The organism is Actinosynnema sp. NPDC050436 (assembly GCF_040655415.1).
Lineage (GTDB): Bacteria > Actinomycetota > Actinomycetes > Mycobacteriales > Pseudonocardiaceae > Actinosynnema.
Window position 1 is genome coordinate 254513 of sequence record NZ_JBFAJV010000002.1, and the last position, 57671, is coordinate 312183.

Genomic DNA, 57671 nt, shown 5'->3' on the forward strand with positions numbered 1-57671 from the left:
CTGCGTCCCAGCGGGGATCGCAACGCCGGCCAGGTGGTGCACCCGCAGTTGCGCGGTGTGCAGCGCTGGGACCTGCGTCCCAGCGGGGATCGCAACGCCGGCCAGGTGGTGCACCCGCAGTTGCGCGGTGTGCAGCGCTGGGACCTGCGTCCCAGCGGGGATCGCAACTTGATCTCGGCGGCGGCGTCGCCGTACATGCTGTTGGCAGCGCTGGGACCTGCGTCCCAGCGGGGATCGCAACCAGGGCTCGGATGGCGACTTCCCCGAAGCCCTGGTGCAGCGCTGGGACCTGCGTCCCAGCGGGGATCGCAACTCCTCCGAGATGCCGCGTAGGTAGCCGTCGTGGTAGGCAGCGCTGGGACCTGCGTCCCAGCGGGGATCGCAACGGGGCCTGACCGAACGGACCGCCCCACCGCGTCGCAGCGCTGGGACCTGCGTCCCAGCGGGGATCGCAACCGTGGTTACAGGTGGATGTGGTTGGCTGCGTTGTGCAGCGCTGGGACCTGCGTCCCAGCGGGGATCGCAACCTGGTGCGGCGGCGGGTGCGGTTGCGGTAGGCACGCAGCGCTGGGACCTGCGTCCCAGCGGGGATCGCAACCTTGCCGCCGGCGGCAAGGGCCCGAAGGTCAAGCCCGGCAGCGCTGGGACCTGCGTCCCAGCGGGGATCGCAACTCCCTGACCGCCGCCTCCATCAGGCCGCCCACCTCGCAGCGCTGGGACCTGCGTCCCAGCGGGGATCGCAACTTGGCGGTAGGTGTCGGCGGCGGTGATGGCCTTGCGGCAGCGCTGGGACCTGCGTCCCAGCGGGGATCGCAACAACCGGCTGGAAGTGAACGCGGGCACCACCGAGTGCAGCGCTGGGACCTGCGTCCCAGCGGGGATCGCAACCGCGTGAAGGGTTCGACCGGGACCTCGCCATGCTCGGGCAGCGCTGGGACCTGCGTCCCAGCGGGGATCGCAACGGCTCCTTTTTGCCGCGCTCGTTCTCCACCACCACGCAGCGCTGGGACCTGCGTCCCAGCGGGGATCGCAACCAGGCGATCGGTGGTATCTACGCCGCCACCGAGACCGGCAGCGCTGGGACCTGCGTCCCAGCGGGGATCGCAACCTGCCGGACAGCATGTTCTGCACGGTCTGCTGGTTGCAGCGCTGGGACCTGCGTCCCAGCGGGGATCGCAACGCCACCGGCATCGGCGAGCTGTCCGAAATGTTGATCGGCAGCGCTGGGACCTGCGTCCCAGCGGGGATCGCAACTTAGCCGGTGGGCACGGCTTGCCTGGGGGGCGAGTGCTGGTGCTCCACCGCGTAGTCACGAGCGTCGTTCGCGGACCCCATCGACTTCTCACATCGGGGCGATGGCAACGGTTGCCTCCCGTTTGGCGTCGCCTCATCGGCTACCCGGGTTACTTGATTTCACGTTAGGGGCGGGCGAGAAGAAGGGCAAGGAGGGAGATTTCGTTGTACCGTAACGAACATGTCCTGTCTCGAACTGCGCTCAACGGACCCGTGTTGGAGGGGTCGACTAAACGTTTTCGCAGGTCAAGGCTTGATCGAGGCGATTCTGGGGGTCAAGGGGTCGCAGGTTCAAATCCTGTCGTCCCGACGGTCGATAGAGGGCGTAAGCCCAGGTCAGGGCCTTGGATCACTTCGGTGAGGCAAGGCCCTGATTCTGTTTTCGGGCACGTCGTCTCACAATTTCTCACGAACGCTCGTACTGCTTGTTTCAGCCGAGGAGTTCACCGAGCTGGTCGGCCGCTTGGCGCAGGTGCTCGACGTTGGGGTGGATGTAGACCCGCTTGGTGAAGCTGAGGTCCGCATGGCCCGCCCAGGCGCTGACGATCACGTCGGGTACACCGGACGTCGCCAGGTACGTCAGGCAGGCATGGCGGGCGTCGTAGGGCCGGACCTTCCGCACCTTGGCCTGGTCCATCAGCTTGTAGATCGCACGCCGAAGCCGATCGGTCTTCCAGGGCCGTCCCAGCTCGTCGACCAGCACGAACCCGGACCGCGCGTACAGCTCACCGGCCCTGATCGCCTCCGCGGCCTGCCGAGCCTTGAACGCCTTGAGCGCAGCGTGCAGGGGCTTGGAGAGCGGGAGCTTGCGCTTGCCCTTCTCCGACTTCGGCCCCTTCTCCTCGACTTCGCCCTCGACCAGCGTGCGCGTCAGTTCGACCGACAACGTCCCGGCCTCCAGGTCAACGGCTGACCACCGCAGGCCGCAGACCTCTGCCGGCCGCATCCCGATCAGCGCCAGAAGCACGGGCGCGTGGAGCCGGTGGTCGCGGATCGAGGCGAGGAACTCTCTCACCTCCGTCTCACTCCACGGCACCCGCTGGGCCGCCGCAGCCGCCGCCTTGCGCCGTGCTTCGCGTGGGATCTGCGTGTACTGGGCGACGTTGCGGACGACCAGCCTGCGCCGCAGTGCCACGTTCAGCGATGACCTGAAGCGGCCCAGCGTGAGCTGGACGGACCGGACGCCGAGTCCGCTGCCGACCTTCCCACCGCGCTTGCGACCGGAGGTGAGCATCCAGCTCACCAGATCGTCGACGTCTTCCTCGGTGACCGCTTGGAGCCGCTTGCCGCCGAGCCGCTCGCGTACCGGCAGCAGCGCGTCGGCGTAGTTGGCGGCGGTGGCCTTCTCGACGTCGACCGTCGTGGACTTCAGCCACGTGTCCAACCAGTCCGACACGGTCGTCTTGTCCGGCACGACGAACGTGCCTTCGTCGGTCTGGTGCTTGATCTTGGCGTACTCGGCCCGGGCTTCCTTCTTGGTGCCGTAGGTCTTGGTGAGCTGCCTGCGCTTGCCGGTCGCCGGGTCGCGCCCGATGTCGATCACGAACCGGTACCTCGTCGTACCGTCCTTCAACTCGATCTTCTTGATCGGGTCCCCCACTGCGGTGGTGCTCCTTCGTTATCGGTCCCCCTCGGGCGAACCCAAAGGGGGCAACAGGCCAAGCTCACGAGCTCTGCGGATGTACCTCGCCACCTGCGGGCGGGACCGGTTCATCGCGTGCCCCACCATCACTGCGGGCGACTTGCTGCCCGCTGCCAGTGCCTCGGTGTAGATCTGTGCCGCCGTGTGCGCGTCCCGGTCGGCCTGGCTGAGGCCGTCCGGCACCGGCGCCGTACTCGTGGGTACGGCGCGTTCGCGATGCTCGGGCGGCAACGTCGCCAGCCACTCCTCGCGAACCGAGGCCGGCACCACCGCCGCGTTCATCGCTTCCCGCAGCAGTTGGTCGACCAGTACCTGCCTCAGCACGGACGTGGTGATCGGTGACCGGCTGTTCGACCTGATGCTCAGTTCGACGATCGCCGGTCCCGAATCCGCCGTCACCTGCACCTCGATCCTCACAGCCGCCGGCGGGTCGCCGAGTTGGATGTGGGCATCGAAGAAGGCGGGCACAGCGGTGTCGGGGCCGGCTGGCAGGTATCCCCTGGACTCCACCGGCTCGACCGACACCCAGTCGATCCGGAAGTTCTTCGGCAGGCGAGGCACGACAGAACGATACGCATCCCTTCATGAGCGCTTACATGACGTGACGATAGGGCGGTGACAGTGACATGTCAACGCAAACTGTCTATCTTGGCGGCATGAGCATGGGGGGATTGACGCTCGCTGACCGCGTTGCGGAGCTGCGCGAGTGGATCACAACCGGGTATGCGCGCGACCTACGCGTCGCTGCCGGACTGAGCCAGGCACTGGTGGCTCAGGACTGCGAAGTAACGGCGTCCACTGTGCACCGTTGGGAGACCGGCGACCGGTCGCCGCGTGGCCGCAACATCACTGCGTACCACGCCTTCCTGGCTCGCTTGGTCGAGCGGGAGCAAGGGGGTGAGTCCGATGGGCGGTAGGCAGGAGGCCAAGCGCCGTCCGACGCTTGCGGAGATCAAGGCGACGTGGCCACCAGCCGTGGACGTATCGACCGCAGCGACAGCGTTCGGGATGAGCCGCAGCAAGGCATACGACCTCGTCGCCCGCGATGAGTTCCCCGCCAGAGTGGCCAAGTACGGCGGTCGGGTCATGGTGATCACCGAGTCGCTCGTGCGCGCACTGTCCGCGGGGGACTGACGCCATGGCTGAGTTCGAGGGACAAACTCCGCCTGGCGCGCACGACGAACCACCGACCCGGCGCCTGCGGGTGAGGTCGGTGCACGAGGTCGACCTCAAGCAGACGCGGTTCGCGTGGCGGGACTACCTGCCCGTCGGTGAGGTCGCCCTGCTGGTCGGCAAACCCGGCATCGGCAAGAGCACGGTCGTCGTGGACCTGGCGGCCAAACTGACCACGGGACAGCTCGACGGCGACTTCGCCGGCGAGCCGCAGCACGTCCTCTACTCCATCACGGAGGACTCGGAGTCCATGCTCAAGGCCCGGTTCATCGCGGCCAAGGGAGACCCGCAGCGGCTGCAGTTGGTCGACGTCGTCTACGGCGATTCGCCCGACGGCACGCCGCTCATCGTCAACCTCGACCTGGACGCGGTGCGCGAGGTGGTCGAGTCGCGGAGGCCCGCTCTTCTCGTGCTGGACGCGCTCAACTCCTCCCTGTCCGGACAGCTCAACGACAACTCCGTCGTGCGCCCGCAGCTGGAGAAGTTGCGGCTCCTGGCGCAGCAGACCGGCACGACCATCCTGGGCATCGGGCACTTCCGGAAGGCGACAGCGGGCGTCGATCCGGTCGACGCCATCGGCGGTGCTGGGGCCTACACACAGGTCGTCCGGCACGCCCTTGGATGCGCTGCGGAGGACGACGACAACTACGTCCTGTCGGTCATCAAGTCGAACGTGGTGTCCGTGTCGGACGTCCCGTCGCTGTCCTACGGGACCATCTCCGCCACCGTCATGGCCGACGACGGAGGGGAGACAGTAGTAGGTCGGATCGTCTGGCAGGGGCACTCGACGGCCTCGGTCGTCGATCTCCTCCAGCGCTCTGCGTACGACGATGGGGACGAGCGCGCCGATGCTGCCGCGTGGCTCACCGACTACCTGGCGGAGCGGGGCGGTGAGGCTCCGGTGCTGGAGTTGTTGGACGAGGGATACCAAGCCGGCTTCTCCAAGGACGCCCTTAAGCGGGCCAAGGCCAGAGCCAGGGTGCGCTCCGAGAAGGCCGACTTCGGTGGCGGCTGGGTGTGGCGGATCAGCCCGACAAGGCACGAAGGGGGCACCCAAGGGAGCGAAGGGAGCAGTACGGGCGGCACCGCTCCCTTCGCTCCCTTCATGCGCTCTTCGCAGCACGACGACGTCCAACCGCCGCCGTAGCAAGCTAGAGATCAGGACACCCGAAGGGCGTCCTGACCAAACGGCACCGGCCTACCGCGCAGCCCACGCACCATCGACCGAGGCACTTCCGTGCCGTCGGCGACGGGCCAGGGCTGCGCGGTGGCCGACGCGGCAGCGAGGCCGGCCAAGGCGCCATGCGCGAAGCCGAAGCCGACCCGGTCGGCACGGTGCCTGGCTCGACACCACAGGGCGCTGCACGGACCGCGCCGACTTCGCGGGTCACAGATCGGCAAGGCAAGGCTGGGTACCGCCCGGCCAGTCGTTCGACGTTGAGAGCGAGCGGGCTCCGGAGCCCGCCTGTCGTTTCGGGGGGAACGATGAGTACAAGGAAGCAGGGTGTGCGTCGGCAGCGGCGTGTGCGCGGAGGCGCTGAGACCCGGATCAACATCCGCACTACGGTCCTGGTGCGAGCCGCGTTGGAAGCGCGAGCGGCGGTGGCCGGGTTGTCGGTGCCGCTGTACCTGGTCGAGTGCGGGCTGCGCGAGCCTCACGGCTGGTCGCTGCACCAGCAGCGGCACTGGGTAGCCGAGTGGGAAGCCGCCGCGGTGAAGCTGTCCCGGTCGGGCAGCGCGCTCAACCAACTCGCCCGCCAGGCCAACAGCGGCCACGTCGTCGGCCAGCAGCAGTTGCAGGCGGCGCTGACCTACCACCAGCGGGTCCTTGACGAGCTGCACCGGGTGCTCGGCGCGGTGGACCGGCACCGAGGGGCCGGGCGGTGATCTCCGAGGTCGCGGGCCGCGGCAAGCGCGGCTCCAACACCCTGGGGCTGCTGCGCTACCTGTTCGGCCGGGGCCGCTCCAACGAGCACCGCGACCCGCACGTCGTGGCGGCGTGGGACCCCGACTGGGTACGCGGCGGAGCATGGGGCGAAGACGCGACCACCGCCCCAGGGCGCGCACGGCTGGCCCAGCAACTGGACGCCCTGATGGCAGGGCACCAGGTGGACCTACCGGACGGGCACGTCTACCACGTGGTCCTGTCCATCCCGCCCACCGACGTCGCCACCGCCGGCTACCCACCCCAGCCGGAGGCGCACACCGACGAGACCGGGAAGCACCCCACCCAACAGCGGCTGCCGGACGAGGTGTGGCGCGAGCTGGTCGAGTCCGGCATCGCCGCCCTGGGCCTGGGCGCCGACGACGACGGACAGGGCGGCTGCCGGTGGGTCGCGGTCCACCACGGCCTCTCCACCAAGCGCAACGACCATGTCCACGTCGTGGTCAACGTGGTGCGAGGCGACGGCCAGGTGGCCAACCTGCACCGCGACTTCCTGCGGTGGCGCGACTGGTGCCGCCAGGTCGAAGAGGAACGCGGCTGGACCCGCACCGCCCCAGCTGGCGAGGGACGCTCCAAGCCCACCTCGCGCGCCGAACTCGTACGCGCGGACGCCAACGGGCAGCGCACCGAGCGGGACCGGCTGCGCGACCTCGTCACGGCCGTGGCCGCCGAGGCCGCCGACGAGGTCGGGTTCGTGCTGGGCCTGCGTCGCCGTGGCGTGTTGGTCGCCGCATACCCCGACACCGGGCCGGTCACCGGTTACAAGGTCGCCTTGCGCCCCGAGCAGCACGCCGCCGAGCAGAACCGTCCAGAACCCGAGCCGCTCTGGTTCGCCGGGTCAACGCTGCGCCGTGACTTGTCCTTGCCGCGGCTACGCACTCGCTGGACCGACTCCAGATCGCTTCCCGTGAGCAGGCAGCAGACGTTGTGGCGTGACATCGCCGACCAACCCATCGGCCCACAGGACTTCGTGGGCGGGACGAGCGAGCGGACCTTGCGACGGGAGCTGAACGGAGCCTGCGCCGCGGTGGAAGTCGCCACTGGCACGGCAGAGGGGACTGTTCCGGCGTCGGACTTCGATCAACGCACCTGGCACCTATTCGTCGAGCGCTCCGCCGACCTGGTAGCCGTAGTCCAACTCCATGACCCACACCGACTCCTGGAGGAGGTCCACGACCAGCTCACCCGCGCCGCCCAACTTCCTCGCCCCGGCCCAACAACCAGCTTTGCCGGTCCACTGGGCACCAAGCGACCGTCGGCCCCGGTCATCACTGCCCAGGAGGCGCTACGGCTGCTGGGCGACGCTACCCGTGTCGCCGCCCAAGTCCGCGATGTCACGCCGGTCGTTCTGGCACTGGTCGTGGTCGCCGTTCTGGGCATCATCACGGCCGTGCACGCGATCGCCGAGCGTCACGCCATCCGTGAGGCCGCTCGCCGCCAGCTCAGCACCGCGATTGCTGTCCTGGAGGAGCATCCGGCACGCAGTGACTTTCGTCTGGAGCGACCGATACGTCACCAGTTGACCCGCGCCAGCACCCCAACTGCGGCCCAACCGAGTTCAATGCCGCTTTCCGGCACTAGACCGGCACAACTGCAGCGGCCCGCCTTCTCCGATCCTGCCAGGCGTACACGGCCTTCTCGGTGATCAAGGCACGCCGGGGTCGACGGCGAAGACGCGAAGCCGTTGTGGAGCAGCTACGCGGCTCCTGTTCCTGATCGGCTGACAGTCTCAATGCAAGCCATATGGGCTCAATATCAGCCAGCGACACGGCTTGACCTGCAGGATTCCGTTCTGTCTGACTGATACTTTGGGCGCGTGGAGCAAAGGAGCGATCCACTGGGCGCAGAGGACCCGGTGACGAGCCGGGAGCAGGACGCCGTCCGGATCCTGTTGCTGCTCGACGGCGCTGGCGAACCGGTCGACGACACCGAGCGGGCGCTTCCCGGGCTGAGCAGGGCTGTGTGCGTCGTCCGGACGACGGTGCGACTACAGAAGCTTGACTTCTGGCTGCGCAACCCCGACTACCTCGCCGACGAGCTGCTCAACGACTACGAGACCAGCCGTGAGGAGCCGTTGCTCACCATGGCTGCGTCGATCTTGGACTCCGAGGAGCCAGAGGTGCGTCGGTACCCCATGCTGCGCCACAAGTTCGGCGCCTGGGAGAACATCGACAACGCCATGGCGGTTTTGCGCGGTGCGGGGCTTGCCGCCCGCAAACGCCGTGGCACGATCGAGCGGGTCCGCCAGAGCGATTTCTACCTTCTTGAGGAGGGTAGGCGGGTGGCCCGCGACATCGTCGCCGCCGAGCCGGTCTTCCAGTACTACGTTGAGCGGGTCGACCTGGTGGTGAGGTTGGCGGACGGGCTCGGCGGCACACAACTGAAGAAGCGTCAGTACCTGCAGCGGGAGTACGCCGACACGCCGCTGCGTGAGCACATCTCGACGGTGGCGCCGCGGGCTCGTGCCCGCTTGGCGGCGCTACAAGCCGACCTAGCCGGTTCGTCCGAAGCCGTGGCCACACTGCAAGGGGAGCAACAATGACCGGGCCCACCGGCGACGACCAGCACACTCCGTCCCCTGGGGTAGATGCAGATTCTCCCGCTAAAGGGAGCGTGCAGGAGCCGCTCGCGTCCGGTGAAGCCCTGCTGGACACGCGGATCGCTGCTCGGGCCAAGGTCACAGCGGACCAGGTGAGGGATGTGTTCGCCACCTACGGGTGGCCCCTAGTGTTCACCCCGGCTCGCCCGCGGGCACTTCGCCTGGTACGGCTGCGGATGGCGGGAGTCCGCGCCGGCAAGATCGCACCCGGCGCGTTCGACACAACGTTGAGTTTCACCACGGGCCTGACCGCCCTCGTCGCGTCCAACTTCCGAGGCAAGACCAGTGTCCTAGAGCTGATCACGTGGTGCCTGCGCGGGACACCACGGGAGCTGCAGAGCGGCGTCCGGGGCTGGCTGAACCACCTCGACCTCGACATCACCGTCGCCGGACAGCCGCTCGGCTTCCGCCTAGACATCGACGACGGCGTGATCTCGTCCGCGACCGTCCTCACGGCACCTGTCGCGTCCGCCCTTTGCGACACCCGAGTGCCTGACCCCGCCCAACAGGTAACCGTTCTGCTCCAGGCCACAAGCGAGCAGAGCTACGCCGAGCTGGTGGCCAACCTGATGCTGGACCGGCTCGACCTGTCCCAGATGGTCAACACACTAAACGAGACCAGCACGCAGACCCACGGGTGGCCTGCCTACTTCGCCGCGCTGTACTTGGGTTCGGCTAGTACGAAGATCCTGCTGGGTGACCAGAAGATGTCCGGCTTGCCGGGCAGGTTGCTTCAGGTGTTCCTGGACCTCCCCGCAGCCGCAGCGCTCACCCGTGTCAAGACCGCCCATGACGTCCGCCGTAATGAGGCCCAAGCCCGCCGGGCCGAGCGGGAACGCGAAGCGGCTCAGCGCTCCGAGGAACGCACGCGGATCGAGGCCGAACTAGAGGCCGCACGCGCGCGCTTGGCCGAGCTCACCGCCGCGGCCGGGCACCACGGCTCACTCACAGACCTCGCCCGAGAAGCCGCGCGCCTGGCCGGGCAGGTAGCCGACGCTCGGGTGGTTAACGACGACGCCCAGCGCGCCGAGCAGAGCGCGAGGATCGACCGCCAACGGGCGGCCAAGCGCCTAGCTGACGTCCGCGAGAGCAAGATCGCCAGGGCGCTCTTCCAGGGACTGGACCCCGACGCGTGCCCCCGGTGCGACCAGGCCATCACCACCGACCGCAGGTACAGGGAGCACGACTCTCACGCCTGCGCAGTGTGCGACCGCCCGGTCGCCACCGACGACGCCGAAGCCGCAGAGGTCATCGCGGAGGCAGAGGACCGATTGGCCGCGGCTGTGGAAGCCGAGCGCCAGGTAAGGGCCCACGCCGAATCCACACGTGATCGCCTTAGCACCCTCACCGCCGCGCTGACCGCCGCAGACGAACTTCTCCGGAATGCCCAGGCCGCCACCGAACTGCCCGAGGTGGTGCAAGCCCAACAGAGGGTCTGGCGACTTGAAGGCGCTTTGGAAGTCCTGCCGGACCTGCCTTCGCCGGGCGGGGACGACGCCGCCAACGAGGCGGTCACCCTGCGGGTGCTGGACGCAGCGGTGAAGGTCCTCGAAGCGGACAACAAGAACGCCGCCGTCGCGTTGTTCGCTGACCTTGAGCGAGAGGTCGCCGACTTGTCCCGTCGGTTCGGCATGCTCTCACTCGAAAACGTGCGCATCGACCGCGCTGCGCGGCTGCAGGTCACCCAGGACGGAGGTGGCAAGGACTGGTTCAGCGACTGCAATCCCGGTGCCCGCCTGCGATTGCGCATCGCGTTGGTCATCGCCCTGCTGCGCGTCGGGGCCGCCCACGGCGTCTCGACGCATCCAGGGCTGGTCATGATCGACAGCCCCAAGGCTGAAGAGGTTCAAGACCTCGACGCGACCGTCCTGTTCCGCGAACTTGCGGCGATCGCCGGGGAGCAGGGCATCCAGGTCGTGATCACCACCCGTGACTACGACCTTGTCCACACCGTCCTCGACGCCAAGCACACCATCGAGGCCATCGAGAACGAGCCGCTGTGGTAACCAGGACAGGGAACACCTCGTGACTGACTTGGCCGACCGCTTGAGCGACCTTGCCGCCGCCGGGCAGCCGGTCTCTTTCACAACGATCGCAATGTCCCACGCGGACGTCCTCGACGGAGCCCGCGAGGTCGCTGCGGGGCCGATGGCACCGTTGTTGGCCGAGGCTATTACCGCAGACGACGCCAACGGGCAGTGGGCGGACGTCATTGGTCTGTTCGTCGGCGGTCTGGCGGCGCAGAGAAGCGTGTTGGCCCTGTCCAGTGCCCTGGAAATCCTCCTGGCTCGTCCGGCGGCACTCGGTTCCCAAGGTCCCGCTCTACTCGACGCGCTCCTCGATCAACTCGCCCAGGCCGTCCAGGACAACCCAGTACTGGCAGGTGCCCGGCTGGATGCTGCTGTGCGCCTGGCCGTCGGTAAAGCGGTCAGCCCTTTCCGGGTATGGGATTTCCTCGACCGGCTCTCCGTGCGGGACGCCTCGGAAGACTTCGTCGAACTACTGCCCCGCACTCTCGGCGCCGCACTCGACAGCTGGGCGGACGAGACAGCAGCCGCCAACATCCTGCGCCGCCTTCTCGGTGAGCTGGCCCAACTGGACGCCTCTGACTCGGACGCGGTCTACGAACTCGGCTGCGACCGTCTCCGCACCGCCCTGTCGAGCACCGACCTGACCCAGGTCACCCAGCACGTCATCGATGCCCGCCGAGACCTCGCCGCCAGCACCACCGACGAGGCACGAAGCGACGCAGACTGCTTGGTCGCGGCCTGCGACGCGGTGCTCGCGTTCAGCCGCCACGACACCGCCGCCGTCGCCGACGCCGCCGCGCGCCTCACGCAGGCACTCGAACAGCTCACCGCGTGGCAGCTGCGAACCCACCAACCCGCCTGGACCCGTCCTCGCCGCTCGGCCCTGCTCGGATGGCACCAGCTCCTGCTGCTGCTCGACACAGCCTCGGGCACCCTCGCCGACACGGTCTGGATGACTCCGTGGAACGCCCTCGACGCCGTCCTCTCCGCTTACAGCTCCATCCGCACGGTCCAACCACTAGGCCCAGACACCGACACGGGCGTCGCCCTGCTCGTCAAGCCTGCGGTCGAGGATGCCTTCTTGCGTGAGCAGAATTTCCTGCAAATCCTTGAACGCGCCGTAGAGCAGCCCGAACAACACAACGGCCACACTCAGTTCGACCACCCGACAGCAGAGGTACTCCTGGGCAGGATTCGTGCCCGACAGTCCCGTACCCCAAGAACCGCCGGGTCCGGTGAACCCGATGGCGCGGGCAACCCCGAAGACGGGGGCTCTCAAGCCACACAGCGGCTGTACCGCCTGGCACCCCTGCTTGTCCGCACCATGGGTGAGAAGGCGGCGGTGGAGCTCACCGCAGGTCTGACCGACGACAAGGTGGCCTTCCTCGGCGGACTTGCCGATCAAGCTGACCAGAGCCGCTTCGCCGCCAACGACCCAGTGGTTCTTCCGATCGTGAACCACATTCTCGACCAGTTGGCCGGACACCCCCACTACACCGGGCGAGTACCTGTCACCTTCTCGGCGTTGGTATATCAGACGGTCCTGTTTCTCAAGTCACGCTTGGACTTGAACAAGACTAGCCTCCTCGGCAAAAGGCGCCGTAATGGCGAACCGGTCTACGACTATCGCCAGCGTCCGGAGAAGGATCAGCCCCCACCACTTGAAGAGGACCTCCAGCTCGACTTCCGCGGCTGGCTGGACTCAGGCCCTCTCCACCACGCGGTGAGCGCCGAGCCAATCGACCTAGCGCTGGGTCGCGGCGACATCATGGTGCGCTTCGACGCGCTGCATTATCTAGCCGAGATCAAAAAAGACGATGATGACAACAGTCGCCAGCACATCGAGGCCACTTATCTGACCCAAACGGCGGAGTACGGCAACACCAACGTCCCTTTCGGCCTGCTTCTGGTCCTCGACCTGACGCCGAAGACTTCCACCAGCGGTACCCTCAGACTTGACGAACTCATCTGGGTCGCCACCCACCGTCCGATAGGTGCCACAGTCGACCGGAAGGTTGTCGTAGGTATCTTGCCCGGCAATCGACTGCCTCCCTCAGAATACTCAAAGTAGGTGGCCTTTGTGGTTGCCAAGCGTAAGGCCCACTAGTTCCATTCCCTCCTCACCTCGCCAGTCATAATCGGCTTACCGCGAATTCCATCTACCAGGTCATAGCGCTGGAGTCCATGGCCAAGGTCGCGTCTCATCCCCGCGCAAGCAAGCGACACGGAGGCTGGCTTCCGCGCATGCAGTAGGGTTTTCGGTGGCGCGTTGGGCGACGTACAGCGCCATGCGCAGTTCGCGGATGTCGCGGAGCAGGTTGAAGCCGGACCACGTGGTGACGTCGTGGTCGTAGCGGTCACAGAAGTCGCGGTAGTCCTCTGCGGTGATCCAGTCGAAGCTGGTGTGCTTGATGGCGGTGCTGACGAGGTCCCACTCGGGTGGGCCGACGGAGCAGCGTTCGAGGTCGAGCAGCACCACCTGGCCGTTGTCGGTGGCCACCACGTTGCCGACCCAGGCGTCGCCGTGCACGACGCAGTGCGGCAGGCCGGGAGGCAGATTGGCGTAGCGGACTTGGAGGGAGGCCAGGTGTTCGCGGAGCCAGCTCCGGTCTTCGTCGGTGAGCGTGGTGGCCGCGTCGATGCGCTCGGCGAGCCGGACGAACGGGGCTAGGTCGCCAAGGGGGAGATCGGCGGGAACGGGAAGGTCATGGAGTCGGCGGATGGCCGTGGCAACCTCGGCGGGAGTGCCGTGTCGGTGGGGAGGAAGCTCCTCCCAGAAAGTCACGGCCCTGCCCGCCGCCTGCACCGGCTGTGCAATGTCCTTCAACGCCCGGATGGCCGGGATCTCGTGCTCGGCGAGCCACTGCGCTATGCGGACCTCGCGGGTTGCGACGGTGAGCTGGCCGGGCCGGGCAATGCGGGCCACGACGCCGCCGGGCAGGCGGAACAAGGCGTTCTCGCCTAGCCGGATCGGCTCGGCGTCGGTGTGGTCGAGGCCGACCTCTATGCAGGCAGCGGCCAGCACGGACGAGTGGTCGCTGCTCACCGTGCCACCACCAAGGTCGTGATGCGGTGCCGCAGGGCGTCCACTGCGGGGATGGTCCGGTGCCGTTGGCCGTAGCGAGCCAGCTCGCGCAGGTCGTCCACGGCGCGGTTGGAGCGGATGGTCCCGGCGGCGTCCAGTGCTGCTGAGCCGATCACCGCGGCCTCGCGCGGGTCGCCGGTGGCCATCGTCAGCGAGGCCAGCTTGATCTGCGAGATCGTGCGCGACCGGGCGTAGGCGGCCGTGTGCCCGGCCACGGCCATGGAGAACCGGGCAGTGGCCTCGGCAGGAGAGCGGCCCTGGACAGCGATGTCGAACAGGGCGTGGCCGGTGTCGCCCGCATGCTGAGCGGTGTCGTAGTACCGCATCCACGACGCGTCGTTGACCGGGTTGCTGTGGACGAAGTGGTCGTCGGCGGTGCCGACGGCGGTGAGCGTTTCCCGGACGCGGCCCATCTTGGCCAGCGCTCGGGCGTGGGCGGTGTGCAGCATGGCCCGCTCGGTCGCGGTGAGCCGGTCGGAACGGACGAGGGCGTGCTCGGCCAGTGTCAGGCCCTCGTCGGGCTTGCCGATCCAGATGGCCTGCCGGGCCATCGAGGAGAGGATCTTGGCGCGCAGGTGCCAGTCCTCGGCCTCCTCGGCGCAGGCCAGGGCGAACTGGAACACGCGGCGGGCGTCGTCGTGGGCGTAGGCGTCGAAGGCCATGAAGGCGCAGGTGTGGGCGAGGTAGCCGACGGCGCTGTGCAGCGGGCCGTGCAGCTTGGCGGGGTAGTTGGCACCGAGCAGGTCGGCGGAGAAGCGGAGTTGGGCGAGGACGGCTTCGCGGGCCAGGCCGCCACCGTAGGTGTGGTCCCACCCGGCGAACACGCGTGCCGCGGTGTGGATCTGCTCGATCTCGGTCTGGCCGATGCGGGCGGGGGCCGTGGTCGGCTGGGTGCCCTCCAGCAGGGCGGTGACCGGGGCGAGCGCGAGGGTGCCGACGCCGAGGGCGGCGGTGCGCAGGAACTGCTTTCGGTCCACGGTCGCCAGCTTTACCACCGAGCGGCGGCGGTTGCTGAAGCCTAGTGCGGCGTCGTTGGATGCACCCAAGGTGACGCGCAGCGCCTCCCGGTAGAGCGCGCTCGGCCACCGGATGTCGCCGCGTTCGAGCTTGCCGATGTAGTTGGCGTCCAGCTCCACCTTGCGCTGGTGGTGGTGCCAGACGTAGGCGTTGACCAGGTCGGCGAGTTCCTGCCTGGACAGGCACTCGTCGGGCTGGGTGGGCGAGGCGGTGCGTTCTCGCGCCTGCCGCAGCTGCTCGTTCGCCGTGGGCACTGGTCCGGCCTCCCCGAGTGTGACCGGGGCCATGGTGGCACGCATCGTGATCGGGCGGGTACTGCTCCTCGGAAGGGGAGGATTGCAACCCTCCCCGAATCCTCCCCTTGACATCCTCCGTTCTCGGTGCCCGGAACGGTGTGGATGGCGGGCACGGTTGGTGGCATGACGGAGACCCCGCTTGAGCAGGGCAGGACGGTGAACGCCGCCGCTGCCGGCGTCATCCCCCGCGCCTCGCTGGTGGTCCGGGCCTTCAGCAGTCCCTGCGAGGTTGACCGCGGTCACCCGGTGCTCGCGGTGGCCGCGAACCTGGGAACTGAGCTCCGGGCGCGTACCGAGATCCAGAGGGTCGTCAGCGACCCGTGCAGCGATGATCACGTGGTCGCCGCCGCTTCCCGTGCTCTCCATGACCACGACGTCACCCGATCGAGGCTCACGGAGCAGATCGACGTCTGGGCTACCGGGCAGTTCAGCGAGTCCGGCGCGCGGCTGCTGCACACCGAAAGCCTCGGGCAATTGGTCGACCGGCTGGCCGCGCTGTGGGCCTGGTCCCGGTTGTTGGCCGAGGACGACGATCCGGCCGCACGCGATCCGGCGAGGCTGGCGCTGCACCGGCTGGGCGAGCTGTGCATCGGTTACGACGACCTGGTGACCGACCTGTTGCGCGGGCGGCGTCGGCTGCCGGTCTACCAGGCGTTCACCGGCCACGACGTGGCCGCGTGAGGCATGGACGGGACACGCGGTGTCGTCGCCGTCGTCGTGGCGGCCGACAGCCCCACCGGCCGTGTCGCAACAGCCATCGACGACCTCACCGCTCACCTCCCGGCCGCCGGCCAGCAGTCCTCCTGCTCGGTCTGCTCAGCCAGGTCATGGCCGTGCCCTCTGTTCCACGACGCGGCGCACCGGGTGATCGCGGCAGGCCTCCGGCTCGCCGACCTGGTGCCGGTCGACCTCCACCCGCGGCTGTGGCCGCCAGCCGCTACTCAGCAACCACGCTGGTTCAGCGAGGAGACCTCCAATGGCTGAAGTGCAGCTCATCGCTTCCAGCAGCACTCCGGCTGGCGCAGTGCGCGGAGGTCACCGTGCACGGTGTGGACCACCGCCCACCAGCATCTGGTCGCTGACGGCTCTCCCACGACCGCGAACGGTCGGCAGCGGCAGCCGACCTGCGGTCGTCCGTCGCCCTGCTGGGGGCCTCCTGGGCGGAGGACGCGCCGCCCCTGACGCGGCGCGTCCTCCGGTCGCATGACCACGTCCGCGAGCCGTGCTTTCACAGCAGAACCCTCTGAAAAGGTAACCAGGTGAACACACTGCGAGACCACAACACCGGCCCGTCCGCCGATTCCGACCGGGCGGACGAGATCCGCAACGCCCTTGTGGACAAGCTCCTCTCGGACGGCATGATCACCTCGCCGGTCGTGGAACGAGCCTTCCGCACGGTGCCGCGGCACCTGTTCGTCGCCGAGGGCACGCCGCTGGAGGTCGCCTACAACGCCGCTGACTCGGTGGCGATCAAGAGGGACCAGGACGGGGTGATCATCTCCTCGACCAGCGCGCCGTTCATCCAGGCGCGGATGATCGAGCAGGCCGGGCTCGGACCGGGCATGAGCGTGTTGGAGATCGGGTCCGGCGGCTACAACGCCGCGCTGCTGGCCGAGGTCGTCGGTCCGGGAGGGCGGGTCGTCAGCGTTGACATCGACCAGGAGGTGACCGACCGGGCCCGCGCGCTGCTGGACGCCACCGGGTACGGCAGCCGGGTCACCGTCGTGCAGGCCGACGCCGAGAACCCGCTGCCCGAACTGGGCGAGCCGGTCGACGCGATCCTCGTGACCGTCGGTGCGTGGGACCTCTCGCCGGCCTGGCTTGAGCAGTTGTCCCAGGACGGCACGATCGTCGTCCCGCTGCGGATGAACGGCATCACCCGCTCGACCGCGTTCCGCCGCGACGGCGACCACCTGGTGAGCACCTCGGCCGAGGTGTGCGGGTTCGTCCCGATGCAGGGATCGGGCGCGCACGACGAGCGGATCTTCCTGCTGCCCGACGCGCACGGCCACAACGTCAAGCTCCGCTTCGACGGCGACGTGCCGCAGGACATGAGCCTGCTGGACGGTGTCCTCGCCACCGAGCGCACCGAGTCCTGGTCCGGCGTCACGGTCAAGCACGGCGTGTCGTTCGCCGACCTGCACCTGTGGTTCGCCGGCTTCCTGCCCGGCTTCTGCAAGCTGGCCGTGGACGAGGGCACCGACCTGGCCGCCGAGCGCAAGAGCTGGTTCCCGTTCGGCGTCGTGCGCGGCGACTCCTTCGCCTACCTGGCGGTGCGCCCCGCGCTGGACGGTGCCGGAGTCGAGTTCGGGGCGCGGGCCTACGGAGCGCACGGCCAGGCCGCCGCCACCGCGATGGTCGAGCAGATCCAGGCGTGGGACCGCCAGGCCCGTGACGTGGCACCCACGTTCGCCTACTGGCCGACCAGCAGTGACCGCACCCGGATCGACGAGGGCGCGGCGGTGCTGGAGAAGGCGCACGGCCTGGTCACCATCTCCTGGCCGCAGGCGGCGAACACCGCGACCGGCCCGGATGCCTTGCCCAACACCGAAGATGAGGAGTGAACCCGATGTCGCCACTGCTGACCGCCGACAGGCCGGAGCTTGAGGACTCCGCCGTCGACGACGCGGAGTTCGAGCTCGACATGCGCGTGGTCGAGTCCACCACCCAGCTCGTGATCATGATGTGCGACACCAGCGACGGCTGCGGCAACACCTGCGGCACCAGCGCGTGCAGCACCGGCTCCAACGACCCGTACTGACCCAGCCCGCTGCCGTCGGCGCCTGACTTCCTCGGGTGCCGACGGCAACGGTCAGCCGATCGGGCGAGGAGAGGCGATCACGTGACCGTGTCCACCCGTTACCGGCACACCGGCCTCGTCCTGGTTCGTGCCACCACCGACCCCGGCGACCTCGACCCGCCGACACACCTGGACCTGTCCGATCCCGCTGCGGTCGAGCAGGAGGGCCGGGCGTGGTTGGCGAAGGTGTGGGCTCGCCAGGAGATGCGCGAGGCGCTTCAGTTGGCCAGCCCAGCCCTCAGCGCTCGCGTCGACCAGCTCCTCGACGAGGGTGCCGGATCCCGTCCGGTGAAGGAGCTGCGTCGAGCCATTGCTTCCGTGGCCTCCTACTTGCTGCGTTGGCAGCGTCGCGCCACCCCGTTCGGGCTGTTCGCCGGCGTCACCGCCGCCGCCATCGGACCTGCGACGGGTGAGGTGGGCGATGAACATCGGGCCGTGCTGCGCGCCGACGCCGAGTGGACCGCGACGCTGGTCGACCGGCTCGAACGGCATCCGGGCCTGCGCCCGCGGCTGACGGTCGTGGCCGACAGCGCGAGGATCGTGCGCAACGGCCGCGTCATCGTGCACCGGCGAGCCGAGGTCGGTGCCTCGACACCAGGGCCGCTGCGGGAATCGTCGGTGCGGCTCAACCGGCCGGTGCAGTTCGCGCTGACCGCAGCGGCCTCGCCGATCAGGTTCGACGCGCTCGCCGCCGAGATGACCGCCCACTACCCGTCCGCCTCCCTGAACAAGATCCACGCATTGCTGCACGGCCTGGTCGACGCAGGTGTGCTGATCACGAGCCTTCGGCCGCCGATGACGACCATCGACGCCTTGTCCCACCTGGTCCACACGCTGCGCGCGGCAGGGGGAGAGGACCTGCCCGACGTCGCCGGACTGCTGCGCGAACTCGACGGGGTCAGGGCCTGCTTGGCCCGGCACAACAGCGCCACCGATGGGGAACGAGCTGTGCAGATCCGGACGGCCCTGGCTGTGAGGATGACGAACCTGGTGCCCAGCGCTGGTCACGTGTTCGCCGCCGATGTGCGCCTCGACGCGAGGATCGCCGTTCCTGAACAGGTGTTGGCCGAGGCAGCGGTCGCCGCGGGCGTTCTACTGCGGGTGAGCACGCAGCCGTTCGGTTCGGCGGCCTGGCTGGACTACCACGCCCGGTTCCGCGCCCACTACGGTCCTGGCGCGCTGGTGCCGGTGCGGGAACTGGTCGCCGACTCCGGGCTCGGCTACCCGGCCGGTTATCTCGGCGCTCCACGGGCCCGGCCCGCCTGGCGGATGCTCACCGAACGCGACGCCGCTCTCATGGCGCTGATCCAGGAGGCCACCGTGGACGGGGCCGAGGAGATCGCGCTGACCGACGCCGACATCGAAGCATTGACCGTAGGGGAGCACGCCGACGTCGTCGCACCGCAGCGTGTCGAACTCGGCGTCGCGGTGTGCGCCTCCTCGACCCGGGCGATCGACCGAGGCGACTTCCAACTGCGGGTGACCGCCGCGCCGCGTACTCCCACCAGCGTGGCGGCGAGGTTCGCCTACCTGCTCGAAGACGCCGACCGTGCACGACTGGCCTCCACCTACTTCACAGGAGCCGAGACTGCGGCACAGGACGGGACGATCACGGTGCAGTTGTCGTTCCCACCACGTCGTCCGCACAACGAGAACGTGGTGCGCGTCCCGCCGCTCCTCCCCAACGTCGTACCGATCTCGGAGCACCCCGATCCCCGTCTCCGAGTGGTCAGCGTGGACGACTTGGCGGTCCCGGCCGACGCCGACCAGATGTACCTGGTCCAGCGCTCCACCGGCCAGCGGATGATTCCCCGGATTCCGCACGCCCTGGACACCACGGTCCAAAGCCCGCCGCTGGCCAGGTTCCTCGCAGAGGTCGCCGACGCGCGCAACGCGGTGTTCCGCGGATTCGACCTCGGAGCTGCCCGCACCCTGCCCTACGTGCCCCGCATCCGGTACCGGCGCACGGTGCTGTCCGCCGCCCGCTGGATCTTGAGCACCGTCGACTTACCTGGCTGGCGGCGGGGCGACAGCATGGAGGAGTCGTTGAACGCCTGGCGACAGCGTTGGCGGGTACCGGCGCGGGTCGTGCTCTGCGACGGTGAGTTGCGCCTGCCCCTCGACCTCGACCAGGAGCTGGACCGCGCCCTGCTGCGGGCGCAGGTGGAAAGAGCCGAGCGGATCGAGCTGCAAGAAGACAGCTCGCCTGACGGTCAGGGCTGGATCGGGCGCCCGGCGGAGTTTCTGATCCCGATGACCACGGCCAGCCCGGTCTCACGGCCGCTACCCACGGCCGCAGCACCCGGCGCGGTTCTTCGTCCAGGTGACTCCGCCGTGGTGCACGCGCAGTTGGTGGGCAACCCCGCGCGGTTCGACGAAATCCTCACGACCCACTTGCCCAGGTTCGTCGACAGCCTCGACGGCCTGGTCGGACCGTGGTGGATGCGACGGCACCGCGACATGATCCGGCCCGAGTCCGACCAGCACCTCAGCATGTTCCTGCGCCTGACCAGCCCTGGGCAGTACGGGATGGTCGCTGCGAAGGTGGCTGCCTTCGCGACTGACCTGCACTCGCGCGGCCTTCCTGGTCAACTCACCCTCGCCTCCCACCCGCAGCATTCCGCCCGCTACGGCCAAGGCCCAGCGCTGACAGCCGCCGAGCACGTGTTCGCCGCCGATACCGCAGCCTCCATCACGCAGATCACGGCAGCCCAGGCATCCACGGTTCCCGCTCAGGCGCTGGCCGCCGCGTCGATGGCGCACTTGGCCGCCTCTTTCGCCCCAGACCCGCGGACCGGGTACCAGGCCCTGGTTGGATGCCTACGCCAAGAACACGGACCGCTGGACCGGGCGCTGCGCGACCACGTGCTCAAGCTGGCCGACCCAGACGATGGCTATCGAGCGGTGCGCGCCCTGCCAGGCGGTGAAGCGGTCGCAGCGGCCTGGACCGCGCGTGATAACGCACTGATGAGCTACCACCACGCCCTCACCCAGCAACAGCACGATCCGGGCACCGTTCTGCGCACACTGCTGCACGAACACCACATCCGTGCCGTGGGCGTCGATCCGACCTTCGAGAAGGAGACCGGCCGACTCGCCCGCGCCGCCGCGCTGCGCCGCCTTGCCTTGGCGAGTACCCGATGAACTCCGACATCGACCTGGTCATGCTCACCGCCGACGAGGCGACCAGCCAATCCCTGGCCCGAGGCGCGGCCGGGACAGCGCTGCTGCACATCGAACGAGCCTGGACCGGCTCCGGAAGCTGGGAAACCGCCCGCTCCCACATCCGACTGGCGACGGCGGGGCCAGTCGACGCCGCTGGGCACGCCGGCCTGTACTACGGGGCACCCGCCATCGCCTTCATGCTGCACACCGCAGCGGACAGACACCCGCACTACCGTGCGGCCTGCGAGGCGCTGGACGAGCATGTGCTGAGCCTGGCCCGTCGGCGCCTGGCGACCGCCACGGGCAGGATCGAGCGCGGCGAGCCCACCACGTTCGCTGAGTTCGACCTCTTCTACGGGCTGACCGGGATCGGTGCGCTGCTGCTGCGCCGCTGTCCCGGAAGCGATGTCCTCGCCGAGATCCTCCGGTACGTGGTCACCCTGACCGAGCCGCGTCGCCAGGAGGGCATCGAGCTGCCAGGATGGTGGGTGGGCCACGACCCGGACGAGATCCTGTCCACTCCCGGTGGGCACGCGAACTTCGGAATGGCCCACGGCGCGGCGGGTCTGCTCGCCTTTCTCGCTCTCGCTACCAGTCAGGGCTGCGTGGTCGATGGCCAGAACGAGGCGATCGTCGTCCTGACCGACTGGTTCGACCGTTGGCAGCAGGACTCAGCGGATGGACCGTGGTGGCCGCAGTGGATCACGCGCGAGGAGTTGCGCACGGGGCATCCTGCTCAACGCGGGCCGGGCAGGCCATCCTGGTGCTACGGGACAGTCGGCATCGCCCGCGCCCAGCAACTCGCAGCTATTGCCACCGGCGACGAGCGACGCCAAGAGGCCGCTGAGAAGGCTCTGGCCGCCAGCCTGACCGAAACGCAGCTCAACCGCATCACCGAACCGGGTCTGTGCCACGGCACGGCCGGGGTCTATCAGACCGCCTACCGAGCAGCGCGCGATGCGTGGAACCCCGCCATCAGCCGAAACCTCGCGGCATTGGCCACCAGGCTCACCCGGCACGCCCGCCTACTCGGCGACCAGGTGGAAGAGGGCGGGCTGCTGACCGGAAGCGCCGGAGTCGGCCTGGCGTGGGAGACCGCGTGTCGTACCGAGCCTCCGCACACGGGATGGGACGCATGTCTGCTGATCGCCTGACCACCACGTCCCCGCACGAACTCACCGCCAGCGTGCTCGCGGTGCTCGCGGGCGCTGACTTGAGGACGACCGCGGCGAACAACGCCCTCGACCCGGCCGACCTGGACGAAGCCGTGGACATCTACCAGGCCGCAGGCTTCGCTGCGTTACAACGACACACCGAGCACGGCTGGTATCAGGTGCGTGTCGAGTTCCCCGACTGGTCCATCGCCGAGACCGCAGGCGCGTCGCGACTCGGACCGCGCCTGGATCAACTCCAAGCCGCTGGCGAGGTGGGCGGGTGGTGGTTCCTGCGCAAGCACCCCTGCTGGCGGCTGCGCTTGCACGGTGCCGACGTCGCGGCCGTCGACCATGCGCTCGACGACCTGGTCGAGGCCGGGGTGATCACCCGTTGGTGGCCGACGGTGTACGAGCCGGAGACCGCCGCCTTCGGCGGTACTGCGGGGATGGACGCCGCCCACGACCTGTTCTGTGCCGATACCCGCGGCGTGCTCGACTACGCGCGCCATGACGCACCTGGCCTCGGCCGCCGCGAACTGTCGATCCTGCTGCTCAGCGGCCTCCTGCGATCCGCTGAGCTCGACGTTTTCGAGTCCGGCGACGTCTTCGATCGAGTCGCCCGGCTCCGCCCTGCACCCACCGACGCTGACACCACGCGGATCGATCGGTTAGTCGCCGACCTCCGGATCCTGCTGGCGATCCCCGAGCTGCCCACCAGCTGGCTGTTCACCTCCGGTGGACCGGTCGCGCACGCCGCACCCTGGCTCACCGCGTTCCAGACCGCCGGCCGCCAGCTCGGTGGTGCCGCTGCGCAAGGACGCCTGGACCGCGGACTCCGGGCGCTCCTCACCCACGTGGTGATCTTCCACTGGAACCGGTTCGGCCTATCGGCCGCCAGCCAGGGCATCCTCGCCCGTGCTGCGGCTGCGGCCCTCCTGCCTCGGAGCTGACCCATGGATCCCGCGACACTGGCCATCGCCGCCCGCCGCTTCCCGCTTCTCGGCAGACCCCGTCCGGCCTGTCCCTCGCTCGCGCACCGAGTCCAGGAGATCGCGGACATTGCTCACAAAGCAGGGCAGGAGGGCACGAACGGCCTGGCTGAAGGAGCGCACGCCCTAAACAAAGCCGCGCTGATCGCCAGCGACTGCGGCGTACCAGACCTGGCCCGAGACCTGTGCTGGCAGCACATCGACATCTACCGCACCGCCGACCGACCGCTCACCGTGCTCCAGGCCAGGTACATGCTCGAACCCGTCCTCAACCTCGCCCGGCTCCAGATCCGCGCCAGCAACGGTGAACACGCCCTGCGACTGCTGAGGGCGATGTACGACGCCGTCATGTCCAACACCGACCTGGTCGTCGACGAGCAGACCTTGCCGCTGACCGGCCTCACCGGCACCGCGCAGGAGCGTCACAAGCTGCGTGAATGGGTGTGGCTGCACCTCGTCGGGGACGGAATACGCGCGCTTGCTCTTGCTGGACGTTGGGATGAGGCAGTCGTCCACGCGCGAACGCACCGCGGAGTCGGACTGCACCTCATGGAGGGGCGGCAGGTCACGATCGTGGTCCGCTGTCTGAACGGAGAGCTGGCAGCGGCCCGTGAAGCTCTGATGGAGAGCACACCTGTGCAGCCGTGGGAACTTCAGGTCGCCTCCTGCCTGAAGGCGATGTGTACCGACCCGGTCGGTGCGTCCGCCCACCACGACATCGATTCGATGGTCAGATGCTTCGTCGAGCAGGAGCCGACGTCAGGCTACGCAGTCTTCCGCGCCCAGCTCGGGCTGACCGTGACGACACTCGTGGCTGCTAGTGATCCAGATCGGGCTGACCACATTCTCGCCCAGGTGGTCGAAGAGGTGATCAAGAGTGGAGACGGGTACGCCGTGCGTGACGTGCTCCGATACCGTGAAGCACAAGTAGTGGACTTGACCGAACAGCAAGACGAAGCTCTAACCCACCTGCTGCTCTCCTCCGGTTTGGGGGTCGGAACGCTGCCGGAGGCGCTGCTGGATTCCATGCTCTGCTCCGTTGATGCCATGGTGGGAGAGCTGAGCAGGTCGTTGTAGAAGGCTTGACCGCCAACTGGCAGAACATCATCCGCATGTTGGCGGCACCTTCGCGCTCCTCTGCGCCTAGACGGGACGGGTGGCTTGGGCGTACAACTCATCGAGCGAAAGGCCCAGTTCGGAGGCCAAAGCTGCGACAGTGAAGAACTCCGGCGTGCTGGTGCGGCCCTTTTCGATGCTCCGTACCGTCTCCACGGAGAGCCCTGCGCTGTGTGCGACAGCCTCTGCGGAGCGTCCGGATGCACGCCGGGCTTGCGTCAGACAGGAAGCAAGCCGCTGTCCGCGGTGTCGGGCGGCAAGATCGAGCCTCCTACGCGGCATGGTGTAATCATACCTGTATAGTCACACCATGCCGGTGACTGCAGCGCAGCCCTCTTCCCGCTGGCCCGAGGATGTGCTGAGGCTCAACGCAGTCTGTCCGTACTACACGATGTTCCCGTTGGACTTCCCCCTTCGGCAGCTTGCCGCTTCCCCGCAGGCGACCAGGGTGCTGGACCCCTTCTGCGGCAGAGGGACCACTCTGTACGCTGCTCGTCTTGCCGGACTGCCGTCGGTGGGCATCGACATCAACCCGGTGGCTGCTGCCATCGCCCAGGCCAAGCTCGTCCGCGTGACCCCTGAAGCGGTAGTCCGCTTAGCCCGGCGGATCCTCGAAGGTGGCGCGCTCGGCTCAGTTCCTGAAGGCGAGTTCTGGGAGTGGTGCTATGAAAACCGGACGCTCCGCGAACTCGTGACGCTGCGTGAGGCGTTATTTGAGGTAACCACTCCAACGGCAGCGATGCTGCGAGCGATCCTGTTGGGAATTTTGCACGGCCCTCGCAACAAGAACTTCCCATCCTACCTGTCAAACCAGATGCCGCGTACTTACGCCTCCAAGCCTGCCTACGCCGTGAACTTCTGGAAGAAGCGGGATATGAGGCCAGTTCGAGTTCCGGCCTTGGAGGTCATCGAACGGCGAGCCACTCGCTTGCTGGAGGCAGCTCCTCTTGCTCACGGTGGTTATGTCTACCAAGGCGACTCCGTCGCGACACTGGTCGGGCTGCGGCAGCGCTTCGACCTCGTGGTTACTTCTCCCCCTTATTACGGTATGCGGACATATGTCGCTGACCAGTGGCTGCGCTCATGGTTTCTAGGCGGCCCTCCACAGGTCCCTTACGGCACACATGGGCAGATCGCTCGCCAGCCGAACCAAGATGCGTTCGCCACCGCCCTGGGGGAGGTGTGGGCTGCTACTGCTCGCCGTTGCCACCGCGGAGCGCGGCTGGCGATCCGCTTCGGCGCACTGCCATCGGCCCGCACCGATCCAGAGAAGTTGTTGCGTGACTCATTGAAGAAGGCGAAGTCGGGCTGGGTGGTGACGGAGGTGCAACAGGCTGGCACCTCACCCAAGCGCACACGGCAGGCCGAGCAGTTCGGGAAGGCCGGCTCCGCAGTGGAGGAGATCGACCTCGTAGCCGAGCTGATCGGGGTACCGCGCTGAGAGGCTGGTGCCGAGGCGACTTCGGTAACACGGGTCCATGCACCACCGATCCACTGGTCATGCCTGGTCGAACAGCTGACCTTGACCACGTGACGGACCGTCGGTGCCGCGTGCCATGCTGTGATGGCCACGGTGAGTGATCGCTTGTCCGTGATGAACCCGAACGTGGTACAGGAGGGGTATGTTCGACGCCGACCAGATCAAGCAGCTCAAGCGGCTGATCGGTGACCAGGTCGAGGCAGGTCGCGCGGAGCTCGACAAGCTGGTCGAGCAGGCCCGCGCCATCGCCTCTGGCGTCAAGGTGATCAAGCCGCGTGCGGCTACGTCCGTTGCTTTGATGGCCTCCGACGGAGGCAATAACAAAGTCGCCTTCAACCCCTTCTACCTCCAAGTGGTACGCGTTGTGGACTCCAGCGGGAAGGAGTTATGCCTGGAGGTGGTTTCGCCTATTTCCGACATCGACGAGCTGGGGCGGCGCCAGTTTCACGAGGACGGCAGTCCTCGTACAGCCTTGGGAAAGATGATGCGGGGATTGGGTGTCAATTCGCTCAGAGAACTGTCGCCCATGATGTCCGGCAAGTCGTCCAGTTGGGTGCTGGTATTCCGTGACTTATGTGAATGGGCGACGCTTTACGACTTGATCTGTCACCGTGATTATGCCGTTGACACCCTCATCGTGCGCGATGGACTGCTGCGCAGTAAGATATTTAGTGGTGATCTGTTCGTACGAATGGGCGAGCAGATGTATGAGGCTATCGAACGGATCAAGCGCGAAGATCGACGCAGGGTGTGGCTGGTAGGGCTGGCGAAGAAGACGCAAGTATTGGAATATTACCGCTTGGCGATCTCTCTGTCCGGAGTTCTTAATAATGGGGCGGCCTGCTTCGTAAAAGTTCCCACGCCAATGCTGGATCAAGCGTACCGCTGGGAAGAGTATACGCGCGATGTAAGAGACGATGCTCCGGGCGAAAAGCCAAAATTCAACTTCGGCTCGATGTACTTTGTTCGTTTTGGTCCTCACTCGGGTGATCCCATCTGGACCGTGGATCTGATGTCACGACAGGATAGTGAAGCTCAGGCAATCTTTGGCTATCTGCAGGCTGATGCGGTTGCTGGCTTCCCCATTCCGCTCTACCCGAACTGCATTCAGCAAGCCGACAGCTTCTCTCGTGTTGCCGACCTGGACCTGGACATCATCGAAGACCAGCTCGTCGACGCTATTCGTGAACAGGTCGGAGATGAGAAAGCTCCGGTCATCGACGCACTGCGGTTGGCATCTGATGTAGCTGCCCGCCGCTATGAGTAGCACAGCACCATCCGTCCCTGCTTTCCGTAGAGCGAGAACTGTCAATGAGTCTTTTTGAGCGCGACAAGGTCGTCGGTACCTTCCGCGGCTTCGCCGAGAGCGGCATGGAGTTCCATGCCGACCTTGTGTTACCGCACCACGATGATTTCCAAACCATGGCTATGCACGGTCAGTTCGTGCTTGTGCAACTAGAGCATGAACGCGAAGCCATACTCGGGCGAATCACCACTATCTCGTCGCAGGGTCGTCTGGTGTCTCCAATTGGAGAAGACTACGCCACCCGAGCCGTCCGTGACCAGCGACCTATTCCGGACGAACTGCGCGAGCGCTACCTCAAGTACAAGGTCGACATTCGTATCCTGGGTGTGCTGCGTCAGGATGGTGATAAGCACATCTTCGTCCCCAGCCATCGGCGACTGCCGCATGTCGGTGCCCAGGTTGCGTTGCTCTCCGATGATCTACTCGCAGAGGTCGTCAACGCTAAGGATCTTGGTGACGGTGCAGTTCCGATCGGTTACTTAGCGTATGGTGAATTTGTCTATGCTGGCGATGACAACCGTGTGGGTGATACCTCATGGATGCAGGTCCAGCATCCCGCGATCATGCCGACATTTCAGATCGGCAAGCTTGTAGCTCGTCGCAGCTTCGTCTTCGCCCGTGCGGGTTTTGGTAAGTCGAATCTGGTCAAGCTTCTGTTCTCCGCCCTGTACGAAAGCCAGCCAGCCGTTCCACGGCGCAGCGGTCAGGCACCGGTAGGTACGGTGATCTTCGATCCGGATGGCGAGTACTTTTGGCCTGACTTCAAAGGCCGTCCGGCGCTCTGCGATGTGCCGCATCTGCGTGACAAACTGGTTGTCTTCACTAATCGCAAGGCGCCCAGCGATTTCTACCAATCATTCGTTGTAAATGGCGTCAAGCTCAACATCAAAGAGCTTCCCGCCTCTCGTGTCCTCGGCATTGCACTTCCGCCAGAGAAACAAGATCAGCAGAATGTCGTCAAACTCAAGTCGCTTAGTGGTCCCAAATGGGGTCGCCTGGTTGACCTGATCTACCGTGACAAGTACGGTGCTGACCGTAGCGAGGTGCAGCAGATCCTCAACCTTGATCAAGGTGAAGAGGCGCAGACCAATGCGGCGATCTCTAACATGGCCCGCGTAGTTAGCGCTCTGCACGACCCCGAAAGTGAACTGCTCAGTGCTCTGAAGGACTGCCTAGCTCAAGGTAAACTGTGCGTCGTGGACATCTCGCAGATGCGCGGTTCGCAGGGCCTGCATCTAGCCGGAGTTATCCTAGGTGACATCTTTGAGCACAATCAGACTCAGTTTACCGAGGCTGAACCGAAGTCTATTCCAACCATTGCGGTAATCGAAGAGGCTCAGTCGGTCCTAGGTGGTTCTAACCAGAGCGAAGACGGTCCGTTCGTCTCCTGGGTCAAGGAAGGGCGAAAGTACGACCTTGGAGCGTTGCTGATCACTCAGCAGCCAGGCAGCCTTCCTCAGGAGTTGCTTAGTCAGGGTGACAACTTCTTTGTCTTCCATCTGCTCTCCCAAGGCGACCTGATGTCTTTGAAGAAGGCCAACGCGCATTTCTCGGAAGACTTGCTCGCTACCTTGCTCAACGAGCCCTTGGTGGGTAACGGAATCTACTGGTCTAGTGCTCCTGGTACCGATCAGCATTCTCGTCCGTACCCTATATCAGTCCGCGTCCTTAGCTTCGAAGACTCCCACCAGTTGGCTGATCCTGACTATACTGCCTCTGCTCCTGACAGCTTTGCGTCTCGGGCGCGATCCTCCATTGAACTACGAAGGGGCGAACGGCAAGAAGCTGCCGCACGCCTGGCTGTCAGCCATCCTGAGGGGGTCCATGCTGAGTCGGAAGGCGACGGGCCGATCGCAGATGATACCGATATCGCCATCGCTCACCTGATCGAGAAGCGCGACTTCAAGGGGAAAATTCAGACTCCGGAGGGTGTGAAATGGGGGCGAATCGGATTTATTCTTGCCGAGAAGGCGCCCGACTACGCGAAGCGTACTAATACGGATCGTGACTGGGGATTCAAACTCGTCAAGTTAGCCTTGGATCGCTTGTACCCAGGTCGGTGGAAGACGGTCAAGCGTCCCGATGAAAACGGCATGACCACGACATGGGTTGTGCTCAGGGAGTTCGACGCGTCAGCGGAGACGGAAGATACCTCGGCGGCTCAGGTTGAACCAGTCGAACAGGAGCCTCCTTTCTGAGCATTTAGTGGGTCTGCCGGTGAGCGGGTGCTACAGGCTGAGGTGCCTCGACCGTCTGATGCCGAGGGCTGTCGGTTAACGCTGGCAACCTACGGACATGTACAGCTACTTGGATCCCGGGCCGACTCCTCCTGCTGCAAGTCCTGCTGCGGCGAAGCTGATGCGGCGTGTCAGGCGGTCAGGCACGAAGCCGGAGATGGCGTTGCGCAGCGCGCTGCACCGGAAGGGACTGCGCTTCGTCGTGGACCGCTCGCCACCCGGGACGGATCGCCGCAGGCGGGTTGACGTCCTGCTGCGCGGTGCCCGCATCGCCTTGTTCGTCGACGGCTGCTTCTGGCACTCCTGCCCGGTGCACGGCCAGCTCCCGCAGGCTAATCGAAAGTGGTGGAGGCTGAAGCTGAGGGGGATCGCCCTGCGTGACCGCGACACGGACGCCCAACTCGCCAAGGCGGGGTGGTTGGTGGTCCGGGTGTGGGAACACGAAGATCCCGCGGAGGTCGCGCAACGTGTGCTCGAACTCGTCGCGATGCGCACCGCACGGTCAGCGGTTGGTCCCACTCATGCAGGTAGCTGAATTCGGTCCTCGCGCCTGCCAAGGATGGAGGGGTCGGTTTGGGGGTCAGCCCGGCCCGCTGTGCCGACCTCCGGCAACGTGCTGAGGAGTCGGAGCAACGCCCTCGACGGCCCTGTGCGGGACGCTCCTGGCAGGAACCGCGGTTGATCGGCACAGCGGAACGTTCCCCGTCGTGCCAGGTCAATGCCGTTTCGGTCGTTGCTGCGGAGTGGGAACGATCAGGCGGGGTCGGCACAGCTGTGCCGACCCCGTTCCGGGCTCAGATGCCGTGGATGACGGCGCGGATCACGTCCAGGTCGGCCACGCTGACCGGGTTGTCGTGACCTGGCATCCGTCGCTTGCCCGCTGGGGGAACTCCGGCGGCGCGCAGTGCCTCACCGAACGCCTTGACCTTCCAACCGATACGCCCGGCCAGCTCCGATCGAGCTACCAGGCCATGCTCGTCATCGCCGATCACATTGGCCAGCAGCGTCAGCACTTCGGGTAGTTCGCGTCCTGGCTCGGCGCTTGCGAGCGCTGATGCACCGGCGGTGGCAGTGGTGACCTCGGTAGCCAGGCGTGCGGCTGCCGTCGGATCGAGCACCGCCAGGTCGTGCTCACCGGAGGCGTCCCCGGTCAGCGTCCCGGTCTGCTCGCGTAGCACTCGGCCGCGTTCGCAAGCGGCGCGAATCGCGGTGATGTGCAGCAGGTGCGTGCGCACCGTGACCGCCTCCCCGGCTAACAGCTCGGTCTCACCATCGGCACCAAGCAGCAGGCCGACGCCCTTGTGACTGGTCAGCAGCTTGGAGGCGTCCATACCGACCTTGTAGGTGCCCGCGCCCAAGCAAGATGGTCTCCGATGCCTGCCAGGTCATGGTCTTCAGCGCGAATCGCGTCCCGAGCTGGCCGCGCAGCCCGTCCGGGATGACCTGGGCGTCCGGCTTCTGAGTGGCTAGGACCAGCGAGTAGCCCGCGGCCGGGCCGGTCTTGGCGATGTAGGTCAGGAGTTCGCAGATGCGTGCGCCCACCTTTTTGCCCTTGGGGTTGTCATCGTCCAGCGGCACGTCCAGGCCGAGGAAGTTCTGGACCTCGTCGATGCCGATCACGGTCAGCGGCATCCCGTGGGTCGGGTCGCGGGTGATCTCCGGGGTGACCTTGGACTCCGGGCACAGCTCGTCGTCCATCTCGGCGAGCCGGTCGAACCGGTCGGCCACGTCCGCCGCGCACTCCTCCAGCACGCGGATCAGCTGGCGGGCGTCCGTCTCGCGGGAGCCTCGGATGAAGCGGTGTGCCACCTGTTCGAACGGGCGGAAGTCCTTGCCGCCCTTGCCGTCAGCGATGATCAACCGCACGTGAGGGTCCAACGCCGCGGCGGTGAGCGGCAGGCGCGCGACGAACGTCTTGCCCTGGCGCGGGATCGCACCGATCAGCAAGGAAGTCCACACCAACGGCAAGTTCACGGTCGCACCGCGGGCGGTGGTGCCGAAGGGTACTGGCTGCCACAGGTCCCAGCTCGGCGCCGACGCGAGCGGGCTGGGGATCGGGTCGGCGGTGTACGGGTCGGCGTCGCCCACCCACAGCGCTAGCCGCCCGGCGTGGCCGTTGTCGCCCCGGACGCGTTCCACGATCAGCCGCACCTCGTCCACCGCCAGCGCCGAGGCCAGGGCTTCCCGCTTGCCGATCACGTCGGATGCCTTGCGCGACGGCGGTAGGTCGAGTGTCAGCGCCCATCCGGCACCGTCGTGGCGCGGGGCCTTGACCAGCATCAGCGACTCGTCGCGGCCGATCAGCTTGGCGTCGCGGAACGCGGTGACCAGGTGGTCGCCGTTCATCAGCCACGCCAGCGACCGGGAGCCCAAGCGGGTGCTGCGTCCACCTGCGCCCTCCCGGCTTCGGCCAGCCGCAGCCAAGACCGCAGACATTGCGCCAGCAGTGACCAGCAGCGGCAAGGAGCCGACAGTCAGTTCGGCGACCATGCCGGCAAGGCAGGCCGCGCTCATCCCCACCAGGGAGATCACGCCTCGACGGCGGCGCACGACGGCGATCTCCTGCCACTTGTCGGCCAGCCGGTCGGCGGCCTTGGACGCCTCGTAGAAGTCCGTCACCCGTACCCAAGCCCACCAGGCGCGGGCTGACACCGCCAGGCCGCGCCCGACCGCCGCCGGGTAGCGCATCGGCACCAGCAGCGCTTGGTTCACCAGTTCAGCCCCGGCCTGACGGGCGGACTCGGGGGTCTGCCACTGGGTGGGCAGGCGGGACACCGCCGACTCGGCCAGGCGGCGGACGCGAGAACGCTGGTACTCGGCTTCGGTGATCAGCTCGCCGTCCAAGGCTGCGGATGCTTCCACCGCACCTGCGTCCTCGGCGTTCCTCTCGACGGGGGCGTTCGGGAACGGGATCAACTCGCCGCCCCTGTCGCCCTGCATCGTCAGGCTCATGCAGCACCCCTGCGGAGGGCATCACGGACCTCGCGGGCCGTGTCGGTTCCGCACCCCAGCGCCTCCCGCAGCCGCGTTGCGGATGGGTCGGCCGACAGCTGGCCGGCGGCGATCATCCAGCGAGCGCGGTCTACCAGTAGGGCCACTCGGTCGCCGGTGGTCCCGCGCTGTGCCGCTGCGGTGCCGGGCGCGTTTTGCCTGTACTCCACGCTGGTGGGGGTAGGAGTAGGGCCTACCGGTAGGCCGTGGTCGAGGTCGGCGAACGTCGTCCAGATGATCGGCAACACCGCCACGGCGCCGACCGCGACCAGCGGACCGATGGCGTGGGCGAGGAGCTGCATCGGGTCGAACCGCGTCCACGGCACCGACACCCACGGCAGGTACGGCCACACATTGAGCGTCAGCGTCACCGTCAACGCGCCGTACTCGACCACCGCCAGGTGTGGGTGGTGCAGCACCCGGCCGCGGGTGGCCAGGAACGCCCGCGCCCCGACCACCACCAGCAGCACCGTCGAGATCACCGGCTCCACCGCCCAGGCGCCCCACCACGCGGCGGTGTGTTCGACCATGCCTCGTGTGAGCGTGTGGTGAACGCCGGTGGTGGACCACGCCAGCGCCCCGACCAGTGCCGCCAGCGCTGCGGCGGTGAGCACCAGGCGCAACCGCGATGCCTGCCAGGCCCGAGCGGCTGGGTCCTGGGCGAGGGCGTGGAGGCGGGCGGCTTCGGCGGCGCGCTTGCGGCTGCGCCGGACCCGGTTGGTGTCCACCAGCAGCGGCGCGGCGTCGGCCTGCAACTCCAGCAGGACGTGGGCCTCGTTGACCTCGGCACGGAGGTCCCGGACCCGCTTGGTGGCCGGTGTGACAGCGGGTGGAGCCGGGTCGGCTGCGGCCGGGGCGTGGGCGGCGACGTACTTCTCCAGTTCGGCCACGGCACGCTCTACGTCGTCGTTGTTCGGCTCGGGAAAGGGTGTGGAGGTGTTCATCGCCGCACTCCGCAGTCATCGCCGGGACAGTCCACGATGTGCCAGGTGCGGCGCGCGGTGGCGCTGCGGCCCGACAGCAGGTTGGTGGCGTCGCGCAGCCGTTCGGCGGCGGTGCGGTCCTCCAGGCAGTGCGGCGAGGAGCGCCAGCCGTTGAGGTGCGCGATGCTCGGCGGCTCCTTGTAGAACAGGTGGACCCGGTTCATCGGGCACCTCCGCTCCGCCGCGGCGCGCAGCGTGGGCAGGGCACTGATCGTGTGCGGTCTTCGTCCTGCCACACGACGCGTGCGCTGACCGGATCGGAGTCGCGAGCGTCGCACTGCCCGCACACCGGCGGCACCGCCGAGCGCCCGGTGGCGGGCGCGCTCGGCGCGGGACGGTTATCTGGACGGTTGAAGGACGGTTTGGGCGTCGTGGTGACGCCCCCGTTGGTCGCTGTTGACGCCCCCAGGCGCTTTTGCTGACGCCCCCGGCTGGTCGGAGGGGCGTCGTCCTGACGCCTCTCGTTCGAGGCTGTGGACAACTCGGGGGACAGGAGGTCGTAGACCTGGGGTCGTGCGTTGGCCTCCGGGATCTTGGCGTCACGCACTCGCGTGTTGCCCGCACAGATCAGGCCCAGCTCTTCCAACGACCGCAGGGAACGCTGGATGGTCCGTCGGGACAGACGGGTGTAGCGCACCATCCGCTCGACCGACGGGAACGCGTCCCGACCGTCGGGTCCGGCGTGGTTGGCGAGCGCGATCAGCGTGATCGCCAGCGTCGAGGCGTCCTTGCGGTCGGTGGGGATGGGGGCGCGGTTGAGCGCCCAGTCGATGGCCTCGATGCTCACCAGGCACCGTCCACGGCACGGACGCGGTAGAGGAGGCTGGCGACGGTACCTACGACCGAGGTGTCCTGGTCGGCCAGCCACTCGATGACGTGCCGGTCGTGCTCACCCAGTTCGACGCCGTCCAGTGGCTCCAGGAGGGCGGCGGCATGGTCGGCGTGGCAACGAGCGTGCCACTGGTCGGTGGTCTCGTCGGACTGCTGGCTGTCGAGGGTTTCGACGCCGCTCACGTCGAAGGGCGGGCGAACGCGCCGCGGTGGCCGTCGGAGCGGCGTGGTGGAAGTGGGGAAGTGGGTGGTGCTCATCGTGAACAGGACCTCTGGTGCTCGGGTCCCGTCTCACAGGCGTCTCACGAACCTGTTGGACGGGGCCGGAATGGAGGCCCTGACCTGGATTGCCGTCGGACTCGACCAGCCACAACGGACCGGAGGAGACCATTGTGGACATCTTTTGTCCCGCTGGGGGTCAAGGGGTCGCAGGTTCAAATCCTGTCGTCCCGACGGTCGAAAGAAGCCCGCTGATCTGGGATCTGCCCAGGTCAGCGGGCTTCTTCTGTAGGCAGATGAGATGTGAAGAGGTCTTGCGTTAGCGAGGGCTGGGGACCACGCGGGGACCACCGGTCCGTGTCTAGGTGCATCCGGAACCTTGCTGAGTGGCCACTGTATGAAGGGCTGATCGGGCGTGGACAGGGACGCGGTGCCTCGTGGCGAAGACGACGTCACCATCCAGGATTGCTGGAAGCGGGCCCGTGAGGCGTTCGGCACGTCTTTCGTCTTCGAAAAGCGCTCTCAGCGACTGGCGACTTTTCTTCGTGTCCTAGGGTTCATGGGGCTCGTCGTTCCGGTCGTGATCGGTGGCCTCGTCGGCGGATTTGGTATCGGCTTTGGCGCTCTGCCTGTAGCGGTCACTATTGGTGCCGCAATCGCTGTACTGCAAGCTGTTTTCTCACTATGGTCATTGGCGGCGACATGGGTCGAATCCTATGCCTATGCAATTGAGTCCATGGTCGAGAATCGTAACCTGTACGCTAAGTTCAAGGAATTGGCGGAGAGTTCGCCGAACTCGGCAGTCGAGTTGCAGCTTCGTTACGAAATACTAAAGGCGGAGGACAAGGCACGCCGCGAACAGGACTTGCGCCGTGGTATCAAGCCGCATGAGACGCGCCTGGGCATGCGTGCAGGCCTCCGCGAACTGGGGCAGACATGCGTGGCATGCGGTGTGCAGCCGTATAGTATGGAGTCCACGGCCTGTTCGGTCTGTGGATCTTTTGACAGGAAGAGTCGATCTAAGAAGTAAGGGCTACCATGGATGCCGCCACCGCTCGCGTTATTCGCGGATTCATCAGTTTGAATAGCTCTCAGCAGGCCGAGTTTGTGGAAAGGGTTAACAGGTATATCAACGGCACGGAGACTAAAGACGCACTTGAGAAGTTCTCGAACCGTTATCTTGAAGTAGACCTAGGTCCAAGTGGGAGGGTATGTGGTTGCTGCGGTCGATAAAGAGCCTAAAAGGGCTAGGTAACGCGTAAGCAATCTTCCTGCTTCGGTGACCGACTTCGATCCCAGGTGCAGGTAGCGCTGAGTAGTGGTCAACGAACCATGACCGGCGATGCGCTGAAGATGGTGCACGGGCACCCCAGCATCGGCCAGCCAAGTGAGTCCGGTATGTCTAAGGTCGTGCCGCCGCAAGTACTCGTAGCCGAGCTTGGTCACGACCTCGTCCCAGTGGGTCGCGTCCCGCAGTACCGCCGTCGAGATGCGCCCACCACGTGGCCCGGTGAACAGCCGCGCGTCGGGCCTGCCGTTGACCTTGTCGATCCGCCGTTGGACGAGCGGCCGAACCTCTTCGATCAACGGCACCGTCCGGGCACGCTTGCCTTTGGTGCCCTTGTCCACCAAACCGCCGGGTGCGGTCGTGGTCTGACGTCGAATCCGCCACGTCCAATCGGTGGTGTCGATATCACCGACGCGGCAGCCGGACACTTCACCGATCCTGGCCGCCGTGCACGCGGCGAAGATCACCACGTCGCCCCAGCCCGAGAAGTTCTCGTGCGACCGCTCGACCAGGGCGTCGGCGAGCCGGGTGAGCGTCTGCCAGTCCGGCAGCGCCAGCGACCTGGGATCGTCCAGCTCATCCTCCGCCCGCAGGTACTCGCGCTGCCAGCCGGTGATCCGTGCCGGGTTCCGGGCGATGATCCCGTCACGCAACGCCTGTTCCATGATTCGCACCAGGACGGCGATACTGTTCTTGACCACCGACCGGCCGCACTCGTCGGCGATCCAGCCGTGCACTGCCCTGTCCACCACACCGTTGGTGATCATGCGCACGGGCAGGTGACCGAGCGTCGGCACGACCCGCTTGCGCCAGCCCGCAAGGTAGAGGTCCATCGTCTTAGCTTCCAGGCCGCGCATGGCCAACGTCATGTTGGCGTTGCCGTAGTCCACCAGAGGCATCGTCGCGGCCGAGGGATCGACGCCACGGGCAGCGGCACCTTTGATCATCTCGATCCAGGCGTCGGCTTCGTCCGACGTGGCGAAGGACTCCGACTTGGAAGGGCGGTTCTTGGTGACGGGATCGACCCACCGCACGCGCGCGCGGTAGGGCTTGCGACGTCCGGGACGGTGTTCGACGTCGGACGACAGCGGTACCCCGAGAGGTGGTTCAACACGGGTGCCCATCAGGCTGCCTTCCTCGGGTCGATCCGTCGACTGGCCAACCAGTCCTCCACGTCGTTGGCGCTGTAGAGCGTCACGCGGGAGGTCAACTGCACGAACGGAGGTCCTTGCACCGGTCGCGCCGTACGCCAGCGCCTCAACGTCGAGGGGTCGACACCCAGCAGAGCGGCCAACTGGTCGGTGGAGAGCCAGCCGCCGCCAAGTAGGCCGGTGATGGTCATGCTGCCACCTCCTGTTCGTATTTGCGTTTGCGCTGTTCTCGGGTGTTTTCGGCGAGTGCGAGTTCGCGTTTTGCGTCGTTGCTGTAGCCCGACCCGGTGTAGGTCCAGTCGTGGACGAGCAGGACCGTGTCGGGTTCGTGGCCGAGTTGGTCGAGCATTTCGGTGGTGCGGAACGCGCGTCGTTCCTCGCGGGTGGCCTTGAAGCTGGTCGAGTAGGTCGGCGACTTGGACAGGAAGTGCCCGCGGAAGGCGAGCATGTGTGCCCAGCGCCGCAGGTTGAGCGTGGCGAACTGGTCGAGGTCGCCGAGGTCCCAGGCGGTCTGGATGATGCGGCGGTGGTGTGCGGTGACCTTCAGGTGGTCGATGTCGAGTTGGGAGCGGATGGGCCGGTCGGCGGCTTCGCTCGTGCCGGTGCCCTTGGTGACGTACTTGGCGACGTATCCGGCGAGGCGGGTTTCGCTGATCTCGCCGTTCTCCTCGACCTCGTGTGCTCTGGTGGGTCGGATGCGGCGGACGTCGACCTGTGCGCCCCACCGTAGGGTCATGGTCGTGCCGTCCGGCCGGAGCTGGTCGACCGCGACGGAGCGGGCGGCGACCGTGACGGCCTGCTCGACCAGTTCGGCGGTCGCCCAGGCGGGTGCGGGGTCGGTGGGGCCGTCTGGGCCGTCGAGGCGGATGACGGCGTGGAAGTGGACCAGGCCGCGTCGTTGGTACTCGGCGACCTTGGCGTAGGAGACGCGGGCGTGGTGGCGGAACTCGCGCACGGTCAGGCCCGCAGCTTTGGCGAGGGCGCGGCGTAGCGCGATGGTGAGGCGGTGCCACAGCTTGCCCGCGTTGGCCTGCCACAGCACGGAGCCGATGTAGTCGTAGGTGTCGGGGTCGAGGGGTGCGCCGAGGCGGGGGTCTGCGTCGTGGTGGTACTCGCCGCACGCGCATGGCCGTCGCTTGCCGGTGCGGGTGGTGGGTTGGTTGTGGACCGGTCCGAAGGAGGGTGCGGTGACGGTGGCGAACAGTCGCGGCTTCTCGGTGATCGTGGTGGGGATGTTCTTGGAGCCGCCGGAGAGTCCGGCGTGCATGAGGTGGTAGGCGTCGGCGGCGTAGCGGTCGGAGCAGGCGGGGCAGACCGATTCGCGGCGGTTGCCGCAGGGCACGAGGACGTCGCCGCCGTGCCAGTCGAGCAGGGTGCCGGTGGTGACGTGTTGGATCTGCCAGCCGCCGGTGAGGTGGATGGGTTGGGCGCATCCGCCGGTCGCGGTGACCTTGTCGCGCCAGTCGCGGTAGTCGTGGGAGCACAGGCGGGCGGTGATGCGATCTTCCAGGGTGAACGGCACGGGCACCTCCTTTCGGGGCGTGTACGGGGTTGTCGGAGGGTGGAGACGGCGAAGGGCGGGACACGACCGAGGGGAGGTGTGGTCGTGTCCCGCCCATGTGGAGCGCGGGCCGGGGGTGCGCCGCGCTCGTGGCTGGTGGGTGTGGGTCAGGCGGCGAGTTGGTCGGCGACGCGGGCGGCGAAGGCGTCGGGGACGTGGAGCAGCTCGCGGACTTCGTCGGCGTTGAGCGGGCGGCCGAGTTCGGCCATGCGGGTGCCCAGGGCGTTGCTCATGTGCGGAGGCAGCCGCAGCGAGGCCAACGCCCGCACCGGGTGCACCGTCGCCGTGGCGGGTTCGTCAGCCACCGCAGGGGCAGGCAGCGGAGTCGGGGTGACTTCCTGTGTGGGGGTGGTCTGGTCGGTAGTGGTGTCGGCGGGTGGTGGGACGGCGTTGAGGGCGTTGTCTCGGGCTTGGATGCACCGTGCCTGGATGACCGGCATGACTTCGGCCAGGAGGAACACCACGAGCGGGATGAGCACGTGGAGGAAGACGTTGCCGGACTTGACCGGCCCGGTCGAGGGGGTGAGCGCCGAAGCCCCCTCTGTTGATCCGAAGAACCCGGTTGTAACCGCCCGTAGTCGACCGACGATTCTCTTCTCATGGGAGAACAGCAGGACCGGCCGTCCTACAAGGTCTTATCCACCAGGACCATCGTGTGGTTCGGCGTGGTCTTGGTAGTGGTCGGGGCGGGTGTGGCAGCGGCGCTGCTCTGGGCATACGGCGCTGGCACTGAGGCTGATAAGGCGCGCTTGGATGCGATCAAGACAGCCGGAACCATCGTCGTCGGCACCGGGGGAGCGGCTGCTTTGTGGTTAGCGGCCCGAAGACAGCAGGCTGCGGAGATAACCCTGCGGCAGAAGGACGTCGACCAAGCGCACCAGGAGCAGGACGCCGCCGAACGGAGGGTGACCGAGCTGTACACCAAGGCGGTGGAGCAGCTTGGTTCGGAAAAGGCTGCGGTGCGCTTAGGCGGGATGTACGCGCTGGAACGCTTGGCGCAGAACGTGCCAGACCAGCGACAGATCATCGTCAACGTGCTGTGCTCCTACCTCCGGATGCCATTCCAGTCGCCGGTAGCCCCGGATCTCGTGTCCACCGTGTCTACAGCGGCCAACACCCTCATAGTCCCCGAGCAGGTGGCCGGTGAGCAGGCGGGGTCGACCGTGGATCGCGTCGAGAACGAACGCCGTATACAGGAGCGTGAGGTACGACTTACTGCGCAACGCGACATCACGAAGCATCTCCACCCAAGAAACGACACCGATCACCCAGCGGAAACCTTGTGGGAGAATATCGATCTCGACCTCACCGGAGCGACACTCGTCGCACTCGATCTTGAGAATTGCCGCGTCCGGACAGCTCAATTCGGCGGGGTGACGTTCGAGGGGTACGCCGTGTTCGACGGGGTGACGTTCGAGGGGTACGCCGCGTTCGACGGGGTGACGTTCGAGGGGGAAGCCGGGTTCGGCGGGGTGACGTTCGAGGGGGAAGCCGTGTTCGACAGTGCGACGTTCAAGAGGTACGCCGGGTTCGGCGGGGCGACGTTCGGAAACGCCGGGTTCGGCGGGGCGACGTTCGAGGAGTACGCCGGGTTCGGCGGGGCACGAGTTCGACTCGACGTGGTCCCGAAACCGCTCAGAAGTTGGCCGGATGGGTTCTCTGTTACCGACCCGGGTTCGCTGCAAGAAGCCGCGCTAAAAGGCCTAGACGGAATGTGGGGTTACCTTGTGTCCGTCCGTGACGGTAGCCAATTGGGCGAAGGCGACGAGTAGCGAGATGCTTAGAACCACCGGTCGAAACCAGGTTGCTTGTTGCTGGCAGTGTGAGGGTCATCCACGGCGCGCACTTGATGACCTAACAAGTGCACGTCTGGGGACCACGCGGGGACCACACGCTATGCGCGGAGGTGAACAACCCGCAGGTGAGGGAACATTGAGCACGCTCCTCGTGGACCGTCTGACCGGCGAGAATGGCAACCCCGACGTCCTGGGGGTCAAGGGTCGCAGGTTCAAATCCTGTCGTCCCGACGGCCAAGAGGGCCTTCGCAGGTCAGACACTGCGAAGGCCCTCTTTTATGATCTTGGGATGTTCGGACGGGTCAAGCACGCCGCTCAGCGACACCTCAAGTCGTCGTTGTGTGCTAGCCGCGAGGCGACCCTCCTAGGAAGGTATGGCGTCGACTGACGGGAGGGGCGGCGTACGGATCCCTTGACTGGGCGTCGATCAGAGTAAACGGCTGGCCAGTGTTTGTCAGAATTCGCCAGTTGAGTCTTCGAGCGGATGGCTGACGCGGATTGGGGGTCGCCCGCTGCGGTGTGGTTGAGCGTCCAGGAGCGGGGGACGTTGCTGCGATAGGCGCGTCGGGCGAAGTCGTCGCAGAGTTGCATGGCGGAGCGGGATCGGGCAGGCGTGCATGGATGGCTTGTCCAGCAAGTAGATGGGCCGAGGATCTGAGGGTTCATCCGGCGACGTGTCACCAAGTGGTACCCCGGTTCTCAAGCCCTGCCTGGACGGCTTGGCCCACGAGTAGTCGCCAGGTCGTCCACCGTCGAGATCCCGGTGGGCCGGGTCGAGGAGGTGGCCCTGGCGACGCTGGAGGAGACCCGCACCACGCCACGCACTGGTCACAGACCTCGATGGACGAACGCATCGAGGTCGGCACGTCGACCATCGGGCGGATCTGGCGCGATGCCGGTATGGAGCCGCGCCGTACATTTACGTATATTTGTGAGTACCATTCGCTTTCGTGTCTTACGTTGAGCCACGCAGCGAGTGCGCGGCCGCTTGCTCGAGTGTCTCGGCTTCTGGCCAGGTGTCATGAGCGACGGCCCGACCGCCGCGCATGCACCATGACAGAAATATGTCAAATCTTCGAACCTGCGAGGCTTAACACGGGCTGGTCGTTCACGTCCTTTAACCTATCGACCGTTGTGTGCTGACGGGAAGGTAGTGGAATGCGGGACGAGTGCGAAGCTTCAGTTGCATTGACGCTGGTAGACGACGGCGGGAAGCGGCTGGCGCTGGAGTCAGAGGATGTCGAAGTAGGCGTACTGCGGTTGAATAGGTGGCAGATCTATCGGGTGGAGCTGGAGCCGGGGCTATTCGATGGATCGTCGGCTTACTTGGTGAGGATCAACTACGAGTTGGAGCTGGACCCAGGGCTGCCCTCGATGCGCTGGTTTGAGATGGGTCTCGATTTTCAGGATGATGTAGTGACAACCGTTCTCGACGCTGTTCCCCACGGGTCGCGTGATCCTGGTGCGGAGAGTTCCTACGCACTCAACCGATATCTGCAACTTGTGCCGGGCGAGTCAAGCTCCAACACCTTGGCCCACCTGCCAGCGGTCGAGGAGATGGTGGACGTCTACGGTATTGGTAAATCGTCGGTGCGTTGGCGTTGTTCGACCGACAACTCCTCAGGAGTTCGGCCTGGGTCGCGCGTGGCATGGATTGTTTTGCTGGTCCCTGAAGGTCATGTCAAACAGCGATGCCGACTCGCGGCGCGTTATGACCTAAGGGTGGACGAAGACGGGGCCTATTGGCCGACCCAGCGGTCTACTGCCTTCACGGTCACGCTCGACGATCCTAGACGAGATGCAGTGGTAAGGCCGTCAGCGACGGCCAGTCTCACGGAACCATTGACCACCGCACCGTCCGTGTTTATTTGCTACGCACACGAGTCGCCGCAGTTCAAAGCTGACGTAAAAGCGCTGGCGAATCTCCTGCTGAAAGAAGGAATCGACGTCCGCTTGGATCAGTTCGAGGAAGGTCCTAGAAAAAACTGGGATCATTGGGCATTGGGCAACTTCAAAAAGTGTGATTTTATCCTATTGATAGCCTCTCCTGCTTGTCGAAAAGTCGGTGACGGCGATGTGGAGGGCGGGCAAAATTTGGGCCTGCGTAGCGAACTGAATACGCTTGCGACTTTTTATCAGCGCCACCCCGAGTGGGCCAAATACGTGCTTCCGGTCATCTTGCCCGGGCAGTCAAAGTATGATATTCCCATATTCTTGGGCCCGGAAAGGGAGGACTATTATGACGTCGATGACTACAGTACGCGGGGGATCGAACGTCTGATGGCAGCCATCCGGGAAACGCCACTACGTGATTGGGACCTCAGATAGACGATCACTCCTCGTCCGGTTCCGACTGTCGGAACTCCGGATGGTCCTGGTCCGCCGCCGTGCACAGGTGCAGCGGAACTGGAACGAGAGTCCGCCCATCCCAGGCGATGGGCTGTTCACAGAGCCGCGCCGTCAGGGCGGCCAGTTCCACTGACTCCCACAGCCCAGGACGGACGACGACGATCTCCCGACCGGTGTAGGAGTGCCAGGGTGAGCGCAGTTGGTGCCGCAAGTCGTCCGGGAGGGTCCAGCGCGTGTACTGCGCTCCAATCCGTCCCCACTGGGCGTCGAGTGTCACGGACTTGCCGGCGAACAGCCAGGACGGCACAGAACTCTCTACCAACCGGTACACGCCCTGACCCGGAGCGGCGGGCTGGCGGGAATCCGCGGCCCGCCGCCCCTCGTCGACCCTGGTGACCGGTCGTCCGAGATCCCTCATGTCGGCATGCATGCGGACCACGGCGACGTCGAGCCCACGGGCACGCAGGGAGTCACCGGGAAGCGGCCCGGCGCCGAGCCGTACGTTCTGGAGGCCAGGCCAGATCGACCGAGTGGACTGAGCGTCCACGAAGACCACGACAGGCACGTTCGACAGGTCGGATGAGACCAGGTCGGACAGGCGGTGCTCCACCTCTGTCCTGATGAGTTCGACCTTCTCCTCCGTGCGCCCCAGATGAGTCACGCCGAGGGAGCCTGCGTAAAAGTCGGTCAGGCCTTCCGCCGCCCGTATCCACGTTCGCCTGCGGTCGCTGTACATCAGGATCCGCCACTGCTCCAGGTCCGCAGGATCGGCGAGCACTGCGGTCATCCCCAGTACCAGTGGCCGCTGTCCCTTCCGAACCTGTTGCGCGCGTACACTGATTCCGACGAGCAGAGTCCTGCGGTCCAGCTTGTTGCGCAGCTTGTCCTGGGACACCGCGCTGCGCATACGCTCGTCGAGCACACCAGCCGATCGAAGCAGATCGCGCAGCGCTGCCCTCGCCACGTGTTTCCGCTTTTCGCTTTCCTTCTTCTGCTTCTTGTCGCCGACCTCCTGCCTCTCTGCCTCGACGTGGACGACCGGCTCAGTGGCCAGAAACTGCGTCGGGATCCCCAGGTGGCCGAACAGTCTCCGCAGATGTGGCTTGGCGTCGATGTCGGGCTTCACCTCCATCTCAGGGTGGAACTCGGTCTCCACCCACGCGACGACCAGGTGGTCATCCTCGACGGGCAGGTTCAAGGAAGCGAGGAACGAGGCGCGGTTGGTCGTGCGATGGCCGAGCAGCTCCGGGCAATGGCGGGAAACCAGATTCAGCCGTTCGTGGACCGGAGTGGTGGAGCCGTCGGTGGCTGGTCTACGTCCGGTCAGTTCGACGAGTTGGTTGACCATGCGTTCCTTGGCCTCGGCGGTGGCGTAGAGGCACGCGATGGTCATCTTCTTGTAGCCGGTTGGCCCGATCGACTGGGGGAGAATTCCGTTCTCCGGGTATTTCTTGATGCGTGGAGGAAGATTGATCGTCTTGTCCAGCTCATAAGTCAGCGGCGCGAGCAACGGCAGTTCGCGGGTCACGTACTCGTGCAACCGCAACATGAACCTCGGTCCGGGCCCGCTGCCCAACTCGTGGTACTTGGCGCCGAGCAGCTTTGGCCGGAACACCTCAGGGCGCTCCGGGAACTCGTCCGGGAGAGTCAGTGGTTGGAGTTGGCAAGCGGACAGGATGGACGCGATCGCAGGGTCGAACTCGTGGTGCCACTCGTCCTCGACCTTGTACGCGCGGGCCGGTAGGTAGAGGATCGGCGTTTCCGCCCGGCGTTCGACCCAGGTCGCCTTATACCACTTGCCACGCTGGTCGATTCGTGACTGGTGGGCGTCGAAGGTCAACACCAGGTCTTCGACACCGGGGCGGGTGGTCAACCGGACTGTCACGTTGGTCATGTCGAACGACTTGTGGTTCGGGCTCACGATCAGGTCGTCGGCTTCCCACGCCAATAGCCGCCCGGACGTGTCCATCCGGAGTCGAACCGCCGCGCGACCGTCGATCCCGAGCGGGCGGGAGGCCAGGCTGCGCGCGATCTGCCAGGCTGCCACCCGGAAGACCCAGTTCGGCGCGATGGGAACCTCTCCGGCCCGGAACTCGACGAAGTCGCTGAAGAGGCGAGCTTCCTCCGGTTCCGGGAGCAGGTCCGCGAGGATTGGGGTGCCGCCATCGCGGAGGTGGCGTTCCCAGGCGATCACAGCAACCCTCAGGCGGCGGTCGAGTGCTGCGTCGGTGGTCAGGAGCAAGGCCTTTGCGCCCGATTCACGTTCGCGTTCCGCAAGATCGCGCTCCCCGAAGAGTCGAACCGGCTTGCCCGTGGCCGCCACCAGGCCGGTGGCCAGGGTGCCGTACCGTGGACGTCCACCGGGAAGCGTCGCCCAGGCCTCCTGAAACTGCGATGTCAACGGGTACGCGGTCACCTTTCCGAGCAGTTCGGTCAGGTGTTCGCGGGGGATCCGGTAGGCGAGTGTCCTCAGCACGTGGGAGCTCCATCGCTCTGTCGGGCGTAGTCCAGGAAGGCTTGGAGCGTCGAGCCGTAGTACTCCCGCATGGCGTCCAACTCAGCGGGCTTCCAGGCGGCCATCAACTTGGTGATCAGCACGGGTAGGTCCGTGCCACGCTCACCGGTGTCGAAGGCCCCGTCGACCAGGTGCAGCACCGCAGGTGTGCCGCCGCGACGAGCACGGCCGATGAGCTGGATCGCCCCGACGATGATCTCGGCGGTGACCCCGAGCTTGACCAGGTCGGGCTGGCTCTGGAAGTAGGGCGGGCAGCGGATGATCTCCTCGAGGAACGTGCCTGCGGTCTTACGCCTCTCGGCGAGGAGCGCACACGGATCGGAGACCGGACCAGGGTGCTCGGCCAGCGCCCTGGCCTGGATATGCGCGACGAGTTCCGAAGGCTCGTCGATGATCGGAATGGGTCGGACGATGAGCCACACCGATCCGAGAGCGGAACGGGAGCCCTGACCGATGATGTTCACCCCGCGTTGTACGCGAGCCAGCGGCGCGATGAGGATGGCGGTGCCCGCCATGGCGGGGAACGCCTCCAACTGGTCGGCACGCAGTTCCTGCCACAACTGGTGGTCGGAGGGTTCGGAACGCGGCGGCACGGCCAGACAGATACTTCTGCCGTTGACACCGGCCTCGGCCAGTCCCTCGGCGACGTGCCTGGCGGCCTCGTAGGAGGTCGTGGCGAGCAGCACCCGCTGCCGATCTGGATCTTCACTTGCCAGGCGCTCGAACTCCTGGACGAGGTTTCGCGACCAGAGCAACCGTGCGATCCGGCGGGTGGCATCGGCCCGTGCGGGGCCCTGCGTGCCCGAGATGCGGCTCGCCTTCCCGTCCGCATCGGGGATCACCGCGGACTTGATGCTCACTGTCTCCGAGGAGTCGTCGCGGACCCACCACCGAGGCTTCGTGTGTAGGTGATGGTGCGGGGCGAACGGAAAGTACGACGTCGCGGACAGCCCGAGGACGATGCGTCGGGTTCCGGCGTGGGCCAATGCGGTCACGTCGCCGAGCCCGACGGTGTAGGTGTGTGGATCGCCGCCGAAGGCGGCAGTGGCCAGTCGAGCCGGTTCGAAGCCGGTGTCGTCGAAGTACTCGGTGAAGGCGAACACCAGTCGACCGAGGGGGCCGGTGGGGGTGACCCTCCACCGCCCGTAGGTGCCGAGCGCGTCAGCGATCTCCTGCGCCGATTCGACGCCGATGTCCACCAATTGGGAGTTGTTCGCCATCAAACGGTGGAGGAAGACCCGAATGCGTTCGAGGATCGCCCGCCGGAGCACTCCGTCGACGAACTGACGCTGGTCCTCTTTGGACAGAGAGAGCACGAGATCGCCGATGACCTTTCCGGCTTCGCGAATGGCCGAGCCTTCGAAGCCGGTGCCGATGACGCGGTCGATCCAGCCTCTCGCGTCGACGAACACCTGCGGCTCGCCGGGGTGCCACCTCGTGAAGAGCAGGAGGAACTTTGTCATCTGTTGATCGGTGACCTGGTCCGGCTCGACGCCGAAGAGCTTGGCGGCGAGCCAATTATCCCGGCGTCGCGGAACGATCCAAGCTCGTCCGGGGCCGGCTCGGCGACGCCCCTTCGACGGGCGGGCGGGCCCGAGGCGCTCGTACGTCAGGTGGCTGACGTAGTTCTCCGACAGGTAGCGCAGCCCGAAATAGGCGTCGCGCACGGTGGCGTCAACCTCGTCGAGCAGTTTGCCGAACGCGGCGCCGAAGTCCTCGTCGAGGTTGCGAAGCGGGGTGTTCGTGCGGCCCGCCTGGTCCAGGACGAGGCCGCGCCCCGCCTGCTCGATCGCCTCCTGCTGGAACACGTCGACCTCGTCGATGACGACGACCTGGCAGCGGCGCAGCACCAACTCCTCCACACTGAGGCGGTCGTTGATGCCGTGCCCGTCGGACACTGGGGTCTGCAGCACACCGAGGAGCAGGTTCACATGGGAGGTCACGATCACATCCGCAGTGCAGGCTGCCCTCGACGCCTGGAACCGGCCGCAGGTGGTGCGCCACGGACAAGCCACGATGCGTGGCTTGCCCTTGGCCTGGTGGGAGCGCAACTTCGCACAGGGCTCTTGCCCGGGGACCCAGCCGTCGACCGAGCCCTCACTGGTGGCCACGGCGGAGAGGGCGCACCCGTAGCCGAAGCGGTCCCACACCCAGTCGGCGTCCGGGCCCTGATCCGACGTGCGGGCGGCCGCTGTCTCGGCGACCTGGATGCGGGAGCGCGGCGAGGTGAGCGCGACGACCTTGCCCGTGAGGTTCAGGGCTGCGACCGCCTCTTCGATCTGGTAGGTGACCTTCACGACGTCTGCGTTCGTTGGGAGCACGAACGCGGTCACGACACCCTTCTGCACAGCCCAGCACGCGAAGACCTCGACGAGTACAACCGACTTCCCGAACCCGGTGTAGGCGAGGAGTTCGTTCAGGTTCCCGGCCGTCAGCCTCAAGCCCTTGATCAGCACAGCTTCTTCGGAGCGGATGGATGCCTTGAACTTCGCCACGGCTGCCGTGCGGTGATCCCCACGAATGTTCGGGCACTCGTCGAGCTGGCAGGCAATGATCTCCAGTTCGTCGAACGGCACCCACAGCTCGGCTTGAGGTGGTGAGTCCACCACGGTGGGGAGCGGGTTTCCAGGCTCTCGGTGGTGTCCCTGGATTTCGAAACGGAAGTCGACGTACCGGTGGTTAACGCCCTTGATACCCGGGACGCGGATGGATGTCGTATGGGTGCCCGGTGTGGCGGCGCGCAGCGCACGGCTGCTCGCGGCGTAGAGCACGTCCAGGTCGTCGAGCGCCGCATCGACGAAGTCAGCGAGCGGCATCCCGACATCGACGACGATCCTGCCGGTGACGCCTTTCTGATACCCTTCCGCAGCCCGGCATCCGCTGATCTCCTCGGCGAGGAGCATGTGATCGAGGACGGCACCGGCGACCTCGGCGTTGGCGTAGTCGTTCAACCGCCGTTTGAGCAGCCGTGCGCACCTTGCACGGCGCCGCTCGGCGACACCGCCGATAGCCGACCACCCGGACCACTCGGAGATGTGTCCGTCTAGCACGAAGAGGACGTGTTCCCGGGTGGTCGTCCACGTGGTCCCCTCTCCGTCGATCGCGAAGAGGTCCGCAGCCAGGCCGATCGCTGCGGCCATCACCCTGGGCCGGACTTTCTTCTTGTTGGCCAGGTCCGTTCGTTCGGTCACCTGTGCTCCTTCAACTGCTTGCGAACCCTGGCGAGAAACCGCCGCTCAGTGGTGACCCGAATGGACTTCGGAAGGGCGTCCTTGAGGATGGCGAATTGGTATTCATGGGTGTCTGGCAAGAGCACTTCGATGGACGACCGCGCTCCGCGCAGGTTGTCCACGAGGCGTCGTGCCGACCGGTACTCCTTGACGTCGACCTTGTGCTCGGTGATCCCGACCGCCACCAGCAGGTCGTAGTCATCGAGGTCCGGCCAGAGTGCGACGGCCGCGCCGAGTTTCGTGAGTTCTCGGTACAGACGCAGTTCAGTGGCTCCCGGTACGACGATGAAGCGCCAGATTCCGGTCTCGACGCAGACGGCATCGGCCCCCGGCTGGGCAACTGGCGTCGCCACTCGTGGACCGGAGTCGATGCGATCGAGCGACGGCCGGGCAGAGGCCTTCGCACCAGAGACGATCTTGTACGACGCGGTGTGCGGGCGGTAGCGGCACCGGACTCGGTTCCCGGTGACCGCCATCGGCCATCGGCACGTGGGACACGCCCACCACCAGGTTGTCCCGCCGCCCACGTGATGGATCTGGTCTGACGGAATCGGCTGGTACCCGTTGGGCGCGAGGAGCGCTCCGGTCGAGGCAACCAGTTCTTGCAGATCGGCCTCGGATGGCACGGCAGGATGCTCGATCAGGAATTTCCTGGAGTCGACGTAGACCTCCTGTTTGCCCGACCCGATCATCGCGGAGTAGGTGGCCTGCTGGATCTGCTCGGCCCTCATCCTGGTCCAGGACGGCATCCAGGTCGCTTTGTCGATGGCCTCTCCCAGCGGAGCCGCGTACTCGCACGCCAGGTCGAAGGCCACGTCGGTAAGGCAGTCGCCGGACAGCAGGACCGCGTCGGCGATCTCCTCGTCACCGCAGTCGGCGATCGCAGGCAACAAACCGAGCCGGCCATGCAGCGCCTTGGCGAACTCGCGCGGCGTGACCGGACCGACGCCTGGGCCGTGCGCAGCCATCACCACACCGGTCATGCGGGCCACCTCGTGCATGGCACGGCGTTCGGACGAGCGCACCGACCAGGCGTAGGCCGCGCGGAGTGAAGCGATGAGAGCGCGTTCCCACGACGTGGGCGGCCCGACGATCGAATGCGTCACGGCCGACCTCGCCGTGCATCGGGGCACCACCGGGTGTACGGGCAATCCCGACAGGCCTCGCCCGGGTTGGTCGGGTGCTCGCGGTCGGTGAGCCAGTCTCCGACGAGTTCCAGCAGGACCTTCTCAGCACGTGCCAGCACAGCGGGATCGGACGTGTCGACCTCGGTGAGTACCGGTCCCGCCCCCGTCAATCGCTCGAGTTCGACCCGGAGTTTGACCTCACCCACCGCTCGGACGCCGCGGGCGGACAGGACCGTTGCAAGGGCGAGCTGCGGGTAGTCGTCGAACATGTCTCCCTGTCCGGGGTACCGCTGGGTCTTGGTTTCGCGCAGCGTCCAGCCCTCGATGCCTCGGTAGAGCAGGTCGGCTTTCGCGACGACCACGACATTCGTCTGTGGGTCGAACACGACTATCGATTCCTCGGGGAGGACCTGCGTCCCGGTGGGGAGCCCGCGCAACGGGCAGGTGAGCGAGTGGTCGCCGATCATCTGGATCCCGAGTCCGGCCTGCTTGCCCTCGACCCGCCAGCCTCCGGACTCCCACGCCTCGGCGGGGCCAGGCACGTCGGACGCGCGACACGGTCGGGGAGGAGTGACACGATGGCGCTGCTCGATCCAGTGGTGCACGGCCCGCCCGCGGCGCGTCGCATCGGTGTCTTCGAATGCCTTGTCTCCGGGGAGGAAGAGCCTGCCGAAGTGTGCCCGTGCGGCACACGCAAGGTGGTTCCTTCCCGTAGTCACCGACCATGTTCGTCGTGGCGTCGCGTCCGAGAGCACGCCGAGCAACCCTGGCAACGACGGCACGGCCGGACAGTTGTCGACCAGCGCGCACCCACCGCAGTCGTCGCCAGGGCGGTACTCCCCGCCGACGGCCACTGCGCTCAAGGATCCGGCGACCACGGTGTTGTATCGCTCCAGGGCATCCTCCCGGGTTCCGCTGAAGAGAACGCGGGCAGAACCGTCATCGCACCCGACCTCGACGACGCGGATCCACTTTGGTGCCTCGAACCGGCCCAAGCGGTACTCCGTTCCGGCCCACGGATTGCTCAGCACACGACTGGCTCCAGCCACGACTCCTGCGGCGAACGCGACTTCGCGAGCGTCGGCTTCGCGCTGGTCGACCGAGAGGAGGCGCAGTAGGCGGATCTCCCGGACCCCGTAGTCATTCTCGTAGCGACGCCCGTGAACTGTCTCTTCGTACGTCCCGGAGCCATCCGGCTTAGCCGGGCGTTGTCGCGCCCACCACCGGGATACCGGAACGAGACCGGTCGGCAGATCCTCGATGCCTGCCTCGGACGAGAGGACGTTGGTCACCGCGTGGGTCACCCAGCGCTCCACGCCGGGGTGGGGGGCCTCCCGGTCGCGCCAGCGCTGGATCGCGACCGCAGCATCCACTTGTTCGAACTCGACGAGATCGAGAACCGCGTGCACCGACCGGCTCACCGACGATTCTCGATTGCGTCCGAGACGCCTCGGACCATCCACTCGGGACAATCCTGGGTGGACCTCCGCAGCGGTGCGCACCGGGCACCGCCGACTCAAGTCGCGCGCATGTCCGGAACGGACCCGAACCAGCAGGTCGTTGCCGGACAGGATGCCGGAATTCAATAGTTCAGACATGCACTTCTTCCCTGGGGCACTGTCGAGTGATGTCGAGTTCGCGCTTCCGGTTCGGTACGCTACCGTGCCGGACCGGTCTTGATCAGCCTACACGGAGCATTTGTCATGAAATTGGCAAACAAGGGGCATGCATGACAGATTCACCAAACTTCTATGGTCTTTTCATCGGTGTGGACAACTACCGCGATCCTGACATTGCCGATTTGAGGTTTGCCAAACGCGACGCGGAGGTCCTGCACGCGCTGTTCGTCGACACTTTTGGAGACGACCGCACCGCGCTTATCCGGGATGCCGAAGTGACCCGCGAACGGATTATGGCAGAAATGTGTCATCTCGTGTCTGCGGCCACCGAGTCGGACGTCGTCGTTCTCACGTTCTCGGGACACGGCACCCCGTCCGGCGAATTGGCCATATCGGACACATCGCTCGACCGACCGGCTGAGACGGCACTACCCCTCGCAGAGCTCGCGGCCAAGATCGAGGCGATCAAGGCCAAGGTCCTCGTCGTCGTTCTTGACTGCTGCTTCGCCGGAGGGGCGATGAGCCGGGCAAGCCGTCCAACCGAGGTTGTCCACCAACCCAAAGTCCTCCGGCCGCCGGACGACGGGTACGCCAGTCGCGCCACGGGGCTCGACGTGGACAAACTCCTGAGCCGGGTACGTGGCTCAGGGCGTATTGTGCTCGCCGCGTCCGCCTCGGACGAGAAAGCCTATGAGAAGGCCGAGTTCGGGCACGGGGTGCTCACGCACTACGTGATCAAAGCGCTGCTCGGGTGGAGTGGCGTCCTCGACGGCGACGAGATCTCGATGCTGAAGCTCGCGGCCTACGTCATGACACAAGTCGGATGGCACGCGTCAGGATTTCCGGCGAAGATTCAGAATCCCGTGCTGGAGAGCACAGGGTCGAACATCCGGTTTCCGGTGTTGCGACCCGGTGCTCGTTATGCCAAGGTCGGCGGCACGTTCCCGTCCCCGGCGACCCCGGCGCTGTCCTCGCTGCGCCGACACGGCATACCCGAGGCTTTCACCGAGAATTGGGCGACATCGTTCCGGCAAATGAACGACATCCAGGTCGACGCGGTCAACGGCGCGGGGGTTCTGCGTGGCGAGTCGGTTCTGGTCAGCGCCCCGACCGCGAGCGGGAAGACGCTGATCGGTGAGTTCGCGGCGGTCAAGGCGAAGCAGAAAGGTCAGAGGACGGTCTTCCTGTTGCCTAGTCGCGCGCTGGTGAGCGAGCAGTACGAACGGTTCCGCACAGTTTACGGACCACTCGGGGTAAAGGCGATCCGCGCCACCGGTGAATTGCGGGATCACCTCCCCGATCTGTTCCGCAGTGACTACGACTTCGCCGTGCTGACGTACGAGAAGTTCACTGGCCTGCTGGGCTCGAAGCCCGACCTCCTGCACACCATCGGGGTGCTCGTGGTTGACGAGATCCAGTCCCTGTTCGACCCGAACCGCGGCCCCGGGTTGGAGGCGTTGTTCACGCGGATCAGGCTCGGCCGGGAGTCCGGCCGCATGCCCCAACTCGTGGGGCTGTCCGCGGTGCTCGGCGACCCGGAAGACCTGGCGGGCTGGCTGGGCACCGGACTGGTGCGGAGCCGACGACGGTCCGTGCCGCTCGTCGAGGGTGTCATCGGTACTGACGGGCGTTACCGGAGCCGGAGGAGTGATGGTGTCGAGCCGGGCGAGCCAAATCCCGCTGGCAGGCGCTTCGTCAACCCCGTCCACAGTGGAAGCAAGGAGGACGTGCTGATCGACCTGGTAACCGAACTAGTCTCCCAAGGCCGACAGGTGATCGTGTTTCACGGCACCCGCAAAGACGCTAAGAGCACAGCGGAGCTGCTCGCCGGCCGGTTGCGCCTGATGCCTGCCCGGAACGCGATCAATATTCTGAGGCGAGGAGACGTAGGTGTCACGAACGACCAGCTCCGCAAGTGTCTGGAAGGCGGCGTCGCCTTCCATATCGCGGACCTGTCCGACTGGGAGCGGCAGGCGGTCGAGTGGTCTTTTCGGCAGGAGAAAAGCGAGATCCGGGTGATCGTCGCCACGACGACCTTGGCCGAGGGCGTCAACCTTCCTGCGGACGCCGTCGTGATCGCCAGTCTGAAACACCCTGGCGACATCGACTACTCGGTGTCCGAGTACAAGAACATGGCGGGGCGAGCGGGACGCCCCGGTCAGCGCACCGATGAGGGCCAGGCGTTCATCGTGAGCACGGGCGGTGTCGATCCGGCCGATCTGTGGAACCGCTACGTGGTGGCGGATCCCGACGCGAAGCAGTCGGCCCTCCTGGCTGCAGAACTCGACCTGCCGACCCTGGTCCTCGAAGTCTTGTCGGCGGTCGCAGCTGAACGAGGCCATTGCCACGACGATGACATCCGAGACTTCTTCGCCCACACACTCGCCGCCCATCAGGCACGCTTCGCCAGGTCGCCGCAGCCGTTCTCGGAGTACCGGTTGCAAGCCGCCGTCAAGGACCTTCTCCGCCACGGGTTCATCAGGCGCACCCGAACTGGTTTGATCTTGACGTCCCTGGGCGAGGTCGTCGTGCACCGGGGCCTCGGCGTGCGCTCGGTCAAGACTGTCGTCGAGGTGCTTGAGAACGTCGATCCGACCGACCTGACCGATCGAACGCTGCTGTGCGCCGCGCAGCTCACCGAGGAACTGCACGACGTCCGCTTCGTCCGACACAGCAATAACCCGCGCCGTGATCTGGACCTCGTGGTCGCCTGGTTGCTCAGAAACGACGTGCCCCGGGAGGTCACGAGCCGGTTCTCGGACGGCGCCGATCGGGACGGGCGCGGCTCGGCCGCCGCTCGGCGTGCGATCGCCAGCCTGACCTGGGTGCGTGCCCGCCCCTTGACACAGATCGAGCAGGCGATGTTGACGACGTTCGAGGTGAGGCGTCCGGCCGGTGACCCAGGGCCGATCCTCCAGGCAATGCGGCGAGCTGCAGAGGTGATCGGCGCGGTCATCGACATCGCGCGCCACTTGTACCCTGCGGTGGACATGGGTGATCTGCCGGAGATCCTTCCGGCCAGACAGGAGCTAGGTATCGTCGCGGGCCACGTGCCCATCGCGCGCCACCTGGACGTGATGCTCGACCGGAACGTCTTCCTGGAGTTGACGACTGCGGGCCTGTTGGACGCTGGGATGGTTCTCGACGCCGACGAGAGCACGCTGCTCGACTGCGTGGGCGGCGATCACGACCTGCTGGCGAAGGTGCTCTGCGCGGCGAAGGCCGCAGAGGATGCCGCGGCGGCACCGACTCTCGAAGACATCCTCCCGCTCTTGACCGACTGAACCGGATCACTCGCACGAGATCGGGCGGCGAAGTACTTGCAACGATTTGTCGAACCCCCGTCGGCCGCTCCGTCTACCTCACAGGCATCGTTGGCGTGGCAGGTTGCCCGGTGAGAGGTTGGAGAGGTGGATGTGGCCAGGCCCCACGTTCCGCACGACATTCACCCGACGGGCGGCTGCCACCTCAGTCCGTAGGACCGACCAGGTCGCAGATGGGTGAACATGTGGTGGACCTGTCCGGCGCTGTCCACCTCCGCCGCACCCATCGCCGCAGCCGGGTCGGCTGTTTCGTGGGCGAGCGCGCCGTCGACCACGAGGATCGGCGTGGGCAGGCGGTTGCGGTCGAACCTGATCTTGAGTTCGAATTCTTCGCACGGGTAGATGGGAGTGCACAGGTAGAACGGCGACATGACCGGCAGTCGGAGCCGGAACTCGAACCCGTGCTCCTCCCCTGCGGAAAGGGTGCGCCCGAAGAGAACTTCGAACACCACTCGGTTGGACGTCACGCGGCGCAGACGTGTGAAGTCCGCGCCGAAGCCGGCCCGCAGGTTCATCGCGACCGGGTCGAGCAGGCCGGTCGGGCCGCCCTCTGGCAGCGTGATGGAGTGCTCGATCCTGCTCAAACCGTCGCGGCTGCTGCTGATGGTTCGGGACTCGGTCACCTCGACATCGGGGCCATCGAGCAGGAGGGTGGTACGCAACACCTTCGTCCGCCAGGGGTCGTCGCGCAGCGGGTCCGAGATGCGTGCACCCTCCTCGACCGCGTTTTCAGCAAGCAGGGCCATCACCTCGTCGCTATACCGCTGAAGGCTTCTGGTACCCCTGTCGAAGTCTTCCTCCAGCAGTTCGAGCCGTCTAAGATAGCGGATTTCGGGATCACTGTCGAACCCGAGCGCGGTCCGGGCGAGCCGACCACGTTGTCCTTCCAGGCGTCGGGTCAGCCGATCCAGGATGGTGACGACCTTCTTCCGTGCCACTGCCGTCGAGTCCTTTTCCGTTATTCCGGCGATGCGCCGAAGTCGGGGGCCCGCGCGGCCGACCCACTCGTGCCCGTTGATCCCACGACCCTTCCGAAGAGCTTTCAACTCCTCGGACAGGAAAACCGCTTCACCGCTCGTGCTCGTTGCAGAATCACTCATGCCGTCACCTCCGGCTGCCGGTTGCGGAGGCAGAGTCTACCGTGCACGCGATATCGAGATGCCCTCTGGGCAGGGTGTTTCCAATGTTTCCGAATTCGGGAAACAGGCAAGCTCGGACGCGGTTTCCGGGAAAATCGAGGAATTGTCGACAGGAAACCACTTCCCTTGCCTCGGAACGTTCCCCAGGATTGCTTCATCCAGTACTCCACGGGGCACACTGCGGATTCCGATCTTCCCGCAGGCTCTGGGATCCGTTCCGTAGAAAGAGAGATCCGTGCACACCCACCAGATCATGACCGCGCTGGGTTTGCTCCTGGCGCTGCTCGGCTGACGAATCCCGGCCTGCGGGCCGCCCCGCAGGCCGGGCTCACCGAACACTCGGAGAGGGACAAGAGAACGTGACTGAGTTCAACTCAGAACTGCGCCGAAGGCGGGAGGCTCGAGGGATGACCTTGACCTCGCTGGCCGCCACCGTCCACGTCACCAAGGGATACCTCAGCAAGGTCGAGAACGGCAGGTCCCGCGTGACCCCGCGGATCGCCCGGCTTTGCGACGAGGCGTTGGGAGCCGAAGGCGAACTGGTCGATTTGGTGCCGAGCGCGTCGGAGAAGTCCGCTCGGCTCTCGCGCCAATGCGGGATGCCGACCCCGCCGCTGCTGTTCGTGGGACGCACGGGCGAACTGGCGGCCGTGGTCGCGACGCTCAACCCGCTGAGCTCCGGCCGGTCATGTGTGATCAGCGGTCTGGCTGGAGCCGGCAAGACGGCCTTGGCGATCATGGCGGCGCAGGCGGTTGCGGCTGACTTCCCCAGGTGGCGCCTGCACGTCGACCTGCACGGCCACACACCCGGCGCTCAGCCGGCCACGCCGGGGGAAGCGGCGTACCGCCTGTTGCGTCAACTCGAAATGCCTCCCGACCAGATCCCCGCAGACGAGGAGGACCGGACAACGATGCTCCGTGCGGTGCTCCGCAGCCGCCGCGTGCTAGTGCTGTTGGACAATGTCGTGACTGCCGAGCAGGTGCGGCCCCTGTTGGTCGATAGTCCGGGCTGTCGGTTCATCGTGACCAGCCGCAACCGCCTGGCGGCGCTCGACGAGGCCCACCACCAGCCGTTGGGGATGCTGTCGATGCCGGCGGCGGCCGAGTTGTTTCGAACCGTGGCCGGTGAGATGGTCAACGACGGTGACGCGGTTGTCGACATCGTCAGGCGTTGCGGCATGTTGCCCTTGGCGGTCCGGGTCGCGGCCGCGCGGTGCGTCACCGGCAACTGGACCACGACCAGGTACCTCGACCGGCTCAAGCGCGAGTCGACGGTCTTGGCCGCGTTGAACGACGGCGGACGCGATGTCGCAGCCGCGTTCCGAGTGTCGTTCTGGGAACTCGCTCCCGAACAACGCCGGGCGTTGGCTCTGCTGGCGGTCCACCCGGCGGGCACAATCACGACCGAGGCCGCCGAGGCCCTTGCGGGTGTTGGCACAGGAGGTCTAGACGACGTGCTCGACCGCTTGCACGACGCCCACCTGGTCACCCGCCTCGCTGACGGCAACCTCACGGTGCATGACCTGGTGCGGGACTTCGCGGTGCACCACGCGCTACCGGAGATTGCCGAGACCGATCGTCGTACGGCCGTTCTCCGACTGGTCGCCCACGCCCTGGGTTTGGCCGTAGCCGCCGACGAGATGATCGAGCCCTACAGGTTCCGGCCGCAGATCGACGTGCCCGCGTCCGACCACCTGCCTTTCGCTGACGCCGACCAGGCATTGGCCTGGTTGCGGGCGAGCTGGGAAGCGCTGACCGACATCACCCATATGGCCGACGGCGACCGGCGGTGCTGGCAATTGGCGCTTGTGCTGCGCCCCTTCTTCTTCAGGGAGAGGCTGTTCGAACCGTGGACTGCAACCCACCAGACGGCACTGCGAACCGCACACGCATTGGATGACCACTTGGCCCGGGGAATGGTGCTCAACAGCCTCGGCATGGCTCATGTCGAACGAGGCGCTCTGCCGGAGGCCCTGGACTGCCACACTGAGGCGCGAGCCGCGTACAAAAATGCCGGCAACCATTGGGGAGAACTCGATGCCTTCTCCAGTGCGGCTTGGGTGCGGCTGTACCAAGGCGCGCCGGATGACACGCTGCGCGACCTGACCACAGCGCTTGACGGATACCGGAGGTCAGAGCGAACACGCAACGTGGTCATCACCCTGCGTGGGCTCGCGCTCGCGTCAGCGGCGATCGACGACCACGACGCGGCGTTGGAATTT

45 protein-coding genes and 1 CRISPR repeat array (1 of these 46 cut by a window edge) are annotated in these 57671 nt (G+C 66.4%); of the genes, 25 read left to right on the forward strand and 20 right to left on the reverse strand.

What is annotated here, in order from left to right; genetic code table 11:
- The first annotated feature begins 59 nt into the window (after positions 1-59).
- A CRISPR array of direct repeats spans positions 60-1254; the repeat unit is 37 nt; unit sequence GCAGCGCTGGGACCTGCGTCCCAGCGGGGATCGCAAC.
- 469 nt (positions 1255-1723) lie between these two features.
- The gene (locus AB0I60_RS05380; protein ID WP_360725982.1) at positions 1724-2893 is read right to left on the reverse strand and encodes a tyrosine-type recombinase/integrase; all 1170 of its coding nucleotides are present in this window, start codon (positions 2891-2893) and stop codon (positions 1724-1726) included.
- Positions 2894-2911: 18 nt separating this feature from the next.
- Complete coding sequence (locus AB0I60_RS05385; protein WP_360725983.1) at positions 2912-3496, reverse strand: hypothetical protein; 585 nt, start codon at positions 3494-3496, stop codon at positions 2912-2914.
- 101 nt (positions 3497-3597) lie between these two features.
- On the opposite strand from AB0I60_RS05385, the gene AB0I60_RS05390 reads away from it, so the two are divergent.
- The 8 genes from AB0I60_RS05390 (at position 3598) to AB0I60_RS05425 (ending at position 12753) form a co-directional block, all read left to right on the forward strand.
- Positions 3598-3852: a helix-turn-helix transcriptional regulator gene (locus AB0I60_RS05390; RefSeq protein ID WP_360726820.1), complete on the forward strand. Its 255-nt coding sequence runs from the start codon at positions 3598-3600 to the stop codon at positions 3850-3852.
- Positions 3842-4069: an AlpA family phage regulatory protein gene (locus tag AB0I60_RS05395; protein ID WP_360725984.1), complete on the forward strand. Its 228-nt coding sequence runs from the start codon at positions 3842-3844 to the stop codon at positions 4067-4069. The genes AB0I60_RS05390 and AB0I60_RS05395 overlap by 11 nt, the downstream gene beginning before the upstream one ends.
- Positions 4070-4148: 79 nt before the next feature.
- Positions 4149-5255: an AAA family ATPase gene (locus AB0I60_RS05400; protein WP_360725985.1), complete on the forward strand. Its 1107-nt coding sequence runs from the start codon at positions 4149-4151 to the stop codon at positions 5253-5255.
- Positions 5256-5680: 425 nt separating this feature from the next.
- Positions 5681-5995, forward strand: a complete 315-nt coding sequence (mobC, locus tag AB0I60_RS05405; protein WP_360725986.1) for a plasmid mobilization relaxosome protein MobC — start codon at positions 5681-5683, stop codon at positions 5993-5995.
- Positions 5992-7698: a hypothetical protein gene (locus AB0I60_RS05410; RefSeq protein ID WP_360725987.1), complete on the forward strand. Its 1707-nt coding sequence runs from the start codon at positions 5992-5994 to the stop codon at positions 7696-7698. Before mobC ends, AB0I60_RS05410 begins: the two co-directional genes overlap by 4 nt.
- A 171-nt stretch (positions 7699-7869) precedes the next feature.
- Positions 7870-8595 carry a hypothetical protein gene (locus AB0I60_RS05415; RefSeq protein WP_360725988.1) on the forward strand — a complete coding sequence of 242 codons (726 nt, stop codon included), beginning with the start codon at positions 7870-7872 and terminating at the stop codon, positions 8593-8595.
- A gap of 71 nt (positions 8596-8666) precedes the next feature.
- On the forward strand, positions 8667-10658 hold the full coding sequence (locus AB0I60_RS05420; protein WP_360725989.1) for an ATP-binding protein: 1992 nt from the start codon (positions 8667-8669) through the stop codon (positions 10656-10658).
- Positions 10659-10677: 19 nt separating this feature from the next.
- Positions 10678-12753: a hypothetical protein gene (locus AB0I60_RS05425; RefSeq protein ID WP_360725990.1), complete on the forward strand. Its 2076-nt coding sequence runs from the start codon at positions 10678-10680 to the stop codon at positions 12751-12753.
- Positions 12754-12849: 96 nt separating this feature from the next.
- Here the strand turns inward: AB0I60_RS05425 and AB0I60_RS05430 are convergent, their stop codons facing one another.
- Both AB0I60_RS05430 and AB0I60_RS05435 read right to left on the reverse strand, forming a co-directional pair.
- Positions 12850-13728, reverse strand: a complete 879-nt coding sequence (locus AB0I60_RS05430; RefSeq protein ID WP_360725991.1) for an aminoglycoside phosphotransferase family protein — start codon at positions 13726-13728, stop codon at positions 12850-12852.
- Positions 13725-15038, reverse strand: coding sequence for an XRE family transcriptional regulator (locus AB0I60_RS05435; protein ID WP_360725992.1), 1314 nt, complete (start codon positions 15036-15038; stop codon positions 13725-13727). Before AB0I60_RS05435 ends, AB0I60_RS05430 begins: the two co-directional genes overlap by 4 nt.
- A 165-nt stretch (positions 15039-15203) precedes the next feature.
- Here AB0I60_RS05435 and AB0I60_RS05440 point away from each other — a divergent pair, with 165 nt between their 5' ends.
- The 8 genes from AB0I60_RS05440 to AB0I60_RS05475 all read left to right on the forward strand — a co-directional run bounded on the left by AB0I60_RS05440 (position 15204) and on the right by AB0I60_RS05475 (position 24265).
- A complete protein-coding gene (locus tag AB0I60_RS05440; RefSeq protein ID WP_360725993.1) occupies positions 15204-15761 on the forward strand; it encodes a DUF4254 domain-containing protein in 558 nt (185 codons plus the stop codon).
- Positions 15762-15764: 3 nt separating this feature from the next.
- Positions 15765-16064, forward strand: a complete 300-nt coding sequence (locus tag AB0I60_RS05445; RefSeq protein ID WP_360725994.1) for a hypothetical protein — start codon at positions 15765-15767, stop codon at positions 16062-16064.
- A gap of 275 nt (positions 16065-16339) precedes the next feature.
- Entirely contained in the window at positions 16340-17644 is a 1305-nt protein-coding gene (gene fxlM / locus AB0I60_RS05450; RefSeq protein WP_360725995.1) for a methyltransferase, FxLD system, read from the forward strand.
- 5 nt (positions 17645-17649) lie between these two features.
- A complete protein-coding gene (locus AB0I60_RS05455) occupies positions 17650-17841 on the forward strand; it encodes an FxLD family lanthipeptide (RefSeq protein WP_360725996.1) in 192 nt (63 codons plus the stop codon).
- Between the two features lie 81 nt (positions 17842-17922).
- On the forward strand, positions 17923-21024 hold the full coding sequence (locus AB0I60_RS05460; RefSeq protein ID WP_360725997.1) for a lantibiotic dehydratase: 3102 nt from the start codon (positions 17923-17925) through the stop codon (positions 21022-21024).
- Positions 21021-22199 carry a lanthionine synthetase C family protein gene (locus AB0I60_RS05465; protein WP_360725998.1) on the forward strand — a complete coding sequence of 393 codons (1179 nt, stop codon included), beginning with the start codon at positions 21021-21023 and terminating at the stop codon, positions 22197-22199. Before AB0I60_RS05460 ends, AB0I60_RS05465 begins: the two co-directional genes overlap by 4 nt.
- Positions 22181-23149 carry a thiopeptide-type bacteriocin biosynthesis protein gene (locus AB0I60_RS05470; protein ID WP_360725999.1) on the forward strand — a complete coding sequence of 323 codons (969 nt, stop codon included), beginning with the start codon at positions 22181-22183 and terminating at the stop codon, positions 23147-23149. Before AB0I60_RS05465 ends, AB0I60_RS05470 begins: the two co-directional genes overlap by 19 nt.
- 3 nt (positions 23150-23152) lie before the next feature.
- Complete coding sequence (locus tag AB0I60_RS05475; protein WP_360726000.1) at positions 23153-24265, forward strand: hypothetical protein; 1113 nt, start codon at positions 23153-23155, stop codon at positions 24263-24265.
- A gap of 66 nt (positions 24266-24331) precedes the next feature.
- On the opposite strand, the gene AB0I60_RS05480 is transcribed toward AB0I60_RS05475, so the two are convergent.
- Positions 24332-24586: a helix-turn-helix transcriptional regulator gene (locus AB0I60_RS05480; RefSeq protein ID WP_360726001.1), complete on the reverse strand. Its 255-nt coding sequence runs from the start codon at positions 24584-24586 to the stop codon at positions 24332-24334.
- Between the two features lie 28 nt (positions 24587-24614).
- Between AB0I60_RS05480 and AB0I60_RS05485 the strand changes: the two genes are divergently transcribed.
- The 4 genes from AB0I60_RS05485 to AB0I60_RS05500 all read left to right on the forward strand — a co-directional run bounded on the left by AB0I60_RS05485 (position 24615) and on the right by AB0I60_RS05500 (position 29862).
- Positions 24615-25745 carry a DNA methyltransferase gene (locus tag AB0I60_RS05485; protein WP_360726002.1) on the forward strand — a complete coding sequence of 377 codons (1131 nt, stop codon included), beginning with the start codon at positions 24615-24617 and terminating at the stop codon, positions 25743-25745.
- A gap of 181 nt (positions 25746-25926) precedes the next feature.
- Positions 25927-27051, forward strand: coding sequence for a hypothetical protein (locus AB0I60_RS05490; protein ID WP_360726003.1), 1125 nt, complete (start codon positions 25927-25929; stop codon positions 27049-27051).
- 44 nt (positions 27052-27095) lie between these two features.
- Positions 27096-29288, forward strand: a complete 2193-nt coding sequence (locus tag AB0I60_RS05495) for a DUF87 domain-containing protein (protein WP_360726004.1) — start codon at positions 27096-27098, stop codon at positions 29286-29288.
- 160 nt (positions 29289-29448) lie between these two features.
- On the forward strand, positions 29449-29862 hold the full coding sequence (locus AB0I60_RS05500) for a very short patch repair endonuclease (RefSeq protein WP_360726822.1): 414 nt from the start codon (positions 29449-29451) through the stop codon (positions 29860-29862).
- Positions 29863-30121: 259 nt separating this feature from the next.
- On the opposite strand, the gene AB0I60_RS05505 is transcribed toward AB0I60_RS05500, so the two are convergent.
- Genes AB0I60_RS05505 through AB0I60_RS05530 form a run of 6 tightly spaced genes read right to left on the reverse strand, consistent with a single transcriptional unit; the run spans position 30122 to position 34390 of the window.
- Positions 30122-30658: a hypothetical protein gene (locus AB0I60_RS05505; protein ID WP_360726005.1), complete on the reverse strand. Its 537-nt coding sequence runs from the start codon at positions 30656-30658 to the stop codon at positions 30122-30124.
- Positions 30594-32279 (reverse strand): cell division protein FtsK, encoded by a 1686-nt coding sequence (locus tag AB0I60_RS05510; protein ID WP_360726006.1) that lies wholly within the window; start codon positions 32277-32279, stop codon positions 30594-30596. Before AB0I60_RS05510 ends, AB0I60_RS05505 begins: the two co-directional genes overlap by 65 nt.
- A complete protein-coding gene (locus AB0I60_RS05515) occupies positions 32276-33262 on the reverse strand; it encodes a hypothetical protein (RefSeq protein WP_360726007.1) in 987 nt (328 codons plus the stop codon). Before AB0I60_RS05515 ends, AB0I60_RS05510 begins: the two co-directional genes overlap by 4 nt.
- Positions 33259-33465, reverse strand: a complete 207-nt coding sequence (locus tag AB0I60_RS05520; protein WP_360726008.1) for a hypothetical protein — start codon at positions 33463-33465, stop codon at positions 33259-33261. The genes AB0I60_RS05515 and AB0I60_RS05520 overlap by 4 nt, the downstream gene beginning before the upstream one ends.
- Positions 33462-34088: a helix-turn-helix domain-containing protein gene (locus AB0I60_RS05525; RefSeq protein ID WP_360726009.1), complete on the reverse strand. Its 627-nt coding sequence runs from the start codon at positions 34086-34088 to the stop codon at positions 33462-33464. The genes AB0I60_RS05520 and AB0I60_RS05525 overlap by 4 nt, the downstream gene beginning before the upstream one ends.
- Positions 34085-34390 carry a hypothetical protein gene (locus AB0I60_RS05530; RefSeq protein WP_360726010.1) on the reverse strand — a complete coding sequence of 102 codons (306 nt, stop codon included), beginning with the start codon at positions 34388-34390 and terminating at the stop codon, positions 34085-34087. The genes AB0I60_RS05525 and AB0I60_RS05530 overlap by 4 nt, the downstream gene beginning before the upstream one ends.
- A gap of 376 nt (positions 34391-34766) precedes the next feature.
- On the opposite strand from AB0I60_RS05530, the gene AB0I60_RS05535 reads away from it, so the two are divergent.
- The gene (locus AB0I60_RS05535; protein WP_360726011.1) at positions 34767-35381 is read left to right on the forward strand and encodes a mobilome CxxCx(11)CxxC protein; all 615 of its coding nucleotides are present in this window, start codon (positions 34767-34769) and stop codon (positions 35379-35381) included.
- Positions 35382-35542: 161 nt separating this feature from the next.
- Here the strand turns inward: AB0I60_RS05535 and AB0I60_RS05540 are convergent, their stop codons facing one another.
- The 4 genes from AB0I60_RS05540 to AB0I60_RS05555 all read right to left on the reverse strand — a co-directional run bounded on the left by AB0I60_RS05540 (position 35543) and on the right by AB0I60_RS05555 (position 38656).
- A complete protein-coding gene (locus AB0I60_RS05540) occupies positions 35543-36763 on the reverse strand; it encodes a site-specific integrase (protein ID WP_360726012.1) in 1221 nt (406 codons plus the stop codon).
- Entirely contained in the window at positions 36763-36981 is a 219-nt protein-coding gene (locus AB0I60_RS05545) for a helix-turn-helix domain-containing protein (RefSeq protein ID WP_360726013.1), read from the reverse strand. The genes AB0I60_RS05540 and AB0I60_RS05545 overlap by 1 nt, the downstream gene beginning before the upstream one ends.
- Positions 36978-38312, reverse strand: coding sequence for a replication initiator (locus AB0I60_RS05550; RefSeq protein ID WP_360726014.1), 1335 nt, complete (start codon positions 38310-38312; stop codon positions 36978-36980). Before AB0I60_RS05550 ends, AB0I60_RS05545 begins: the two co-directional genes overlap by 4 nt.
- 146 nt (positions 38313-38458) lie before the next feature.
- On the reverse strand, positions 38459-38656 hold the full coding sequence (locus AB0I60_RS05555; protein ID WP_360726015.1) for a hypothetical protein: 198 nt from the start codon (positions 38654-38656) through the stop codon (positions 38459-38461).
- Positions 38657-38950: 294 nt separating this feature from the next.
- Between AB0I60_RS05555 and AB0I60_RS05560 the strand changes: the two genes are divergently transcribed.
- Together AB0I60_RS05560 and AB0I60_RS05565 are read left to right on the forward strand one after the other, a co-directional pair.
- Positions 38951-40123 carry a pentapeptide repeat-containing protein gene (locus tag AB0I60_RS05560; RefSeq protein WP_360726016.1) on the forward strand — a complete coding sequence of 391 codons (1173 nt, stop codon included), beginning with the start codon at positions 38951-38953 and terminating at the stop codon, positions 40121-40123.
- A gap of 1182 nt (positions 40124-41305) precedes the next feature.
- Positions 41306-42475 carry a toll/interleukin-1 receptor domain-containing protein gene (locus tag AB0I60_RS05565; protein ID WP_360726017.1) on the forward strand — a complete coding sequence of 390 codons (1170 nt, stop codon included), beginning with the start codon at positions 41306-41308 and terminating at the stop codon, positions 42473-42475.
- A gap of 4 nt (positions 42476-42479) precedes the next feature.
- Here the strand turns inward: AB0I60_RS05565 and AB0I60_RS05570 are convergent, their stop codons facing one another.
- Genes AB0I60_RS05570 through AB0I60_RS05585 form a run of 4 tightly spaced genes read right to left on the reverse strand, consistent with a single transcriptional unit; the run spans position 42480 to position 50789 of the window.
- Positions 42480-44972, reverse strand: coding sequence for an RNaseH domain-containing protein (locus AB0I60_RS05570; RefSeq protein ID WP_360726018.1), 2493 nt, complete (start codon positions 44970-44972; stop codon positions 42480-42482).
- Positions 44966-48202 (reverse strand): hypothetical protein, encoded by a 3237-nt coding sequence (locus AB0I60_RS05575; RefSeq protein WP_360726019.1) that lies wholly within the window; start codon positions 48200-48202, stop codon positions 44966-44968. Before AB0I60_RS05575 ends, AB0I60_RS05570 begins: the two co-directional genes overlap by 7 nt.
- Positions 48199-49347 (reverse strand): hypothetical protein, encoded by a 1149-nt coding sequence (locus tag AB0I60_RS05580; RefSeq protein ID WP_360726020.1) that lies wholly within the window; start codon positions 49345-49347, stop codon positions 48199-48201. Before AB0I60_RS05580 ends, AB0I60_RS05575 begins: the two co-directional genes overlap by 4 nt.
- Positions 49344-50789, reverse strand: coding sequence for a PD-(D/E)XK nuclease family protein (locus tag AB0I60_RS05585; protein ID WP_360726021.1), 1446 nt, complete (start codon positions 50787-50789; stop codon positions 49344-49346). The genes AB0I60_RS05580 and AB0I60_RS05585 overlap by 4 nt, the downstream gene beginning before the upstream one ends.
- Positions 50790-51097: 308 nt before the next feature.
- On the opposite strand from AB0I60_RS05585, the gene AB0I60_RS05590 reads away from it, so the two are divergent.
- A complete protein-coding gene (locus tag AB0I60_RS05590) occupies positions 51098-54271 on the forward strand; it encodes a DEAD/DEAH box helicase (RefSeq protein WP_360726022.1) in 3174 nt (1057 codons plus the stop codon).
- Between the two features lie 161 nt (positions 54272-54432).
- Here the strand turns inward: AB0I60_RS05590 and AB0I60_RS05595 are convergent, their stop codons facing one another.
- Positions 54433-55410 (reverse strand): hypothetical protein, encoded by a 978-nt coding sequence (locus AB0I60_RS05595; protein WP_360726023.1) that lies wholly within the window; start codon positions 55408-55410, stop codon positions 54433-54435.
- A gap of 398 nt (positions 55411-55808) precedes the next feature.
- On the opposite strand from AB0I60_RS05595, the gene AB0I60_RS05600 reads away from it, so the two are divergent.
- Positions 55809-57671, forward strand: partial view of a helix-turn-helix domain-containing protein gene (locus AB0I60_RS05600; RefSeq protein ID WP_360726024.1) — the 5' portion only. It continues 351 nt past the right edge of the window; 1863 of the gene's 2214 nt are visible here — the first part of the coding sequence; the start codon lies at positions 55809-55811; its stop codon lies off the right edge, out of view.

Coding starts and splice junctions, on each gene's coding strand:
- AB0I60_RS05565 (WP_360726017.1), top strand. CDS start 41,306: ATGCGGGACGAGTGCGAAGCTTCAGTTGCATTGACGCTGGTAGACGAC.
- AB0I60_RS05540 (WP_360726012.1), bottom strand. CDS start 36,763: ATGGGCACCCGTGTTGAACCACCTCTCGGGGTACCGCTGTCGTCCGAC.
- AB0I60_RS05560 (WP_360726016.1), top strand. CDS start 38,951: ATGGGAGAACAGCAGGACCGGCCGTCCTACAAGGTCTTATCCACCAGG.
- AB0I60_RS05395 (WP_360725984.1), top strand. CDS start 3,842: ATGGGCGGTAGGCAGGAGGCCAAGCGCCGTCCGACGCTTGCGGAGATC.
- AB0I60_RS05505 (WP_360726005.1), bottom strand. CDS start 30,658: ATGGACGCCTCCAAGCTGCTGACCAGTCACAAGGGCGTCGGCCTGCTG.
- AB0I60_RS05480 (WP_360726001.1), bottom strand. CDS start 24,586: ATGCCGCGTAGGAGGCTCGATCTTGCCGCCCGACACCGCGGACAGCGG.
- AB0I60_RS05545 (WP_360726013.1), bottom strand. CDS start 36,981: ATGACCATCACCGGCCTACTTGGCGGCGGCTGGCTCTCCACCGACCAG.
- AB0I60_RS05520 (WP_360726008.1), bottom strand. CDS start 33,465: ATGAACCGGGTCCACCTGTTCTACAAGGAGCCGCCGAGCATCGCGCAC.
- AB0I60_RS05475 (WP_360726000.1), top strand. CDS start 23,153: ATGGATCCCGCGACACTGGCCATCGCCGCCCGCCGCTTCCCGCTTCTC.
- AB0I60_RS05455 (WP_360725996.1), top strand. CDS start 17,650: ATGTCGCCACTGCTGACCGCCGACAGGCCGGAGCTTGAGGACTCCGCC.
- AB0I60_RS05495 (WP_360726004.1), top strand. CDS start 27,096: ATGAGTCTTTTTGAGCGCGACAAGGTCGTCGGTACCTTCCGCGGCTTC.
- AB0I60_RS05485 (WP_360726002.1), top strand. CDS start 24,615: ATGCCGGTGACTGCAGCGCAGCCCTCTTCCCGCTGGCCCGAGGATGTG.
- AB0I60_RS05530 (WP_360726010.1), bottom strand. CDS start 34,390: ATGAGCACCACCCACTTCCCCACTTCCACCACGCCGCTCCGACGGCCA.
- AB0I60_RS05500 (WP_360726822.1), top strand. CDS start 29,449: ATGCGGCGTGTCAGGCGGTCAGGCACGAAGCCGGAGATGGCGTTGCGC.
- AB0I60_RS05470 (WP_360725999.1), top strand. CDS start 22,181: ATGTCTGCTGATCGCCTGACCACCACGTCCCCGCACGAACTCACCGCC.
- AB0I60_RS05590 (WP_360726022.1), top strand. CDS start 51,098: ATGACAGATTCACCAAACTTCTATGGTCTTTTCATCGGTGTGGACAAC.
- AB0I60_RS05510 (WP_360726006.1), bottom strand. CDS start 32,279: ATGAGCCTGACGATGCAGGGCGACAGGGGCGGCGAGTTGATCCCGTTC.
- AB0I60_RS05440 (WP_360725993.1), top strand. CDS start 15,204: ATGACGGAGACCCCGCTTGAGCAGGGCAGGACGGTGAACGCCGCCGCT.
- AB0I60_RS05465 (WP_360725998.1), top strand. CDS start 21,021: ATGAACTCCGACATCGACCTGGTCATGCTCACCGCCGACGAGGCGACC.
- AB0I60_RS05490 (WP_360726003.1), top strand. CDS start 25,927: ATGTTCGACGCCGACCAGATCAAGCAGCTCAAGCGGCTGATCGGTGAC.
- AB0I60_RS05445 (WP_360725994.1), top strand. CDS start 15,765: ATGGACGGGACACGCGGTGTCGTCGCCGTCGTCGTGGCGGCCGACAGC.
- AB0I60_RS05390 (WP_360726820.1), top strand. CDS start 3,598: ATGGGGGGATTGACGCTCGCTGACCGCGTTGCGGAGCTGCGCGAGTGG.
- AB0I60_RS05595 (WP_360726023.1), bottom strand. CDS start 55,410: ATGAGTGATTCTGCAACGAGCACGAGCGGTGAAGCGGTTTTCCTGTCC.
- AB0I60_RS05515 (WP_360726007.1), bottom strand. CDS start 33,262: ATGAACACCTCCACACCCTTTCCCGAGCCGAACAACGACGACGTAGAG.